Source organism: Zoogloea sp. (genome assembly GCF_028689785.1).
Lineage (GTDB): Bacteria > Pseudomonadota > Gammaproteobacteria > Burkholderiales > Rhodocyclaceae > Zoogloea.
The window spans coordinates 1-56,747 of the sequence record NZ_JAQVCN010000019.1 but is presented as its reverse complement, the minus strand read 5'-3'; the positions used below and the strand labels follow the sequence as shown (position 1 = coordinate 56,747).

53 protein-coding genes, 1 tRNA gene and 1 pseudogene (1 of these 55 running past the window's edge) are annotated in these 56,747 nt (G+C 65.8%); 23 read left to right on the top strand and 32 right to left on the bottom strand.

Annotated elements, in window-relative coordinates:
* On the bottom strand, nt 1-337 hold the 5' portion of the coding sequence (locus tag PHI64_RS10660; RefSeq protein ID WP_299882455.1) for a DUF2889 domain-containing protein. Its footprint begins 215 nt before the window's first position; 337 of the gene's 552 nt are visible here — the first part of the coding sequence; the start codon lies at nt 335-337; its stop codon lies beyond the left edge, outside the window.
* A 197-nt stretch (nt 338-534) separates the two neighbouring features.
* Between PHI64_RS10660 and PHI64_RS10655 the strand changes: the two genes are divergently transcribed.
* A complete protein-coding gene (locus PHI64_RS10655) occupies nt 535-2,379 on the top strand; it encodes a hypothetical protein (RefSeq protein WP_299882425.1) in 1,845 nt (614 codons plus the stop codon).
* Between the two features lie 4 nt (nt 2,380-2,383).
* Here the strand turns inward: PHI64_RS10655 and PHI64_RS10650 are convergent, their stop codons facing one another.
* Nucleotides 2,384-3,130, bottom strand: a complete 747-nt coding sequence (locus PHI64_RS10650; protein ID WP_299882423.1) for a Nif3-like dinuclear metal center hexameric protein — start codon at nt 3,128-3,130, stop codon at nt 2,384-2,386.
* Nucleotides 3,131-3,198: 68 nt separating this feature from the next.
* Between PHI64_RS10650 and PHI64_RS10645 the strand changes: the two genes are divergently transcribed.
* Nucleotides 3,199-4,362 (top strand): Do family serine endopeptidase, encoded by a 1,164-nt coding sequence (locus PHI64_RS10645; RefSeq protein WP_299882421.1) that lies wholly within the window; start codon nt 3,199-3,201, stop codon nt 4,360-4,362.
* Nucleotides 4,363-4,367: 5 nt separating this feature from the next.
* Here PHI64_RS10645 and PHI64_RS10640 read toward each other — a convergent pair whose 3' ends face one another.
* Nucleotides 4,368-5,312, bottom strand: a complete 945-nt coding sequence (locus tag PHI64_RS10640) for a LysR family transcriptional regulator (RefSeq protein WP_299882419.1) — start codon at nt 5,310-5,312, stop codon at nt 4,368-4,370.
* 79 nt (nt 5,313-5,391) lie between these two features.
* On the opposite strand from PHI64_RS10640, the gene PHI64_RS10635 reads away from it, so the two are divergent.
* Entirely contained in the window at nt 5,392-6,876 is a 1,485-nt protein-coding gene (locus PHI64_RS10635; protein ID WP_299882417.1) for an MFS transporter, read from the top strand.
* Between the two features lie 30 nt (nt 6,877-6,906).
* Nucleotides 6,907-7,095: a hypothetical protein gene (locus PHI64_RS10630; RefSeq protein ID WP_299882415.1), complete on the top strand. Its 189-nt coding sequence runs from the start codon at nt 6,907-6,909 to the stop codon at nt 7,093-7,095.
* A 68-nt stretch (nt 7,096-7,163) separates the two neighbouring features.
* Here PHI64_RS10630 and PHI64_RS10625 read toward each other — a convergent pair whose 3' ends face one another.
* Genes PHI64_RS10625 through PHI64_RS10615 form a run of 3 tightly spaced genes read right to left on the bottom strand, consistent with a single transcriptional unit; the run spans nt 7,164 to nt 9,090 of the window.
* Complete coding sequence (locus tag PHI64_RS10625; protein ID WP_299882413.1) at nt 7,164-8,189, bottom strand: glyceraldehyde 3-phosphate dehydrogenase NAD-binding domain-containing protein; 1,026 nt, start codon at nt 8,187-8,189, stop codon at nt 7,164-7,166.
* 47 nt (nt 8,190-8,236) lie between these two features.
* Entirely contained in the window at nt 8,237-8,650 is a 414-nt protein-coding gene (locus PHI64_RS10620) for a DUF6691 family protein (protein ID WP_299882411.1), read from the bottom strand.
* Complete coding sequence (locus tag PHI64_RS10615) at nt 8,647-9,090, bottom strand: YeeE/YedE family protein (protein WP_299882409.1); 444 nt, start codon at nt 9,088-9,090, stop codon at nt 8,647-8,649. The genes PHI64_RS10620 and PHI64_RS10615 overlap by 4 nt, the downstream gene beginning before the upstream one ends.
* 303 nt (nt 9,091-9,393) lie before the next feature.
* Here PHI64_RS10615 and PHI64_RS10610 point away from each other — a divergent pair, with 303 nt between their 5' ends.
* Together PHI64_RS10610 and PHI64_RS10605 are read left to right on the top strand one after the other, a co-directional pair.
* Nucleotides 9,394-10,221 carry an HD domain-containing phosphohydrolase gene (locus tag PHI64_RS10610; RefSeq protein WP_299882407.1) on the top strand — a complete coding sequence of 276 codons (828 nt, stop codon included), beginning with the start codon at nt 9,394-9,396 and terminating at the stop codon, nt 10,219-10,221.
* A gap of 56 nt (nt 10,222-10,277) precedes the next feature.
* Entirely contained in the window at nt 10,278-11,297 is a 1,020-nt protein-coding gene (locus PHI64_RS10605; RefSeq protein WP_299882404.1) for an LLM class flavin-dependent oxidoreductase, read from the top strand.
* Nucleotides 11,298-11,396: 99 nt separating this feature from the next.
* Here PHI64_RS10605 and PHI64_RS10600 read toward each other — a convergent pair.
* Nucleotides 11,397-11,473: transfer RNA gene (locus tag PHI64_RS10600), tRNA-Met, on the bottom strand.
* Between the two features lie 237 nt (nt 11,474-11,710).
* Between PHI64_RS10600 and PHI64_RS10595 the strand changes: the two genes are divergently transcribed.
* From PHI64_RS10595 to PHI64_RS10585, 3 genes are all read left to right on the top strand, one after another.
* Nucleotides 11,711-12,559 (top strand): 3-hydroxybutyryl-CoA dehydrogenase, encoded by an 849-nt coding sequence (locus PHI64_RS10595; protein ID WP_299882402.1) that lies wholly within the window; start codon nt 11,711-11,713, stop codon nt 12,557-12,559.
* Between the two features lie 120 nt (nt 12,560-12,679).
* On the top strand, nt 12,680-13,654 hold the full coding sequence (locus PHI64_RS10590; RefSeq protein WP_299882400.1) for a TRAP transporter substrate-binding protein: 975 nt from the start codon (nt 12,680-12,682) through the stop codon (nt 13,652-13,654).
* Nucleotides 13,651-15,594: an ATP-binding protein gene (locus PHI64_RS10585; protein WP_299882399.1), complete on the top strand. Its 1,944-nt coding sequence runs from the start codon at nt 13,651-13,653 to the stop codon at nt 15,592-15,594. The genes PHI64_RS10590 and PHI64_RS10585 overlap by 4 nt, the downstream gene beginning before the upstream one ends.
* Before the next feature lie 5 nt (nt 15,595-15,599).
* Here the strand turns inward: PHI64_RS10585 and PHI64_RS10580 are convergent, their stop codons facing one another.
* Nucleotides 15,600-16,205, bottom strand: a complete 606-nt coding sequence (locus tag PHI64_RS10580; protein WP_299882397.1) for a TetR family transcriptional regulator — start codon at nt 16,203-16,205, stop codon at nt 15,600-15,602.
* A 110-nt stretch (nt 16,206-16,315) separates the two neighbouring features.
* Between PHI64_RS10580 and PHI64_RS10575 the strand changes: the two genes are divergently transcribed.
* The 3 genes from PHI64_RS10575 to PHI64_RS10565 are packed head-to-tail and all read left to right on the top strand — an operon-like array spanning nt 16,316 to nt 22,085.
* A complete protein-coding gene (locus PHI64_RS10575; RefSeq protein WP_299882395.1) occupies nt 16,316-17,512 on the top strand; it encodes an efflux RND transporter periplasmic adaptor subunit in 1,197 nt (398 codons plus the stop codon).
* A gap of 14 nt (nt 17,513-17,526) precedes the next feature.
* Entirely contained in the window at nt 17,527-20,655 is a 3,129-nt protein-coding gene (locus tag PHI64_RS10570; RefSeq protein WP_299882393.1) for an efflux RND transporter permease subunit, read from the top strand.
* Entirely contained in the window at nt 20,652-22,085 is a 1,434-nt protein-coding gene (locus PHI64_RS10565) for an efflux transporter outer membrane subunit (RefSeq protein WP_299882391.1), read from the top strand. The genes PHI64_RS10570 and PHI64_RS10565 overlap by 4 nt, the downstream gene beginning before the upstream one ends.
* A gap of 175 nt (nt 22,086-22,260) precedes the next feature.
* On the opposite strand, the gene PHI64_RS10560 is transcribed toward PHI64_RS10565, so the two are convergent.
* From PHI64_RS10560 to PHI64_RS10510, 11 genes and pseudogenes are all read right to left on the bottom strand, one after another.
* On the bottom strand, nt 22,261-23,061 hold the full coding sequence (locus PHI64_RS10560) for an HpcH/HpaI aldolase/citrate lyase family protein (protein ID WP_299882389.1): 801 nt from the start codon (nt 23,059-23,061) through the stop codon (nt 22,261-22,263).
* Nucleotides 23,062-23,089: 28 nt separating this feature from the next.
* Nucleotides 23,090-23,800 (bottom strand): NAD(P)H-dependent oxidoreductase, encoded by a 711-nt coding sequence (locus PHI64_RS10555; RefSeq protein ID WP_299882387.1) that lies wholly within the window; start codon nt 23,798-23,800, stop codon nt 23,090-23,092.
* 246 nt (nt 23,801-24,046) lie between these two features.
* Complete coding sequence (locus PHI64_RS10550; RefSeq protein ID WP_299882385.1) at nt 24,047-24,475, bottom strand: tautomerase family protein; 429 nt, start codon at nt 24,473-24,475, stop codon at nt 24,047-24,049.
* Nucleotides 24,476-24,612: 137 nt separating this feature from the next.
* Complete coding sequence (locus PHI64_RS10545; protein ID WP_299882383.1) at nt 24,613-25,377, bottom strand: SDR family oxidoreductase; 765 nt, start codon at nt 25,375-25,377, stop codon at nt 24,613-24,615.
* A gap of 4 nt (nt 25,378-25,381) precedes the next feature.
* Complete coding sequence (locus PHI64_RS10540) at nt 25,382-26,317, bottom strand: catechol 2,3-dioxygenase (RefSeq protein WP_299882381.1); 936 nt, start codon at nt 26,315-26,317, stop codon at nt 25,382-25,384.
* Between the two features lie 67 nt (nt 26,318-26,384).
* Nucleotides 26,385-27,428: a 4-hydroxy-2-oxovalerate aldolase gene (gene dmpG / locus PHI64_RS10535; RefSeq protein ID WP_299882379.1), complete on the bottom strand. Its 1,044-nt coding sequence runs from the start codon at nt 27,426-27,428 to the stop codon at nt 26,385-26,387.
* Between the two features lie 148 nt (nt 27,429-27,576).
* Entirely contained in the window at nt 27,577-28,485 is a 909-nt protein-coding gene (locus tag PHI64_RS10530) for an acetaldehyde dehydrogenase (acetylating) (protein ID WP_299882377.1), read from the bottom strand.
* Entirely contained in the window at nt 28,482-28,697 is a 216-nt protein-coding gene (locus PHI64_RS10525) for a tautomerase family protein (protein ID WP_299882375.1), read from the bottom strand. Before PHI64_RS10525 ends, PHI64_RS10530 begins: the two co-directional genes overlap by 4 nt.
* 57 nt (nt 28,698-28,754) lie before the next feature.
* The gene (gene dmpH, locus PHI64_RS10520) at nt 28,755-29,552 is read right to left on the bottom strand and encodes a 2-oxo-3-hexenedioate decarboxylase (protein WP_299882453.1); all 798 of its coding nucleotides are present in this window, start codon (nt 29,550-29,552) and stop codon (nt 28,755-28,757) included.
* Nucleotides 29,553-29,609: 57 nt separating this feature from the next.
* Nucleotides 29,610-30,401, bottom strand: a pseudogene (gene dmpE, locus PHI64_RS10515) (2-oxopent-4-enoate hydratase); the annotation flags it as partial.
* Nucleotides 30,402-30,484: 83 nt separating this feature from the next.
* On the bottom strand, nt 30,485-31,945 hold the full coding sequence (locus tag PHI64_RS10510; protein ID WP_299882373.1) for a 2-hydroxymuconic semialdehyde dehydrogenase: 1,461 nt from the start codon (nt 31,943-31,945) through the stop codon (nt 30,485-30,487).
* A 535-nt stretch (nt 31,946-32,480) separates the two neighbouring features.
* Here PHI64_RS10510 and PHI64_RS10505 point away from each other — a divergent pair.
* Entirely contained in the window at nt 32,481-33,380 is a 900-nt protein-coding gene (locus PHI64_RS10505; protein ID WP_299882371.1) for a DMT family transporter, read from the top strand.
* Here the strand turns inward: PHI64_RS10505 and PHI64_RS10500 are convergent.
* The 8 genes from PHI64_RS10500 to PHI64_RS10465 all read right to left on the bottom strand — a co-directional run bounded on the left by PHI64_RS10500 (nt 33,377) and on the right by PHI64_RS10465 (nt 39,525).
* A complete protein-coding gene (locus tag PHI64_RS10500) occupies nt 33,377-33,931 on the bottom strand; it encodes a GNAT family N-acetyltransferase (RefSeq protein ID WP_299882369.1) in 555 nt (184 codons plus the stop codon). The genes PHI64_RS10505 and PHI64_RS10500 overlap by 4 nt on opposite strands.
* 28 nt (nt 33,932-33,959) lie before the next feature.
* Nucleotides 33,960-34,937 (bottom strand): TerC family protein, encoded by a 978-nt coding sequence (locus PHI64_RS10495; protein WP_299882367.1) that lies wholly within the window; start codon nt 34,935-34,937, stop codon nt 33,960-33,962.
* Between the two features lie 334 nt (nt 34,938-35,271).
* Nucleotides 35,272-35,793 carry a hypothetical protein gene (locus tag PHI64_RS10490; RefSeq protein WP_299882365.1) on the bottom strand — a complete coding sequence of 174 codons (522 nt, stop codon included), beginning with the start codon at nt 35,791-35,793 and terminating at the stop codon, nt 35,272-35,274.
* 119 nt (nt 35,794-35,912) lie between these two features.
* Nucleotides 35,913-36,290, bottom strand: coding sequence for a hypothetical protein (locus PHI64_RS10485; RefSeq protein WP_299882363.1), 378 nt, complete (start codon nt 36,288-36,290; stop codon nt 35,913-35,915).
* Nucleotides 36,291-37,064, bottom strand: a complete 774-nt coding sequence (locus PHI64_RS10480; RefSeq protein ID WP_299882361.1) for a molybdopterin-binding protein — start codon at nt 37,062-37,064, stop codon at nt 36,291-36,293.
* Nucleotides 37,065-37,808, bottom strand: coding sequence for an EI24 domain-containing protein (locus PHI64_RS10475; protein ID WP_299882359.1), 744 nt, complete (start codon nt 37,806-37,808; stop codon nt 37,065-37,067).
* Nucleotides 37,809-37,872: 64 nt separating this feature from the next.
* Nucleotides 37,873-38,598, bottom strand: a complete 726-nt coding sequence (locus PHI64_RS10470) for an N-acetylmuramoyl-L-alanine amidase (protein ID WP_299882357.1) — start codon at nt 38,596-38,598, stop codon at nt 37,873-37,875.
* A gap of 21 nt (nt 38,599-38,619) precedes the next feature.
* The gene (locus PHI64_RS10465) at nt 38,620-39,525 is read right to left on the bottom strand and encodes a TraB/GumN family protein (protein WP_299882355.1); all 906 of its coding nucleotides are present in this window, start codon (nt 39,523-39,525) and stop codon (nt 38,620-38,622) included.
* A gap of 56 nt (nt 39,526-39,581) precedes the next feature.
* Here PHI64_RS10465 and miaA point away from each other — a divergent pair, with 56 nt between their 5' ends.
* A complete protein-coding gene (gene miaA / locus PHI64_RS10460; RefSeq protein ID WP_299882354.1) occupies nt 39,582-40,541 on the top strand; it encodes a tRNA (adenosine(37)-N6)-dimethylallyltransferase MiaA in 960 nt (319 codons plus the stop codon).
* 276 nt (nt 40,542-40,817) lie between these two features.
* Nucleotides 40,818-42,764 (top strand): S9 family peptidase, encoded by a 1,947-nt coding sequence (locus tag PHI64_RS10455; protein ID WP_299882352.1) that lies wholly within the window; start codon nt 40,818-40,820, stop codon nt 42,762-42,764.
* 98 nt (nt 42,765-42,862) lie between these two features.
* On the opposite strand, the gene PHI64_RS10450 is transcribed toward PHI64_RS10455, so the two are convergent.
* Nucleotides 42,863-43,552 carry an EF-hand domain-containing protein gene (locus tag PHI64_RS10450; protein ID WP_299882350.1) on the bottom strand — a complete coding sequence of 230 codons (690 nt, stop codon included), beginning with the start codon at nt 43,550-43,552 and terminating at the stop codon, nt 42,863-42,865.
* 313 nt (nt 43,553-43,865) lie between these two features.
* Nucleotides 43,866-45,380 (bottom strand): FMN-binding glutamate synthase family protein, encoded by a 1,515-nt coding sequence (locus PHI64_RS10445; RefSeq protein WP_299882348.1) that lies wholly within the window; start codon nt 45,378-45,380, stop codon nt 43,866-43,868.
* A gap of 57 nt (nt 45,381-45,437) precedes the next feature.
* Here PHI64_RS10445 and nadC point away from each other — a divergent pair, with 57 nt between their 5' ends.
* The 3 genes from nadC (at nt 45,438) to PHI64_RS10430 (ending at nt 47,974) form a co-directional block, all read left to right on the top strand.
* On the top strand, nt 45,438-46,286 hold the full coding sequence (gene nadC / locus PHI64_RS10440; protein ID WP_299882346.1) for a carboxylating nicotinate-nucleotide diphosphorylase: 849 nt from the start codon (nt 45,438-45,440) through the stop codon (nt 46,284-46,286).
* Nucleotides 46,287-46,311: 25 nt separating this feature from the next.
* On the top strand, nt 46,312-47,208 hold the full coding sequence (locus PHI64_RS10435) for a hypothetical protein (protein ID WP_299882344.1): 897 nt from the start codon (nt 46,312-46,314) through the stop codon (nt 47,206-47,208).
* Nucleotides 47,209-47,317: 109 nt separating this feature from the next.
* On the top strand, nt 47,318-47,974 hold the full coding sequence (locus tag PHI64_RS10430) for a prepilin-type N-terminal cleavage/methylation domain-containing protein (protein WP_299882342.1): 657 nt from the start codon (nt 47,318-47,320) through the stop codon (nt 47,972-47,974).
* Nucleotides 47,975-48,066: 92 nt separating this feature from the next.
* Here the strand turns inward: PHI64_RS10430 and PHI64_RS10425 are convergent, their stop codons facing one another.
* The gene (locus PHI64_RS10425; RefSeq protein ID WP_299882340.1) at nt 48,067-50,040 is read right to left on the bottom strand and encodes a monovalent cation:proton antiporter family protein; all 1,974 of its coding nucleotides are present in this window, start codon (nt 50,038-50,040) and stop codon (nt 48,067-48,069) included.
* 74 nt (nt 50,041-50,114) lie between these two features.
* Here PHI64_RS10425 and PHI64_RS10420 point away from each other — a divergent pair, with 74 nt between their 5' ends.
* From PHI64_RS10420 to phaP, 4 genes are all read left to right on the top strand, one after another.
* Nucleotides 50,115-51,107, top strand: a complete 993-nt coding sequence (locus PHI64_RS10420) for a KpsF/GutQ family sugar-phosphate isomerase (protein ID WP_299882338.1) — start codon at nt 50,115-50,117, stop codon at nt 51,105-51,107.
* Between the two features lie 9 nt (nt 51,108-51,116).
* Nucleotides 51,117-51,701, top strand: a complete 585-nt coding sequence (gene lptC, locus PHI64_RS10415) for an LPS export ABC transporter periplasmic protein LptC (protein WP_299882336.1) — start codon at nt 51,117-51,119, stop codon at nt 51,699-51,701.
* The gene (gene lptA, locus PHI64_RS10410; RefSeq protein WP_299882334.1) at nt 51,698-52,243 is read left to right on the top strand and encodes a lipopolysaccharide transport periplasmic protein LptA; all 546 of its coding nucleotides are present in this window, start codon (nt 51,698-51,700) and stop codon (nt 52,241-52,243) included. Before lptC ends, lptA begins: the two co-directional genes overlap by 4 nt.
* Before the next feature lie 246 nt (nt 52,244-52,489).
* Entirely contained in the window at nt 52,490-53,053 is a 564-nt protein-coding gene (gene phaP / locus PHI64_RS10405) for a phasin family protein (RefSeq protein ID WP_299882332.1), read from the top strand.
* 232 nt (nt 53,054-53,285) lie between these two features.
* On the opposite strand, the gene PHI64_RS10400 is transcribed toward phaP, so the two are convergent.
* Both PHI64_RS10400 and pgi read right to left on the bottom strand, forming a co-directional pair.
* Nucleotides 53,286-54,695, bottom strand: coding sequence for an MBL fold metallo-hydrolase (locus PHI64_RS10400; protein ID WP_299882330.1), 1,410 nt, complete (start codon nt 54,693-54,695; stop codon nt 53,286-53,288).
* A 63-nt stretch (nt 54,696-54,758) separates the two neighbouring features.
* Nucleotides 54,759-56,408: a glucose-6-phosphate isomerase gene (pgi, locus tag PHI64_RS10395; RefSeq protein WP_299882328.1), complete on the bottom strand. Its 1,650-nt coding sequence runs from the start codon at nt 56,406-56,408 to the stop codon at nt 54,759-54,761.
* Between the two features lie 212 nt (nt 56,409-56,620).
* On the opposite strand from pgi, the gene PHI64_RS10390 reads away from it, so the two are divergent.
* The coding region (locus tag PHI64_RS10390; protein WP_299882451.1) for an NTP transferase domain-containing protein at nt 56,621-56,747 on the top strand (127 nt) is incomplete at its 3' end.

Sequence of the window (56,747 nt, the reverse complement as noted above, 5' to 3'; positions counted from 1 at the left end):
CGCCGACGGTACGCCGGAACCCCCGCACGAGATTCAGGCCGATGAGCTGACGATAGGCCGGACCGATGGTGTCGCAACCACCGGGATAGGGAACCCAGTCAGACACGGCCTCAACATCAACAATGAAGAACCCCGGATCAATGGTCACCCGTACCAGCAGGTCGTGCACAGGGTCACCAACCCGGCGTACGCCGGACGCGATGGGATAGTCCACGTCCTTTAGGTCGGTGATGCGGGCATCCAGATCAAGGAGACCATCATCACGCATGAACCCCTGGATTTCGACCCGGCGGGTATGAGCGCGGGTACGCGGGGAGGCAGGCTCGGAAAGAGGCATGTCAGTAGGGCGAAGAAAATCGATCAGGCAAAATAAGGTAAAAAAAGGCGTGTACGGCACCAACTGCAACACTCCGCGCCTCCAGCAGCCGACAAGTCGGCGCGGCACGCTGCAAACTTCTTTAGAATACTGTAGCTTCGGCTATGGCGCGAAGGTTCCGCCGTAGCCCAACATACCCACAAGGCCACCTTAGCCGGATGTCCAACGTCCCCTTGATGAACCTCGCGCGCAAAACAATCCCCCTCCTGATCGCGACGCTTGCCCCTTTCTGCGGAGCCGCCGCCCACGCTGCCGGCCTGGGTGAGCTCACCACTCACTCATCCCTGGGAGAACCCTTGCGCGCCGAAGTGAGGCTGATGCGGGCACCGGGAGAGGACATCGACGCGAACTGCGTCAAGGCAGTGCCCGGTGGCAGTGACGACATGCCGTGGATTAGCAATGCCCGGATCAGGCTCGTCGGCGACAGGCTGCTGGTCACCACGCGGGAGCCCGTCAATCACCCTGTCGCCATGCTTGGCCTGCGGGTTGCCTGCGGCTTCGAGCTACGCCGGGAATTCACGCTCCTGCTGTCTCCCCCCGCCGTCGGCCGCACGGCCCAGCTGATTGACACTCCTGTTGCGGCCCCGGACAAGGCCCTGGACAACACACCATCCTCAGCGGCAACGAACCGCCGCACCACCCCCAGCCCTGCAGCTGCGCGTCAAACCCCCCGCCCGGCCACCACCGCACAACGCACTGCACCAGCACCTGCCAAGGCCGCTACCCCGGCACGCCAGACCGGGCCCGCTCCGGCGACAGCGACGGCCACAACCCCGCTTCGCACCGCAGCACCCCGCACCTCCGAACCCGCGCACCAAGACCGTCTCGTCATTGGGGCCGGTGACGAGGCCAGCCTGGTACCGTTGCGCATGTCGGCCCAGCTCGCCAACCCGCCAAAGAGTGACGACAGCAGTGCCTCGCCGATCCCACGCAGCCAGGAACAGCGCACTCTGGCAGAGATCGACGACCGCATAGCGGCGCAGCTTGAGCTGGATGAGAAGATAAAGCGCCTGGAGGAATACCAGGCCCTGCTCAAAGAAAGGGTGGCCCAACTCGATCAGAACCGCAAACCCGCCGCCGCACCGGTGCAAGCCACATCGCCAGCAGGCCAGCAGGCCGAGACGGATGGCATGCAGGCACTGCTAGAACAATGGGCGGCCCCGGTCGCCGGCCTTCTCGCCGTTCTGCTGGGGGGTGGCGCGCTGATCTACCTGAGGCGCCGACGCAGCAACACCGATGCTCCGACCCTGAGCGAACCCGAGTTCCACACCACGCTGCAGCACCCGGCCCCCCCGGTCGGTGCCATCAGGCCAGAGCATGTCATTGCCCCCTCCGCCGCCAGCATCGAAGCCGTTTCGTCCCTGCCCGAGATGCGGGCGTCCGCCCCCCGCAGCCAGCCGTCGGCACAGGCCGATAGCAGCGCAGAGTGGTCGGAACCCACCTTTGCCCCGGCACACCCGATCCCCTTCGACGAGAATGTCGACGAGCACGACTCAGCCCTCGAACTGGCCGAGATCATGATGTCCTTCGGGCGCACCCAGGGTGCCGCCGAGACCCTCGCCGACTACATCCGCAATAACCCCCGGCAGGCCGTGAAGCCCTGGCTCAAGCTGCTTGAGGTCTATCATGTGGCCGGCATGCGTGCCGAATTCGAAGCCCTGACCCGCCAGCTCAACAAGACTTTCAACGTCAAGATGATCAGCTGGAGCGACTTCAAGACCATTCACGGCGGTGCCGATACGGTCGAGCAGATGCCCCACGTCATCCAGCGCCTGCAAGACGTGTGGGGCACCCAGGAGGCCCAGGCCTATATCCACCAACTCCTGCGCGACAACCGCAACGGCACCCGCCAGGGCTTCCCGCTGACCGTGGTCGAAGAGTTGCTGCTGCTGCTGGCCGTCCTCGACGACGAGCTGGGCACCTACAAGCCGCCCAACGAACTGAGCCTCGTGGAGATGGAGCCGCCCCGCGGCGCCGAAGACCGGAACAGCGCCGCAGCCTGAACCCTCAGACCGGGTTATCCACCTCCACAAAACTCACTTCGAGCCCGAAGCGCTCGGCCAGGTGTGCCCCCAGCGCCTGCACCCCGTAACGCTCGCTGGCGTGATGGCCAACAGCGAGATAACTCACCCCCGACTCCCGCGCCAGGTGCGTGGTCTGCTCCGACGCCTCTCCGGAAACAAAGCAATCCACACCACAGGCAATCGCCTGCTCGAAGTAGCCCTGGGCTCCGCCCGTGCACCACGCGATCCGCGCTACCGTCTTTGCCGGATCGCCCAGCAGCAAGGGTTCCCGCCCAAGCCGGGCTGCCACCTGCCGGGCCAATAAATCGCCCCTCGTGGCCTGGGGCAACCGACCTGTCCAGCCAATATCCTGCTCGCCGAAGCGCCCCTCCGGCGTCCAGCCCATCAGACGCGCCAACTGGGCGTTGTTGCCCAGATCCGGATGGGCATCCAGGGGCAGGTGATACGCAAACAGGCTGATGTCGTGGTTCAGCAGGCTACCCAGGCGCTTGCGACGCAAACCGGTGATCACGCCGTCCTCGCCGCGCCAGAAATACCCGTGGTGCACCAGCACCGCATCGGCCTCGCGGGTCACCGCCGCATCGAGCAGGGCCTGGCTGGCGGTCACGCCGCACACCACGCGCTGGATCTCAGCGCGTCCTTCCACCTGCAACCCGTTTGGGCAATAATCCCTGAAGCGCCCAACTTCGAGCAGATTGTCGAGATAACGCTGCAATTCGGCTCTTTCCATGGCCGCCACTCCTTAAAACCCAAGCACTCCGGCTGCGCACCCGCGCGCCACCTGCACGCCATTTTACGATGCATCGCCTGTGGATTATCTTTGCGCAAGCCGTCACGGTCTCGGTCGCCGTACTGTTTGTGGTCAGCACGCTCAAACCCGAGTGGACCGGAGAGCGCCCCGCCCTCCCCTCCGTCACCATTCAGGAAAGCAGCCTCCCGGCCAACGTCACAGGAGCGCTTCCAGCAGCATCCTATGCAGACGCAGCCCGTGCTGCCCTGCCGGCTGTGGTGCATATTTTCACCAGCAAGGAGGTCAAGACCCAGCGCAACCCCTTTGCCGACGACCCCCTGTTCCGGCACTTCTTCGGTGATCGCCTCGACAACCGCCCGCAGCAGCGCGCCTCCGGCCTTGGCTCAGGGGTGATCGTATCCCCCGAAGGCTATGTCTTGACCAATAACCACGTCATCGAAGCCGCCGACGAAATAGAGGTGGCGCTCAATGACGGCCGCAAGCTCCCGGCCCGCATCGTTGGCCGCGATCCGGAATCCGACCTGGCCGTGCTGCAGATCAAGTCTGATGGCAAGCTCAAGGCCATCACCTTCGGTCGTACCGAACAGCTCCACGTGGGCGACGTGGTACTCGCCATCGGCAACCCCTTCGGTGTCGGCCAGACCGTCACCATGGGCATAGTCTCCGCCCTCGGCCGCTCCCACCTGGGCATCAACACCTTCGAGGACTTCATCCAGACCGACGCGGCCATCAACCCAGGCAACTCCGGTGGCGCCCTCGTCGACACCGCCGGCACCCTGGTGGGCATCAACGCCGCAATCTACTCCCGCTCGGGCGGCTCCCTGGGCATCGGCTTCGCCATCCCGGTCTCCCTGGCCCGCAGCGTGATGGAGCAAATCATCCAGAACGGCTCGGTGACACGGGGCTGGATCGGTGTCGAGGTTCAGGCCATTACCGCCGAGCTGGCTGACTCTTTCGGCATGGTTTCCAGTGAAGGCACCCTGATTTCCGGTGTCATGCGTGGCAGCCCTGCCGAGCGCGCTGGCGTAAAGCCGGGTGATGTTCTGCTCGCCGTGGAAGGCCGCAAGGTGAACGACCCTCAAGCCATGCTGGAAGCCATCGCCGCCCTGGCCCCGGGGCGCAAGGCGGGCTTCGAACTTCGCCGCGGCAAGGAAAAGCTCGATCTCAAGGTGGAAATCGGCCGTCGCCCGGCTCTCTCCAGGGCGGACTGACCCCCTTAACCGCCTGCCGCCACCCACTCTGCAACACTGTCCGCCAGCAGACCGGCCACGAAGCCGGTCAGCGGATCACTACGCTCCCGGCGGTGGCGCACCAGACTGATCGGCAGGCTCAGGCCATCTACGTCCAGGGGCTCGAAACGCAGGTCCATATGGGCCAGGAACATCCGGGCCAGCATGTCGGGCAGGATCGCCACCAGCGGGCTGCGCTTCAACACAAAGGGAATCGACAGGGGCATGGCACTGCGGGCCACCACCTGGCGGCTCAACCCCTGGGCCTTGAAAATCCGGTCCACCAGGCCCGGCGGCTCCCCCACGTAGTTAGTGTGGATGTGCGGCAACCCCGCCAGATCCGCCAGCCTCGGACCGTGCGGCACCTGGATCAGGGCGGGGTTGAAAACACACGAAAAGCCCGATTCATGCAGAGCCAGCCCCTCATGCACCTCCCGCAGCTGAGGGAAATGCCCCACCACGAGGGTCACCGCCCCCGCGTCCAGCTGCTCCAGCTGACGTGATGCGGGGATGGGCAGCACCGACAGGATGAGGCCCGGCGCCCTCTCCCGCAGGCGTGCCACCAGGCCGGGCAGCAACAAGGCCTCCAGAGGGTCGGTAAGCGCGATGCGCACACGCCCTTCCGCTGCCGCCGGGTCGAAGTCCCGGGCGCCACGGGCCAGTTGCTGAATGTCGTCGAGCACCTGCCTGACTGCCCCCGCCAGCGCCAGGGCCCTGGGCGTCGGTCGCATCACCGCCCCCTCGCGAAACAGGATGTCGTCGCCGAAGGTCTCGCGCAGGCGCGCCAGCGCATGGCTCATGGCCGGCTGGCCCACGTAAAGACGGGCGGCGGCACGGCTGACACTGGCCTCACTGACCAACGCATCGAAGGCCACAAGAAGATTGAGATCCAGGCGACGAAAGGCGGCGTAGTCAATATCGATCATTTTCATATTATGAATCGACAAGATCGATTTGAGACATTCACCATCCCCACCTAGACTCAACTCAACCTTCCCCCGCTCCCTTCCCATGAACGCCGACCCTGCACTCGCCCTGCCCCGCGCCAATCATTCGTCACTCAGCGTCCGGGATCTGCTGTGGGTGGTCGCCGCCGTTACCGGTATCGAGTTCATCGAGACGGGCATGGTCACCTTTGCCGCCGCTCCCATCATGGGCGGGCTGGGCATCGACGCCCGCGGTTTTGCGATGGCCTGGACCGTCTACGGGGTGGGCGCCATCTTCATGCTCTACAAGCACCAGTGGATGGTGGAGCGCATCGGCTACCGAAACTTCATCCTCGCCTCCCTAGGAGTCTTCGCCCTGGGTGCGCTGCTCTGCGCCACGGCCGGCGGGCCGGGTCAGTTCACCGTCGGCCGAGCCCTGCAGGGAGCCGCGGGAGCCACCTTCTTCACCGCCGGCCGCATGCAGATCAACCGTCTGCCCGAGACGGCACGCTTCTCCGGGCTGCTCACCTTCATAGGCACCCTGCTGGGCGGTGCGGCCATCGCGCCGGCGCTGGCCGCAGGGCTGATGGCTGCCGGTGGGTGGCAGGCTGTCTTCTGGGTGATGCTGCCCCTGGCGGCCGGCCTTGCCGCCTTTCTGGCCCCCCGCCTGCCCCGGGACACGGTGGCTCCGGAGGCCCGCAGCCGCGAACACTGGGGCTGGCTGATCGGGCTGGTGGTGGCAGTGTTCGCGCTCCAGTACTCCATCCAGGCCCTGCAGTTCAGTCTGTTCTCGGCCCCGCGGCCGGTACTGGCCACCGCCGCCGTCGCCATCGCCGCCCTAACCCTTTTTGCGGCCCGTCAGTGGCGGCGGGAGCACCCGTTGATCGACTACCGTCGTCTCTTCCAGCAGCGCTATCTGCTGGGCATTCTGTTCTATTTCTGCGGCTATTTTCTGATCGGCCTGGGCGGCTTCCTGATGCCCATCCTGTTTCAGCACGGGCTCGGGCTGGACATGGGCAGCACTGCCTGGCTCCTGACCGGCGCCATGAGCTGCAGCGTGCTCGCAGCCCTGGCCCACGCCAGCCTGGCGCGTCACTGGCCGCGCCTGCGCCCCTTCATGCTCATCGGTCTGGCTCTGATCTGCGTCGGCAACCTGTGGCTGGGTCTGTCGGCGGGCACGGGAGACTGGCGGTCACTGATCCTGCCGGCCCTGCTCACCGGGCTGGCCCTTCCGCTCTACATGGGGCCGGTGGCCTTCGGCACCTTCGTGCGCATCGATCCGGCGGTGTTCTCCCACGCCTACCAAGTAAAGAACATCGTCCGCCAGCTGGGCCTGTCATCGGCCATCACCAGCGGCTCCGTGCTGCTGGAATGGCGCTACGCGGCCCACCGAGCCCCGGGCAGTGCCCCCGGTGAATGGACAACCCTTCTCCACGACAGCCTGGCCACGGCCTCCACCTCGCCCACCGCCGCCGCTCTGGCCCAGGCCTGTGCCGACGCTTTCACGGCCGGGGGTGCGCTGGCCGGCGCCATTTTCCTGGTGGTGGCCTTCCAGCGGGCCTTCCGCTAGGGAAGCAACGCGGGGGATATGCTGGGCGGCGTGGAATATCTGGGCATCGACGATACCCGCCTGCACATCCGGGGAGACGGGCAGAACCGCCTGTCGGAGGTCGATACCGTGGTGCTGTGCGCCAGGCAAGAGCCCCGGCGAGACCTGGCCGAGGGCCTGATCGCCGCAGGAGAACCCCCTGCACCTTGGTGGGTGGCGCCGAGGTGGCCGCCGAACTGAATGCCAAGTGAGCCATCTGGCAGGCCACTGAGCTCGCCAGGCAGTTCAGAGGCCGGTCCCCGGCCATATCACGCCATGCGCTGTCCCCAGAACGCCACCACATCGATCATCCGGTTGGCAAAGCCCCACTCGTTGTCGAACCACACCAGCAGGTTGAGCAGGCGATCGCCGCTCAGGCGGGTCTGGCCGCCATCGATGATGGCCGAGTGGGGGCTGTGGTTGAAATCGATGGAGGCATGGGGTCGGTCGGTATACATCATGCGCCCGGCTCCACCGCCCTCCGCCGCCCCCCGCAGCAGGGCCTTCACCTCCGCTGCGTCCGTGCCGCGACGCAGGGTAGCCACCAGATCGATGGCCGACACATTCACCACCGGCACCCGGATGGCCTTTGACTCGATCCGCCCGGCCAGCCCCGGCAACATGCGCTGCACCCCCCTGGCCAAGCCCGTGGACACCGGGATCATCGATTGCATGGCGGAGCGGGTGCGGTGCAGATCAGTATGGTGATAGCCGTCGATCAAGGGCTGGTCGTTCATCACCGAATGCAGGGTGGTGAGCATGGCGTGCTCCAGCCCGAAGGCCTCATCCAGCATGGATAGCACCGGCACGATCGCGTTGGTGGTACAGGACGCCGCCGACACGATGCGCTCCGTGCCGCGGAGGCGTTCGTGATTCATGCCGAACACGATGGTCTGATCCACGTCCTCCGCCGTCTGCCCCGGGTGCGACAGCAGCAGACGCCGGCAACCGGCCACCAGAAAGCGCTCCAGATCCTGGCGCTGGCTGTAGCGGCCGGAGGCCTCGACCAGCACATCCACGCCCAGCTCACCCCAGGCCACCCCCTCCGGCGTGTCGGCATGAAAGACCGGAATCGTCCACCCATCGATACACAGGCTGCCCGTCCCCACCTCCACTGTGCCCGGAAAGCAGCCATGGGTTGAGTCGAAGCGCGTCAGGTAGGCCATGCTCTCCAGGTCTGCCGGCTCATTGATGGCCACTATCTCGAAATGCTCACGTACCGGAGAGGCAAGCAGGGCCCTCAGGAAACACCGCCCGATCCGTCCGTAACCGTTGATTGCAATCCGCAACGCCATGCCCGTCATCCCGTCCTGTTTTCCGGCCACCACCTGGCCGCCGGCCCTTAAGTCTGCCGCAACTCCCGCGCTCCGAAACGGTTGCCTGCGATCATGCCAAGGCCCATCGCCATCACATAGGCAAGGGCCTCACCGCTGCCACCGCTGGCAGCCACCAGGGCCGGCCCCGGGCAGTAGCCCGACAGCCCCCAGCCAAGCCCGAAAAGCACGCTGCCGATGATCAGGCGCCCATCCACCGGGCCGTGGGGGGCCGACGGATGACGCCGTCTGGCCAACTGGAACACCGGCAGCGCCACGGCAATCGCACCGCCCATCACCAGCGCCAGCGAGGGATCCCAGCGCCCGCCCACGTCCAGGAAGGCCTGCACCTTGCCCGGTTCGACCATACCCGACAGCATCAACCCAATACCGAACAAGAGCCCGGCCACCAGTGGCACCAGCCACACCACCAAGCCACTCATGGCGCCGCTCCGGTCAAGAGTCGCAGCACGGTCACGGTGACCATGCCCGAGGCCATGAAACACAATACCGCCACCAGCGAGCGGGGCGACAGGCGCGACAGACCGCACACCCCGTGACCACTGGTGCAGCCGCGGGCAATGCGCGTGCCGTAGCCGGTGAGCAGGCCCGCGACAAACAACACCGGCAAGGACACCCCGAAACGCGCCGTCCCGGTACCCTCCACCAGCCCCGGCACCACCCAGGGCGCCGCCAGCAACCCGGCCAGAAAGGCCAGCCGCCAGCCCATCCCGTCACGAGCGCCGTTCAGAACCTCGCCAAAAATCCCGCTGATGCCGGCGATCCGGCGACTGCCGATGAACAGGATCGCCGCAGCAAGCCCGATCAGCCCCCCGCCGCCAAGGGACGCCGCTGGCGTGAAATGCGCCCAGTCGATGGTCATCGAGGAAAACCCTCCACAATCTGCAGGCCGGCCTCCTGGCCCGGCACTGCATCCGAAAGGGCGCGAGTGTACCCCGGACTCCCCCCCGAAACCCACCCGCTGGAGCGCGCAAATAGCGCTCCGGGGATTGGTTCAAGCAAACCAGGAGGAGCCGCAAGCCTGCACAATAGTTTGCAAATCACCTCAGCAATCGCAATGATTGTGGCGAATTTAACGTATTTAACGTTTAGACATGAACTACATTGCACGGGAGATCCCAGCCATCCCAGATGCCAAGCCCTAGAAAGGCCTGATCTGACAACCATGACGCCCCAAACCAAGACTCCTCTCGACCTCCCCCCCGTGCCCCCGTTCGAGCGCCTCACCAAACTGCTTGAAGAAGCAGAGCACGAGGCCTCCACAGCCCGCGCCCAACTTGAACAGGCCCATGGCCAGATGGCAGTGATCCAGCGGGAAAGAGACCGGGCCGTCAGCACCATCCGCAAGCTCAACCGAGAAGCCTTCTTCGATCTGGCCCGCCGCGCCGAGCAGCGGGACGGCGAGTCACCACTGCATACCGCCCGGATCGGCGCCTATTCCGGCCTGATCGCCACCGGCCTCGGCTGTACGCCCGCCTGGTGCGAACTGCTCGAAAGCGCGGCCCAGATGCACGACATTGGCAAGATCGGCATCCACGACAGCATCCTCAGCAAGACCGGCCCGCTCACCACCGAAGAGTGGCGACTAATGCGCGAACACCCGCGGATCGGTGCGGCCATCATCGGCCAGTCAGATGAGCCCCTGCTCCAGCTCGCCAGCGAGATCGCCATGACCCACCATGAGCATTACAACGGTGCCGGCTACCCCCTCGGCCTGTGCGGTCGGGACATCCCCCTAGCGGGGCGGATCGTCGCCGTCGCTGACTTCTTCGACGCTCTGACCCACGACCGCAGCTATCGCAAAGCCCTGCCCGTGGATACAGTGTTCTCCATGATCCGCGAACGACGCGGCGAGCAGTTCGACTCCCAGGTCGTCGACGCCTTCTTGAGCATCGCCGAACAGATCAAGCAGACACGCCAGCGCATGGTCGAGCAGGAACGCGTCTACCACGCCACAGAGGGCTGGGACGGCGACTGGTGGATGCTGGCCTGAAAGCCCCCCAGCCGCAACGCTTCCCTGCCGCAGTGTTCTGGCGGACACTGGCGGGCATGAACGCCACCTCCACGCCGCCCGTCCCCCTCTCCTTTCTCGACCTGGTTGCCGTCCGTGAAGGGAGCACCGTGGCCGACGCTCTGGCCATCTCCCTGCACACGGCACGCCATGCCGAAGCACTCGGCTTCACCCGCTACTGGCTGGCCGAACACCACAACATGGCCGGGATCGCCAGTTCGGCCACCGCTGTGCTGGTGGGCCACATCGCTGGCGGCACCCGGACCATCCGGGTCGGCTCGGGCGGCGTCATGCTGCCCAATCACGCCCCACTAGTGGTTGCCGAAGCCTTCGGCACCCTCGCCGAGCTCTACCCCGGGCGGATCGACCTGGGCCTCGGACGCGCCCCCGGCACCGACGGGCTGACCATGCGCGCCCTGCGCCGGGACCGCATCGAACGGGAGGAAGACTTTCCCCGCGACGTAGCCGAACTGCAACACCTGCTGGCCCCGGCCGAACCCGGCCAACAGCTCATCGCCATGCCCGGCGCCGGCACCCAGGTACCCATCTGGCTCCTCGGCTCCAGCCTCTTCTCGGCCCGTCTGGCCGCAGCCCGAGGTTTGCCCTACGCCTTCGCCTCCCACTTTGCGCCGCGACTTCTGTTGCAGGCCATCGAACTCTATCGTCGCGAGTTCCGCCCGTCGGCCCAACTCGCCGCCCCGTACGTGATCATTGGCGTCCCGCTGATCGCCGCACCCAGCGACGAAGAAGCCGAATTTCTCGCCAGCAGTACCTTCCGGCGCGTTCTCGGCATCCTGCGAGGCGACCGGCGACGTCTGCAGCCTCCGGAAGAGAACTTCATGGCCGGGCTGCACCCGGAGGAACGCGCCGCCATTGGCGACTTTCTCGGGGCTGCCGTCATTGGCGGCCCCAACACGATACGCCACGGCCTGGCCCACCTGCTGGCCGCCACCAACGCAGACGAGCTGATGCTCGTCTGCGACATCTTCGATCCAGGCCTGCGCCTGCGCGCCCTGGACCTGGCCGTGGCAGCCCGTGACGCCCTGACAACGAAGTGACGGGCAGCGAAGCTCCATCCCCTGACGGGGGCTGAAACAGTGCGAAAATCCAAAGCAAAAGGCCCGATCACCTGAGTGATCGGGCCTTTTGCATGAATCTGGTTGCGGGGGCAGGATTTGAACCTGCGACCTTCGGGTTATGAGCCCGACGAGCTGCCAGACTGCTCCACCCCGCGTCTGAGAGGAGAGATATTAGACCATCACCTTAACTGCGTCAAATTTATTTTGCGGCGCATCATCCAAGCTTGCGACATTCGCATCAAATCAGGGCGAAAAGGGCCGTGCTTGCGTGTTCTTAAGCCATCGCCCCGGCCACTCGGGTATCCTCGTGCGGCGCGGAATGGCAGTAGAACTTGTACGCACCGCGCAAGAAAACAGCATCTCAAAAAATCAATGCAACAAGGAGCTACAGCATGGCAATTCAGAATATCGGCGTTATCGGTGCGGGCACCATGGGCAATGGCATCGCCCAGGTCTGCGCCCTCTCAGGTGTCAATGTAGTGATGGTGGACATCACCGCCGAGGCGGTCGATCGCGGTATCAAAACCGTTTCCGGCAGCCTTGACCGCATGGTCAAGAAAGAAAAAATCTCAGAGGCCGACAAAGCCGCCGCCCTGGCCCGCATCAAGGGCACCACCGCCTACGCCGACCTGGCCGGCACCGACCTGGTGATCGAGGCGGCAACCGAGAACGAAGGCCTCAAGCTGCGCATCCTCAAGGAAATCGACAGCATCGTTCCGGCCACCACCGTGATCGCCACCAACACCTCGTCAATCTCCATCACCAAGCTCGCGGCAGCAGTATCCACCCCGTCGCGCTTCATCGGCATGCACTTCTTCAACCCGGTGCCGCTGATGGCCCTGGTTGAACTGATCCGCGGCCTGCAGACCTCCGACGAGACCGTAGCCGCTGTCCAGGCCTTCGCCAGCGCCATCGGCAAGACCCCGATCGCCGTAAAGAACAGCCCGGGCTTCGTGGTCAATCGCTTGCTCTGTCCGATGATCAACGAGGCAATCTTCGCCCTGCAGGAAGGCTTGGCCTCCGCGGCAGACATCGATGAGGGCATGAAGCTCGGCTGCAACCACCCCATCGGCCCTCTGGCCCTGGCCGATCTCATCGGTCTGGACACCATGCTGGCTGTGATGGAAGTGTTCTATAACGGCTTCAATGATCCCAAGTACCGTCCGGCTCCCCTGCTGCGGGAGATGGTGGATGCAGGTTACCTGGGCCGCAAGACCGGCCAGGGCTTCTACACCTACTGATCTGCTCGAAACAGCCTGTCCGGCGCCGTTCGGGCGGGCTGCAGGGAGGCGTGGCCGCCCGTGGTGCTTTACACCCATGATTGTGTTCAGGTTTGCCTGCACGAATGACGATAAGCACTCATGAAGGCCATTTTCCTACCTCTCTTTGCGGCGCTCGTCCTTGCCCTTCCGGCTCGGGCCCATGCCGACACGGTACTCACCCTTGGGCACGCGCAAAGCGCTGACCACCCGCGCGCCCGTGCTTCGCGTCACTTTGCCGAAGCGGTCAGGACGCGCAGCGGCGGACATCTCACCGTAGAAGTGCTCGGCGGCGCCAGCTTCGGTGACGACGTGGCCATGCTTACCGCCCTGAAGGATGGCAGCCTCGACATCTCCGCCAACAGCCAGGGGCCTATCTCGGCCTATGTACCCGAGATCAACGCCTTCGGCCTACCCTTCCTCTTCGACCGGCCCGAGCGAGCCCTCCGGCTGCTGGATGGCCCTCTGGGTGATCAGTTAGCCCAACGCATGGCCGACGCCGGCTTCATCCTGCTCGGTTTCTGGGACAACGGCATCCGGCATTTCTCCAATTCAGTACGCCCCTTGCTCAAACCCGCCGACTTCACAGGGCTGAAGATCCGCACCCCGGCCGACCCCGTCACCACTGACATTGTCCGCGCCCTGGGCGCCCGGCCCGTCGAGATCCGCTTCGCCGCGCTCTACCAAACCCTGCAGAGGCGTGCCGCCGACGGCCAGGAGAACCCCCTAACCAACTTCCGCTCCGCAAAGCTGCAGGAGGTTCAACCCTACCTATCCCTGACGGCCCACAAGTACGAGATCACGCCCTTTGTGATGAGTCTCCGCACATGGAACACGCTCTCCGTTGCGGACCGGAACATCATCCGTGCCGCTGCCGACGAGGCCACCGCCCAGCAGCGGGCCATGGCCCGGCGGGGCGAGGAGGAGGCACAGCAGGCGCTCGTGGCCAGCGGCATACAGATCAGTCGAGTCAATCGCACCCCCTTCGTCGAAGCCACCTCTTCCGTGTATAAAAAGTGGTACGCCAGCCCCGTCGGTGCCTATGTCAGGCGGGTGGTGGAGGCCGCGGCAGAATGAGAGTTCGGCACGCACTCATCATCGGTTTCGGCACTACCCTGCTGGCCGTGCTGGGTGTGGTGCTGATGGCATTTTTCGTCCTGTCGCAACTCTCCAGCAGCTGGACGGAGATGTCGACGGTGATCGCTGGCCGGCATCAGGTGATGCTGCGTAGCGCCCTGCGCCTGGGGTTGGCCACCGAGCACTTCAACAATTTCGTGCGCGAAGGGGGTGACGAAGCGGAGCGCTTCCAGGCCGAGATCGAACGCCTGGAGGGCTATCTGACCAGCTACCGCGCTCTGGGGCAGCTCGACGAAAGCGAAAGAGCCGTGCTCGACAGCGTCGACCGCTACATGAAGCTTTACCAGGCAGACATGGCACGAGTCATCGCCCTGCGTGCCGGCAAAGCGGACACAGCCAGCATCGAAGCTGCGCTGCAAGAAGAACACGGCAAACTACTGGCCCTGAGCCTGCGCAAGCTCACCGACATCAACACCCGCCGCACTGACGCCGCCGCCGCAGAGCTGACCCGGCAACTCGACATGAGCCGCATCGGCCTGCTGATTGCCGCTGCTCTAGCCGGCTCAGGCGTGATCATCGCGGGCGTGCTGGCCTCGCGCAGCATCGTTGGTCACAACAGAGCCCGGGATGCGGCATTCACCGCCCTCCAGTTCGAGATCGAAGAGCGCTGCAAAGCGGAAGCCGAGCTGGAGGGCTACCGGGACCACCTCGAACAACTGGTCGAGGCCCGCACAGTGGAATTGCTGGCGGCCAACAAAGCCGCAGCCGCAGCCAGCCGGGCGAAATCCGAGTTTCTCGCCAACATGAGCCATGAGATACGGACCCCACTCAACGCCATCGTCGGCCTCACCCACCTGCTGCGTCGGCGGAGCAACGATCAGGAACTGCTCGACAAGCTCGGCAGGATCGGCGACGCCGCCCGCCATCTGCTGTCGGTGATCAGCAACATCCTCGACTTTTCCAAGATCGAAGCGGACAAGCTGGTCCTGGAAGCCCAGCCGGTAGATCTGCGCGTGCTCGGCGCCAGCATCATCTCCCTGCTCGGCGAGCAGGCCCGGGACAAGGGCATCGACCTACAAATCGACACCCCGCCCTTGCCGCTGCTGTCCGGCGACCGCACCCGCCTCACCCAGGCCTTTCTCAACCTCGCCGGCAATGCCATCAAGTTCACCGAACAGGGCAGCGTCCGCCTGTCGATCACCCAGGAAGACGAGAACGCCAAAGGGCTGCGCTTACGCTTCGAGGTACGCGACACAGGGGCCGGAATCCCGGCGGACACCATGGCCGAGCTGTTCGAGCCTTTTCGGCAGGCAGACAGCTCCACCACCCGGATCCATGGCGGAACCGGCCTGGGTCTCGCCATCACCCGGCGCCTGGCTCGCCTCATGGGCGGCGATGCCGGCGGCGAGAGCACCCCCGGCCAGGGCAGCCGCTTCTGGTTCACCGCCCGCCTGCCACGCCTCGCCGAAACCGACATCAGCCCCGCCGCCACTGCCGCCACCACCGACGACGAGACAGCCGAGGCCACCCTGCGCCAGCACCATGCCCATGCCCGACTGCTGCTGGTGGAGGACGACATGGTCAACCAGGAGGTCGCCCGGGATCTGATTGCGGAAATCGGGCTGGAGCTGGATGTGCTGGACAACGGCCAGCAAGCCGTCGAGCGGCTGCAGGGAGACAATCCGGGCTACGCCCTGGTGTTGATGGACATGCAGATGCCGGTGATGGATGGCCTTGAGGCCACCCGGCGCATCCGCGAGACCCACTCGGCCAATAGCCTGCCCATCATCGCCATGACGGCCAACGCCTTCGGCGAAGACCAGGCTCGCTGCCTCGCAGCGGGCATGAACGACTTCGTCAGCAAGCCGGTGGACCCAGAGCGCCTCTACGCCACCCTGCTCAAGTGGCTGGAGCAGGCCGGAGGCACCGGCCCGGCCTGACCCGCTCAAGCCCGGCGCAAGGCTATGTGGGTGCGAATCAGGGCGACCGCATCGGTACGGAAACGCTCATCCGGCCTACCCGCCAGCCAGTGCTTGATCAGCCCCCCAACAAACAGGAAAGTGTCGTGGGCAAGGTCCTCGGGAGTCGGACCAGGGCGTAGAACGCCCTTCCGAGCCGCCCGCCGGTAGGCATCGGTGAGCTGCGTCAGAAAGGTCAGCTGCCCATCCGTGCAGTACATCATCGGCGTCAGCTCCCGCACGTACTCGCACTTGAAACTGATGATCTCGAAAGTTTCGCGGGTAGCCACCTGGTCTTCCAGGATATGAATGATCTCCTGCAGTGCCGTACCTATCCCCTGCAGCGGATCTTCATCTGCTTCGTCGAAGACCACCCGATCGATGAAGGGCAGGATGGCCTGCTCGCGCATGGCGAAAAACAGCTCGGTCTTGTTGCGGAAGTGCCAATACACCGCCCCCCGAGTCACCCCTGCAGCGGCAGCAACCTTTTCCAGGGTTGTGTGGCTCACACCGCACTCTAGAAACACACGCCGTGCAGCATCGATGATCTGGCGGCGGGTAAGATCGGCTTCCTCCTTGGTTTTACGAACCATTTGACATGCCTGCAATCACATCCAGGTTGTGGCAAAAGCCTTTACATACATTCTTGAATGTATAAACTATGCCCCAATACCAACCAAAAATCCAGCCCCTGGAGGCCTCCGTGACTGTCCGCTCAACGCCCCTTCCCCGCGCCCTGCGTTCCTCACTGCCCGTCATTGCCCTGTCTGCGCTTGTCCTGTCGGCCTGTTCCGGCAAGGATCAGCCACCCGCCGGCCCGCCGGGCGGCGCCATGCCGGCCCTGCCCGTCACCGTCCTCGAGATGAAGCCGACCAAAGTGGAAAGCAATGTCGAGGCCGTTGCCCAGACCGAGGGCGCCCGTGAAGTGGAAGTCCGTGCCCGCGTCGGCGGCATCGTCATGAAGCGCCTGTTCGAGGAAGGCAGCCCGGTCAAGGCCGGCCAGCCCCTGTTCCAGCTCGACAAGGCACCCTTCGAAGTGGCCGTCGCCCAGGCCCGGGCCAACCTGGCCCAGGCCAAGGCCCGCGCCGAACAGGCCGACCGGGAAGCCGCCCGCCTGAAGGGTCTGCTCGCCGAGCAGGCCATCAGCCAGCGCGAGTATGACACGGCCGGTTCCGACAAGGCCGCCGCCCTGGCTGCCGTGCAGTCGGCCGACGCCGCCCTGCGCCAGGCCGAGCTCAACCTGGGCTGGTCCACCGTGACCGCCCCGGTAGCCGGCACCAGCGGCCGCGCCGTCATCTCCGAGGGCAACCTGGTGGCCACCAACAGCCTGGTGACCAGCGTCGTCCAGCTCAACCCCATGTGGGTACGCTTCTCGGTGTCCGAGGCCGAACTCGATGCCGCCACCCCCAGCGGTCGCTTCAAACCCCAGGTGGTGCGTGGCGTCGAACTGATCCTGCCCGACGGCAGCACCTACCCGGTACGCGGCAAGCTGAACTTTGCAGCAAGCCAGGTCAGCCCGACCCTCGGCACCCTGCAACTGCGCGGCGAGTTCCCCAACCCCGACGGCGCCCTGCTCCCCGGCCAGTTCGTGCGGGCACGGCTCCTCACCGGTGACCGTGACGGCGTCTTCCTCGTCCCCCAGAACGCCGTGATACAAAGCGACAAGGGCGCGGTGGTGATGCTCGCCAACGCCGACAACAAGGTCGAACCGCGGCCCGTCAAGACCGGCCAATGGAGCGGCAAGGACTGGGTAATCCTCGGCGGCCTCAAGGCCGGCGACAAGGTCATCATCGACAACCTGATCAAGACCCGTCCGGGTGCGCCGGTGGCGCCCCACGCGCCGGGTGAAGGCCCCGGTGCCAAGCCGGCTGCCGCCCCGGCTGCGCCGGCCAAGGGTTGAGGGGGTCGCCATCCATGTCACGCTTCTTCATCAGCCGGCCGATCTTTGCCTCGGTCATCTCCATCGTCATCGTGATCGCAGGCCTCATGGCCTCCCTCACCCTGCCGGTGGCTCAGTACCCCGAGATCACGCCGCCCACGGTGATCATCTCCGCCACCTTCCCCGGCGCCAACGCCGAGACCCTCTCCAAAACCGTCGCTGCACCCATCGAGGAGCAGCTGTCGGGCGTTGAAGGCCTGCTTTACTACAACTCCCAGAGCACCTCCAACGGTACGGTCAGCATCACCGCCACCTTCGAGGTGGGCACCAACCCCGACACGGCCCTGATCGCCGTGAACAACCGGGTCAAGGTGGCCGAACCGCGCCTGCCCGATGACGTGCGGCGGACCGGCGTGCTGGTCCAGAAGCGCTCCAACAACATCCTGATGTTTGCGGCCCTGCGCTCGCCCGACAACACCTACGACGCCCTCTACCTGTCCAACTACGTCTCCATCAACATCGTCGAGGAAATCCGCCGCATCCCCGGCGTGGGCGATGCCCAGCAGTTTGACCCTGTCTACGCCATGCGCGTGTGGCTGAAACCCGATGTGATGGCCAAGATGGGCATCACCACCTCCGACGTGGCCGCCGCCATCCGGGTTCAGAACACCCAGAATGCCGCCGGCAAGATCGGCGCCGAGCCGGTGATCAATGGCCAGCAGCTCACCTATACCGTCACGGCCAAAGGCCGCCTGCTGACCCCGGACGACTTCGGCAACATCGTGCTGCGCGCCGAGGGCCCCAACGGTGTGGTACGCCTGAAGGACGTGGCACGCCTGGAGCTGGGGGCCGACGGCTACGATCGCAGCGCCCGCGTGAACGGCGCCCCGGTGTCGGGCATGGGCATCTATCTGCAGTCTGGCGCCAATGCTCTGGAAACCGCCAAGAACGTGCGGGCCCGCCTGGATGAGATGTCCAAGCAGTTCCCCAAGGGCATCGAGTACTTCGTCCCCTACGACACCACCCGCTTCATCCAGGAATCGGCCAAGGAGGTAACCCACACCCTGATCGAAGCAGCGATCCTGGTGATCGCCGTGGTCTATCTGTTCCTGCAGAACTGGCGCGCCACCCTGATCCCGGTCGTGGCGGTGCCCGTGTCCCTGATCGGCACCTTCGCCGGCATGTGGCTGTTCGGTTTCTCCATCAACACCCTGACCCTGTTCGCCATGGTGCTGGCCATCGGCATCGTGGTGGATGACGCCATCGTCGTGCTCGAGAACGTCGAGCGTCTGATGAGCGAGCAGAAGATGTCTCCCAAGGACGCCGCCATCGAAGCCATGCGCGAGGTGTCGGGTGCGGTGATCGCCATCGTGCTGGTGCTGTGCGCGGTGTTCGTCCCGGTAGCCTTCCTGGGCGGCATTGCCGGGGTGCTGTACAAGCAGTTCGCGGTAACAGTGGCCGTGGCCGTGGTGATCTCGGGCATCGTTGCCCTGACCCTCACCCCGGCCCTGTGTGCCCTGCTGCTCAAGCCCACCCATGAAGAAAAGCCCCTTTTCCGGCCCTTCAACCGCCTCTTCGAGCGCTTCACCCGCAGCTACACCAACACCGTTGGCCTGACCCTGCGCCATGGCATCATCGGCACCCTGGTGTTCCTGCTCACCATCGCCGCTGCCGTAGGCCTGCTGCGCGTCGTGCCGGGCAGCTTCGTACCGGCCGAGGACCAGGGCTACCTGTTCGGCTTCGTCACCCTGCCGGACGGCGCATCCACCCAGCGCACCGGTGTAGCGGCCGAGCAGATGCGCGAGCGCGTCATGTCCGACGACATCGAGAACATCTTCTTCATCAATGGCGTCGACTTCATCACCGGCAACAACCGCCCCAGCGTCGCCACCACTTTCATCATCTTCAAGCCCTGGGACCAGCGGACGGTAACCACACCCGAAATGGCGGGCAAGTTCATGGGTATCGGCATGAGCCTGCCGGACGGCATGGGGCTGGTCTTCAATCCGCCCCCCATCCAGGGCCTCGGCACCGCCGGCGGCTTCGAGGTATATGTGCAGAACCGTGCCGACGGTGACCCGCGCACCCTGGCCACCGTCAATGCCCAGTTCGTCGAAGCCCTCAAGCAGCGCCCCGAGCTGACAGGCATCAACACCTTCTTCCGGGTCACCGCACCTCAGCTGTACGTGGAAGTGGATGAACCCAAGGCCCTGTCCATGGGCATCCCCCTGGAGAGCATCTACGCCACCCTGCAGGCCAGCACCGGCACCCTTTACGTGAACGACTTCAACCGTAGCGGCAAGACCTACAAGGTCCAGCTGTCGGCTGACTCCGCCTACCGCATGAAGCCGGAAGACCTGCTGAAGCCTTACGTGCGTACTGCCGCCGGCACCATGGTTCCCCTGTCGGCCGTGGCCTCCGTGAAGACCATCACCGGCGCCGAGATGGTGGAGCGTTTCAACGGCTTCGTGGCTGCCAAGGTAATGGGCAACGCAGCTCCGGGCTACAGCTCCGGCGATGCCATCAAGGCCGTCGAGGAAGTCGCCCGCGCCAGCCTGCCCGAGGGCTACCGCACCGAATGGGTCGGCCAAGCCTTCCAGGAAAAGCGCACCGGCAGCGCCTCCATCATCGCCTTCGTGTTCGGCATCATCATGGTTTTCCTGATCCTGGCGGCCCAGTACGAAAAGTGGTCCCTGCCCCTGGCAGTGATCATGGCAGTGCCCTTCGCCATGCTCGGTGCACTGGTGGCCGTGCTGATGCGCAACATGCCCAACGACATCTACTTCCAGATCGGCCTGGTGGTGCTCATCGGCCTGGCGGCAAAAAATGCCATCCTGATCGTCGAGTTCGCGGCCCAAAAGCAGGCTGAGGGCATGAGCGTGGTAGACGCGGCCATCGAGGCAGCCCGCCTGCGCTTCCGGCCCATCGTGATGACCTCCCTGGCCTTCATCCTTGGCGTGCTGCCCCTGGCCATCTCGTCCGGGGCCGGCGCAGCGGCACGACGCTCGATGGGTACCGGCGTGGTGGGGGGCATGATCGCCGCCACCTTCATCGCGACCATCTTCATTCCGCTGTTCTTCAAGTGGCTAAGCCGCGGCAAGGCGCGTCATCCGGCGGGTCACCTGCCCCACAACCACACCAGCACCAAGGAGGTGAAGCCGTGATCCGCCCCCGTCTGACCCTGCTCGCCCTCGCCATTCCACTGGCCCTGGCCGGCTGTGCCATCGGCCCTGACTACCAGCGCCCCGACGCCCGACTGACCCTGCCCGACAGCTACGCCAATGAGGCCGTCGCAAGCACACCAGCCAGCACCCCAGCGCTGGCCGGCCGCTGGTGGGCCCTGTTCGGTGATGCTCAGCTCGACACCCTGGTGGATCAGGCGCTGGCCAGCAGCCCCGATGCCCTGAGTGCCGCCGCCCGCATCGAAGAGGCCGACGCCGTGCTGCGCCAGGTAAATGCCGCCCTGCTGCCCCAGGTCGATGCCAACGCCGGCGTATCTCGCAGCCGGACCATCCTGCCCAACACCAACCCGCCCAGCGGGCTGGTGCGCAACACCAACAAGATCGGCCTGTCCACGTCCTTCGAGCTGGATGTGTGGGGCAAGCTGAGGCGCGCCTCCGAGGGCGCCCGAGCCCAGGCCCTGGGCACTCGCTACGCCAGCGAAACCGTGTCTCTGAGTCTCGCAGCCAGCGTCACCCAGGCCTACCTCAACCTGCGCAGCATCGACGCCCAGCTACTCGCCAACCGCGATTCGGTGAGCAGCCAGGCAAAGAGCACCCAGCTGACCCGCATCCGCTTCGATCGGGGCTACGTCTCGCAACTGGACGTACAGCAGGCCGAAGGCGCCCTGGCCACCTACACCGCAGCCCAGGTTCAACTGGAAAAGAGCCGTGCGCTCGCCGAAAGCCTGCTCGGCCTGCTGGTCGGCCAACCTGGCCTGAAGGTGGCCCCGGGGGATCTGCGCAGCCTGCCAGTGCCGCCGGTGCCGCCCGCCGGCCTGCCCTCAAGCCTGCTCGAAACCCGCCCCGACGTGCGCAAGGCCGAAACCGACCTGATCGCCGCCAATGCCAGGATCGGCGTGGCCAAGGCCGCCCTGTTCCCAAGCATCACCCTGACCGGCACCTTCGGCCGGGAAAGCCGCGACCTGTCCGACCTGTTCAGCCCGGCCTCAGCGGTGTGGTCCATCGGAGCAGGCCTGACCCAGCCGATCTTCGAAGGTGGCCGTCTGCGTGCCCAGGTGGAACAGGTCAGCGCCCAGCAGAAGCAGAGCCTGGAGGCCTACCGCAAGTCGGTGCAAACCGCCTTCCGGGAGGTGAACGATGCCCTGATCACGGTGCGCCAGAACGGCGAAAGCGAAGTAGCCCTAGACCAGGCCATGCAGGCCGCCAAACGCAGCCTGCATCTCGCCCAGACCCGCTACGACAGTGGCTATTCGCCCTACCTGGAAGTGCTGACCGCCCAGCGCACCAGCAACGACGCCACCGTGGCCTGGGTGCAGAACCGCCAAGCCCGGCTGTCCTCGTCGGTGGATCTCTTCAAGGCCCTGGGCGGCGGCTGGAAAGACAGCAACGCCCCTCAGGCCGCAGCCCGCTGAAGGCTACCGAGGTGGACGGGAGGGCCCGTGGGGTCGAGTCTATTGACCTCGGCACGTCAAATCATCGACATGCCGGTGATCACAAGTCCATGGTCGAATGAACCCGACCCCACAGGCCCCGCAGCGCGGGCTGTGGGGCCACGTCAAACAGCAGAAAACGGCTTGTCCCCCATCCTCAGTACGAAGACCCCGGGGCGTCGCAAGACGCCCCGCCTTTGTATGACGCACACAGGCTGGATGTCGCCGCCGCCAGCAACATCGAATCCACCCCCACGGCGATGAAGCGCGCACCGGCCTCCCGGTAGCGCCCCACCAACTCCCGGTCGCCACACAACACCCCGCCAGCCTTGCCGCACGCAGCCACCCGGCTCAGGCCCTGTTCTATCATGGCCACGATCTGCGGGTGATTCGACTCCCCGAGCAGGCCGCAGGAGGCGGCCAGATCGGCTGCGCCAAAGAACACCCCATCCACCCCGTCCACCGCCAGGATCGCGTCCAGCTCGGCCATACCGGCGCGGGTTTCCACCTGCACGAGCAGGCACATGGCGTCATTGGCCCGCTGGGCATAGTCGCCAATGCGGCCCCAGCGGGAGGCCCGGGCAATCGAGCTGCCCACCCCTCGGATACCGGCCGGCGGGTAACGCATGGCCTCCACCAGATGGGCGGCCTGCTCGGCTGACTCCACCATGGGAATCAGCAGGGTCTGCACGCCGGTCTCCAGCAATTGCTTGATGAGCACATGGTCGCCCTGGGGGGGACGCACCACCGGCTGGGACGTGTAGGGCGCGATGGCCTGGAGTTGGGCAAAGATGGTGCGCAGATCGTTGGGGCCATGCTCGGCATCGATCAACAGCCAGTCAAAGCCGGCGCCAGCACAGATCTCGGCACTGAAGATCTCGGACAGGCCCAGCCACAGGCCGTATTGCAGATCCCCCGCCAGCAGGCGCTGCTTGAAGCGGTTCTCGGAAAATTCCATCGTGTGTCCCTCCGTATCGTCTGAAGCCTCAATCTACCGCAGGCCGGGGGCGCAGGTCCTGATCGAAATCGTCAACCGACGGGAAGCGTAGCGGCGCGCGCTCATCCAGGGTCAGCAGGTGCCGGCGGTAGCCCTGGAGAATCTCTGCACGGGCCTCGGGGCTGACGTAGGGTACATGCCAGGCCACATAAGGCGGCAGCACCGTCAGGCCGACGTAGCCGAGCATGCCGCGCAGGATGGGCTGGAGCATCACCTCCAGCTCGCCGTGGATGGCATCCGGCCCGAACATGTGGGCCTGGCCACCCAGGGAGATGGCCAGCATGGCCGACTTGCCCTTCAGCCCGCCCTTGTCGTAAATGCGCCGGCCGCCGTAGCAGAAGCCGGAAACGAAGACCCGGTCCACCCAGCCCTTCATGATTGCCGGCATGCCGTACCAGTAGATCGGGAAGTTGAAGATGATCAGGTCGGCCCACTTGAGCTTGTCGATCTCGGCCGCGATATCCGGCGCCAGGCGGCCCTTGTTGAAGGCGTTGCGCTGCTCCAGTGCATAGACGAGGTAGTCCGGGTTGGCCCGCTCGCCAAAGTCGGCAGCGCTGGCCACCGGGTTGAAGTGCATGGCGTAGAGGTCGGACACCTGCACCGCGTGGCCCTCCCCCTGCAGCAGGCGCACCGCCTCGTCCTTCATGGCGGCGTTGAAGGAGCGGGGTTCGTGGTGGGCAAAGACGATCAATACATTCATGCGTTTTTCCTTCAGCATCCAGCGAAAGCCGTTGGATCGAATTCAGCGCCCATCGCCAAAAAAAGCCCCTTCGCGAGCCGCCCTCACGAAGGGGTAAACACGACCGAATTCCAGAGAGGAGAGGATCGGCTTCGGTCGAGGGAGACATGGGCCCCCACGCTCACCCCACTCCGTGGGGATCGCTGCCCCCCGAGGGGGCGGGCGCCTGCCTTGGGACGGCCCGGCGGCAGGCTTGCCTGGGCCCTTTTACGCGGGTGGGCTGTCCTGGGCGGCACGGGCGGCGACTTCGTCTTTGCGGATGACGCTGGCGGGTTCTCCGGCGATGGCCCAGTCCTGGGGTTCGACGCGGCGACAGCTGCCACGGATCAGGTCGCGGCGTACGTCCAGGGTGTCCACCAGCAGGTCGGTGAAACGGCGCATCAGGCGATGCCGATCTTCCAGGGATCGTCCTTCGAGCACGATGAACTCGAAATACGGTGCGTGCAGCCCGTGGTGGGCGCACAGGCCGCCGGCCACGGCAAACTGCCCGGGGCGATGGGGTGTGATGAAGGCGCGGATGCGTTCCATGGGTGCCTTCAGCACTTCGGCGTAGAGCTGGCAGGCACCTACCAGCAGGCGTTCGTCCTGCTCAGGGGTGCTCATGCCTTCGACCAGATGAAAGTTCACAATGGGCACGGTGTAGCTCCTGGGCGATGTCTATTTGCTTTGTGGGGTCGAGTTCATTCGACCACGGACTTCCGGCCGGCGGCTGACCTGTGGATCAGGGTCGGGAGGTCGATTGAATGCGACCTCGCGGCACATCGCGGCCCCAGTCATGGCAGGCCGCGGCGACGGCCGGAATCCAGCATCAGGCTGGAGCCGGTCATGGCGTCGGCCTCGGGCGCCAGCAGCATGGACACCGCCCAGGCCACCTGCGCCGGGGTGGTGAAGCGGCCGATGGATGATTCAGCCAGCATCTCGGCCAGCACGGCGTCCACCGTGATGCCACGCTGTGCGGCCCGGTCGGCGGCAACCCGGCGCAGGCGCTCGGTATCGGCCGGGCCCGGGGCGATCAGGTGGGCTGTCACGCCGCGCGGGCCGTAGGCCAGGCTGAGCTGGCGCACCACATTCACCAGCGCGGCATTGGCCACCCCGGCCGAAGCGGCGTAGGCAGTGGGCTCAAAGCCGTAGTGGCCGCCTATGGCAACAATCCGTGACCCCGCTGCCAGCCAACCATCCACAGCACGGCTGAGGCGCAGCAGGCCCCCAACCTTGATGTTCACTGCATCCACCATGGTCGCGGTGGGCGCGGTGAGGATGCCCCCGGCCACAGTCACGCCCGGCCCATGCACCACCATGCGCACCGGCCGGTCCACCACGGCGGCAATCGCCGCGATGGCCGAGTCACTGGCGATGTCGGCAGCGCAGGCCACCAGCCCGGGCACCCGGTCTTGCAGGGCCGCCAGGGAATCGGCGCTGCGCGCCACCGCTACGACGCCCAGGCCGGCAGCGGCGAGGCGCTCGACCATGGCGTTGCCGAAGGCGCCGGTGGCGCCCACCACCACGGCCAGCTCGGCGGGAGAGGAGATCGTCGTCATGATGTCAGCCCGTCAGCACGGTCAGGAAGCTCTCGCGCACCACATTGTCCTGGGCGAATGTGGCATGCCCCAGCTCGGTGGTGTCCCAGGTGAGGGTCGGGGTGTCCGGGTAATGCACGTAGCCGCCGGAGAAGACCTCGTTGCGGTTGCCCGACGGATCGAAGAAATAGATGGTCGCGCCGCGGGTGACACCATGGCGGTTGGGGCCCACGTCCACCGGGATGCGGTACTTGCCGATGAGGTCGGCGGCGTGGATCACGTCGTTCACCGACTCCAGCAGGAAGGACACGTGGTGGAAGCGCCCCGGTGTGGGCTGCAGCACGAAAGCGATGTCGTGGGGCTTGGTGGAGCAGCTCAGGAACAGGGCCAGGGACTGGCCACTCTCGGCGTCGATGAGGCGCTCGCTCAGATCAAAACCGAACACCTCGGTGAACAGCCGCGCCGATTCGTCGATGTTCACACCGCCCACCAGGGCGTGATCGAGGCGGTTGATGCGGAAGCCACGGATCACCCCTTCGTCGGGCAACACCCCCGGGTTGAGCAAGGGCAGGCTGTTGCCGGTCTGCTCCTTGTGGGCGTACAGCTGCATCACATGGCCGCTGGGCAGGGTGAATTGCAGGCGCCGCCCACTCTTCGGGTACACCCCGGCCTCGATGTGCTCCACCTGCAGGCCGAAGGCGCGGATCCTGGGCTCCAGTTCAACCAGGGCAGCGTCATCGAAGACCTTGAAGGCAAAGTAGTCCATGCCCGACGACTCGGCCTCGCGCAGCACCAGGCAGTGGTGGTCGTGCTCGTCCCAGGCCTTGAAATACACCTGTCCGGCGGCGTCGGTCATGACCTCGTGCAGGCCCATGCGCTTGCCGTAGTGCTCGCGGGCTTCGCCCATGTCGAGTACGCGTATCGCCACTTCGCCCATGCGAAGCAATCCTCTGAGTGCCATCTTTGTCTCCATTGGTGGATGGGGGGTGCTACTGCGGGGCGCCTGCGTGGGCACCCCGTCCGTGTGTTCAGGCTGCCACGGCCTTGAGCAGGCCACGTTCCCTGGCCATGGTCATGGCGGTGTCCATGATCATGTCTTCCTGACCGCCGATCATCTTCTTGCGTCCCAGCTCTACCAGAATGTCCCGGGCGGGTACGCCGAAGCGGTCGGCGGCACGCTTTGAGTGGAGCAGGAAGGTGGAATACACGCCGGCAAAACCTAGAGTCAGGGATTCCCGATCGACGCGCACCACGTGCTCCATCATCGGCACGATGATTTCTTCCGCCACGTCCATGAGCTTGAAGAGATCCACACCGGTCTCGATGCCCATGCGCTCGCACACGGCGGCAAAGACCTCCAGCGGCGTGTTGCCGGCGCCGGCGCCCAGCCCGGCGGCAGAGCCGTCGATGCGGGTGGCGCCGGCCTCGATAGCGGCGATGGAGTTGGCGATGCCCATGCCCAGGTTGTGGTGACCATGGAAGCCGATCTCGGTTTCCGGCTTGAGCACGGCGCGCAGAGCGCCGATACGGGCCTTCACGTCGTCCGGCAGCATGTAGCCGGCGCTGTCGGTGACATACACCGTATGGGCACCATAGCTCTCCATCAGCTTGCCCTGCCGGGCGATGCCATCGGGGTCGTTGAGGTGGGCCATCATCAGGAAACCAGTGGTGTCCATGCCCAGCTTGCGGGCAAAGGCGATGTGCTGGGGTGCGGTGTCGGCCTCCGTGCAGTGGGTAGCCACGTGCACGCTGCGGGCACCGCAATCGTAGGCAGACTGCAGCTCCTTCATGGTGCCCAGGCCGGGGATCAGCAGCACCGACACCTTGGCCTGGGTCATCTTGCTGGCCACGGCGGAAATGTATTCCTCGTTGCTATGGGGGGCGAAGCCGTGCTGCAGCGAGTTGCCGCCCAGGCCCGCACCGTGGGTTACCTGGATATAGGGCACACCGGCCGCATCCAGGGCGGTGGCGACCTTGACCATCTGATCGACGCTGATCTGCTCGCGCTTGGCGTGCATACCGTCACGCAGGCACATGTCGTGCAGAGTGATTTTCCTGCCTTTGAGATCCATGGGTCTCTCCAATGTAAAGGGTGTGGCGATGCGGCCGTACCCGATAGGGGCGACTTCAGCCGCCCGCGGACTTCGATCGGCGAATGGCGCCGGGTATTCCGTGCGGATGGGCGACTGAAGTCGCCCCTACAAGTTGCCCCTGCGGTCGCTACACGACAGGCTCCAGCCTGATGCTGCCCTTGAGGATCTCCTCGGCGAACATCTCGGCGGTGCAGGTGGCTGCGGCGGTCATGATGTCCAGGTTGCCGGCGTAGCGCGGCAGGTAATCCCCCAGCCCGGCCACCTCCATGAACACCTGCACCTTGTTGCCGTCGTAGATCGGGCCATTCACCAGGCGGTAGCCCGGTACGTACTTCTGCACTTCACCGATCATCTGCAGGATGGATTCGGTGATCCTGCCGTGGTCGGGCTCATCATCGGTGAGGCAGGAGATGGTGTTGCGCATGATCATCGGCGGCTCGGCCGGGTTGATGATGGCCAGGGCCTTGCCCTTGCGCGCCCCGCCCACCTGCTCGATGGCGCTGGAGGTGGTGTAGGTGAACTCGTCCAGGTTGGCCCGGGTGCCGGGGCCCACCGACTTCGACGACAGGCTGGCCACGATCTCGGCATAGCCCACGCCCTGGATGCGCGACACGGCATTGACGATGGGGATCGTCGCCTGGCCGGCACAGGAGATCATGTTGACGTTCATCTCCACTTTCTCGGCGTGCTGGCGCAGATTGACCGGCGGCACGCACAGGGGGCCGATGGCGGCGGGCGTCAGGTCGATCATCATCACCCCCAGGGCGTTGAGCTTGCGGCTGTTCTCCGCATGCACATAGGCGCTGGTGGCGTCGAAGGCGATCTGGATATTGTCCTCCAGCACATGGGGCAGCAGCCCATCCACACCCTCGGCGGTGGTCTTGAGGCCCATCTCGCGGGCGCGGGCCAGCCCTTCGGAGCTGGGGTCAATGCCCACCATCCACACGGGCTCCAGCACCGGGCTGCGCTGGATCTTGTAGATCAGGTCGGTGCCGATGTTGCCCGAGCCGATCAGGGCGCAGCGGATCTTCTTCATGCGCTTTTCTCCTGGGCCCGGGCGGCGGCGCGCTGGGCCATGGTCTGGCCGGCCACGTAGAAACCGTCGCTGGCGTGTTCGGTAATCAGGATGCGCACCGTGTCGGCGCTGCAGTCGAGGCTCTTCGCCACGGCCTCGGTTACCGCAACGGCAACCCTGTTCTTCTGTTCGGTGGTGCGACCCACCATCATGTGCATCTCGATAATTGGCATGGGCTCTCTCTCCACGGGGTGGGTTGGGGCGAATGGGTTTCCTGCGGGGCCGTATCGCTACTCGACGAAGCGCATGGACACGCTGCCCAGCTCCTGGAAGCGGGCAATCACGTTGTCGCCGGGCTTGACCGCGATGGCTTCGGTGATCCCGCCGCTCATCACGAAGCTGCCGGCGGGCAGCCCTTCACCCAGCTCGGCCAGGATGTTCACCAGCATGGCGATAGCGTCGGCCGGGTGGCCGAGCACGGCGGCAGAGGCGGCCATGGCCACCAGCTCGCCGTTCTTCTCCATCACCACGCCCAGGGTTTCCAGGTTGATGTCGGTCACGTAGCGCGCCCGGCCGCCGCCCACAAAGCGGGCCGACGAGCCGTTGTCGGCCACCACGCTGGGCAGGTCGAACTTGAAGCCGGAGAAGCGCGAATCGATGATCTCCACCGCCGGCAGCACGTAGTCGGTGGCATCCAGCACGTCCTGGCGGGTGCAGCCAGGGCCTTGCAGGGCCTTCTTCATCACGAAGGCCACCTCGCACTCGACGCGGGGGTGCACCAGGTCGGCCGTGGAAATGGCCGAGTTCTCCGGGCGGGCCATGCGGTCGGTGAGAAAGCCGATGGAGGGCACGTTGACGCCCATCTGGACCATCTTGGCCTTCGAGGTCAGGCCGGCCTTCCAGCCCACCTGGGTGTGGCCTGCCGCCAGGAAGCGCTGACGCAGGGCCATCTGCACAGCGTAGCCGTCACCGATGGTCATGCCCGGATATTCGTCGGTCAGCTTGGGGATGGCACGTGCGCGGGTCTGAGCACCTTCGATGCGCTCGCACAGGCGCACGATGTCCTCGCGGCCCAGGGTCAGGTTCATGCCGGCGGTGCTGCTGCCGGGGCGGGCCTCGCTGGCAGGAGCGGCCGCGCCAGGGGTGGCGCTCTGCCCCGCAAACCTCACCCGACAACTCCCCAGGCCGCCCACCGTACACACCAGCTCGTCCCCATCCACCACGGGCACCAGGGCCGACTGGGAACCGGACAGGATCACCTCGCCGGCCTTGAAGGGGATGCCCAGCTCGCCCAGGGTGTTGGCCAGCCAGGCCACCGCGTTGGCGGGCGAGCCCTGCACGGCAGCGCCGACGCCGGTGGAGAAGAGCTCACCGTTCTTCTCCAGCACCATGCCGGCCAGGGTGATGTCCAGCTTGCGCGGGTCGCCCTTGGTTTTGCCCAGCACATACACGCCGCACGAGGCATTGTCCGCAACGGTGTCCTGGATCTTGATCTTCCAGTCGGTGATGCGCGAATCGACGATCTCGAAGCAGGGCAGCACGTAGTCGGTGGCGCGGATCACGTCCATGGCGGTGATGCCCGGGCCCTTGAGGTCTTCCTTGAGCACGAAGGCCAACTCGGCCTCGGCCTTGGGCTGGATCAGCTGGCCCAGGTCGATGGTGTCGCCTTCGCTGTACACCATGCCCGACAGCAGGATGCCGAAATCGGGCTGATACACGCCCAGAAAGTCCTGCACCGGCTTGCTGGTGGCGCCGATCTTCTTGCCGATCACTTTCTCGCCAGCCGCCACGCGGCGGGCCACGAAGCGCTCCTGGATGCGATAGGCGTCGGCGATGGTGATCTCCGGCTCACGCTCCAGCAGGGGGCGGATCGGACGGCGGCTGAGGAAAGCCTCGTAGAGCTCGTCGCCGTATTGGTGGATCTTCTCTTCGTTCATATGCATGTCCTTCCGGTACCGATCGGTCCGTCTTTGCTGCAAGTCCGCTGGCGACTGAAGTCGCCCCTACGGATTCCGCGCCGTCACAGCTTCACGCAGATGTTTCGGGTCTCGGTGTAGAACTCCAGGGAATGCACCCCACCCTCGCGGCCGATGCCCGACTGCTTCGACCCGCCAAAGGCCGTGCGCAGGTCGCGCAGGAACCAGCTGTTGATCCAGGTGATGCCCACCTCGATACGTGCTGCCATGCGGTGGGCGCGGGCCAGGTTGGTGGTCCAGATGGTGGTGGAGAGCCCGTAGTCGGTGTCGTTGGCCAGGGCCACCACCTCGTTCTCGCTGTCGAAGGGGCGGATGTGGCAGCACGGGCCGAAGATCTCCTCCTGCACCACGGCGGCGGTTTCGGGCAGGCCGGTCCAGATGGTGGGCTGCACCCAGGCGCCCTCGGCCAGCTCGGCCGGCATGTCGGGCACGCCGCCGCCGGTCACCACCGTGGCGCCCTCCTCCACCGCCTTGCGGTAGTAGGAAAGCACCTTCTGGCGGTGCTCCTGGCTGATCAGGGGGCCGTAGTTGGCGGCGTGGTCCTCGGGCCGGCCAAACTTCACCGCCTCGACCTTCATCTTGAGGGCCTGCACGAAACGTTCGAAGATCGGCCGCTCCACATATACCCGCTCCGTGCCCAGGCACACCTGCCCGGTATTCAGAAATGCAGAGCGGAAGATGCCGTCCACCGCCGCGTCAAAGTCGGCGTCTGCAAACACGATGCCGGCGTTCTTGCCCCCCAGCTCGAAGGACACGTCGCGCATGCCGTCGGAGGCGGCCTTCATGATGGCCGCGCCAGTGCGGGTCTCGCCGGTGAAGGTGATGGCATCCACGCCAGGGTGACGGGTCAGGAACTCGCCGGCCGAGTCCGGCCCGAAGCCCTGCACTACGTTGTAAACACCCTTGGGAACACCCACCGTGTTCATCACCTCGCCGAGCAGCGCGGCGGTGTGGGGCGACTCCTCAGAAGGCTTCACCACCACCGTGTTGCCACAGGCCAGAGCCGGGCCCACCTTCCAGGTCATCAGCAGGAAAGGGGCATTCCACGGGCTGATCACCCCGATCACCCCCTTGGGCACCCGGATGGCGTAGTTGAGGGCACCCCGACCGTCGGGCGTGGACATCTGAAAGGACTCGGCCGGCACGTTCTTGACCACGTCGGCAAAGACCTTGAAATTGGCCGCACCGCGAGGAATGAACACATGGCGCATGACATGGGAGGGCTGGCCGGTATCGGCCATTTCCGCGGCCACGAAGTCCTCGAAGCGGCGGGTGATCTCGTCGGCCACGCCGTAGAGCAGGTCGACCCGCTGCTCCAGAGTCAGGCCACCCCACTCGCCATTGAGGGCCGCTCGGGCGGCACACACCGCTGCGTCCACCTCGCCCCGCCCTGCCTCGGTGATGCGGGCGATGACCCGGTTATCCACCGGAGAACGCTTTTCGAAAGTCCTGCCGCTGTGGCCGGCGGTGTATTCCCCGCCGATGAAATTCTCGATGAGACGCATGCTTAAACCCCGATCAATGGTCTGAAGTGCCCGAACCCGCAGGTCCGGTATGGGAGGCAGTCTATGAACGGGGACACATACCGTCCAATACCTAATAACTTTGTCTCCAATACCTACCAGGTATCAACAGCACGCCCCCTTGGGGTCGAATTCACTCGACCTCCCCGCGCTGCATCACAGGCAGGCCGGTGACCGGAAGTCCGTGGTCGAATGAATGCGCCCCCACACAAGCGCGGCCTCTCAGCCTGCAGCACGCACTGCGGCACCCCGTGGGGTCAAATTCATTCGACCTTCGCGCATTGAGCGATCGGCATGCCGGCCCTTGACGCATTGCGTGTCCGGCCGCGAGAATGAGGCCATGCCTTGCCCTTATATCGCCTGCCCCCTGCTGCCCGCCCGCCGTCGCGCCCTGCGCGCATGGCGCGTGGCCGTCCGTCCGGGGCCGGGATCGGGTTGATTGCTTAGTCGCTTCACCGATTTCACGACAGGCCGCGGATTTCCCTCCGCGGCCTTTTTCATTTTCAGGAGTCACCCCATGTCACTGCCCGCTGCCTACCTCGGCATCATCCTGATCTGGTCCACCACGCCCCTGGCCATCCAGTGGAGCACCGAAGGCATCGGCTTCGCCTTCGCCGTGCTCGCCCGCATGGCCATCGGTGCGCTGGTGGCCGGGCTGCTGGTGCTGGTGTGGCGAATCGGCTTTCCGCTGCATGCCCGGGCGCGACGGGCCTACCTGTCGGGCGGTGTCGGCCTGTTCGGCGCCATGGCGCTGACCTACTGGGGCGCCCGCTATGTGAACTCCGGGCTGGTGGCAGTACTGTTCGGCCTGTCCCCCCTGTTCGCCGCAGTGCTGGCGGCCGTGTTCCTGGGCGAACGGGCCCTCACCCCGGCGCGCCTCGCCGGCACCCTGCTGGGCGCTGCCGGGCTGGGGGTGATCTTCGTGCACGGTGACAGCCTGGGCGGCGAGCATGCACTGGAAGGCCTCGCGGCCCTGCTGGCCGCGGTGCTGGTGTACTCGGGCAGCCTGGTGTCCCTCAAGCACATCGGTGACGACAGCCCGCCCCTGGCCACCACCGTGGGCACGCTGACCGTCGCCCTGCCCTTCTTCACCCTGGTGTGGCTACTCAGCGACGGGCACCTGCCCAGCGCCGTTCCGCCCCGTGCCGGTGCAGCCATCGTCTATCTCGGGGTTTTCGGGTCGGTACTGGGCTTTGCCCTTTACTACTACGTGATCAAGCACCTGGACGCCTCGCGGGTGGCGCTGATCACCCTGATCACGCCCGTGCTCGCCCTGCTGCTGGGAAACCTGCTCAACGGTGAGGTGATCAGCCTGCGCCTGTGGGCCGGCACCGGGTTGATCCTGCTCGGTCTGGCCGTGCACCAGGGCGAGTTGTGGCGGCCGCTGCTGCGCCGCCTGGCAGGAAGCGGCGGCTAGACGGCCGAGAAGGCCGCGTGATACTCGACGCAGCCGGCCAGCCCCTCCAGGTGGCCAGGCTGCAGTTCGAGGATCATGTAGGCCTCGTCGGGCACCTCGCCGGAATCCATGTAGGTGCAGCGGATACCGTGGTGCGACGCCGGCACGAAACCAAAGCGCGGGTAATAGCCGGGGTGGCCGAGCACGACCACTGCACCGGCTCCGGCCTCGCGGGCCCGCTCCAACCCGGCTTCGACCAGGGCCGAGCCCACGCCGCTGCGCTGATAGCCGGGCAGCACGGCCAAGGGTGCCAGGGCCATCAACCGCGCCCGGAGGTGACCCGGCAGATGCACCGGGGTGAAGAGGATATGCCCCGCGATCACCCCCTTGTCGTCAGCCACCAGGGACACGTAGGGAAAGGTGTGGCCGCGCAGGGCATCCACCAGGTCGGCCTCGGCGCTGCCCTCAAAAGCAGCCACATTCAGTTCATGCACGGCGACAGCATCGGCCGGGGTTTCATTGCGGATCAGCACGGCAGCAAACGGTATCGGAACACCAGGGCCCGGCAGCATGCCCCACGCAGCCTGGCCCCGTCCACCCTCAACCCTGCCGGGGCGAGGTCTTCAGGCGGTCCTTGCGCAGGGACAGCACCACCGAGGTAGCAATCAGCAACGCCACCACGCCCAGGGAGATGCCCACCGGAATCTTCACCACATCCAGCAGCAGCATCTTGGTGCCGATGAACATCAGCACCGCCGCCAGGCCGTACTTGAGCAGCGAAAAGCGCCCGGCGAAGTCGGCCAGCAGGAAATACATGGCACGCAGGCCGAGGATGGCGAACACATTGGAGGTGAGCACGATGAAGGGGTCTGTGGTGATGGCGAAGATCGCCGGGATCGAATCCACCGCAAAGATAACGTCGGAGATCTCCACCAGCACCAGGGCCAGGAACAGGGGCGTGGCATAGCGCACCCACCTGCCGCCCTCCTCCTTCATCACGAAGAAGCGCTCATGGTGAAACTCGCTGGTGATCTTCATGTGGCCACGCAGCCAGCGCAGCAAGGGGTTCTTGTCCAGGTTCTGCTCGTGGTCGGCAAACCACATCATCTTCACGCCGGTAAGCAGCAGAAAGCCGCCGAAGAGATACAGCACCCAGTGGAACTGGCTGATCAGCCAGGCCCCCGCGAAGATCATGCCGGTACGCATCACGATGGCACCCAGCACACCGTAGACCAGCACCCGCTTCTGCAACTCGGGCGGCACGGCAAAAAAGGAGAACAGCATCAGCCAGACAAACACGTTGTCTACGGCCAGGGCCTTCTCGATCAGGTAGCCGGTAACGAACTCCAGCGCCCGGGCATTGGCTAGCTCGCGCCCCACCGACCCGTCCAGATACCACCATAGGGCGCCGGCAAACAGCATTGCCACGCTAACCCACACCACGGTCCAGATACCCGCCTCGCGGACCGATACCTTGTGCTCCTTGCCGCCCCCCACCACAAACAGGTCGATGGCCAACATCACCAGCACCACGGCGGCAAAGCCCGCCCACATCCACCACGTACCGATACTTTCCATCACGTCTCTCCCAAATCGGAACCAAACAAAAAGGCCTTTCGTCCGGCAACGGCGAAAGGCCTTTGAGTTGGTCCGGCAGGGGAGCCGGTTTACCTGAAGACACTTCGCCATCACGGCAAAGGTCTTGCTCACAGCTACCCGAAAAACCCGGCAACTGCCTGGCGGCCGGAAGATACCCGCAGACATCACGGCATTCTTCGTACTGACGACCCACCAGTGTGGAGCTACTCCCCCTTGGGACTTCCGAACTATAGAAGGCCCGGGAGGCGGTTTCAAGGGAAATCCACGCTTAACGTGAACGTCGCCGATGAATTCGACCAGCCCGCCCTGCGCGTCAGCCCTCCTCGGGCAGCATATCCATGAAGCGCATCTCGATGGTCGTCACGTGGGCCACGCCCACCTCGGCAGCGATCACGCGGCAGCGGGCGAAGGCCTGCAGCAGCTCGTCCCGGGTAGTGGCCTGGCGCAGCTGCTCGCGGATGGCCACATCCCGGGTGCGCAGGCTCTGCTCCATGGCGTCGAGCAAGTAAAAACGCGCAAGGGCCAGGGAACGCCGCCGGTCGGCGGGGGCCGTGGCGCGGGTCTTCGGGTCAAGCGAGGCCCGACTGGCGGGCTCACCGGCGTGAGATGGATGGGGCGCCGGCACCGGCCGAGGCGTGATCAGCCCCCGCGCCAGCAACTCGGTGAGGCCCTCGCCTACCGCCGGATCGGCCACCAGCTCCCCCAACTGGCGCAGCGTGCGCCGGCCATCCACCAGGATCAGCAGCGTGCGCAGGCGCGGTGGCAGTCGCCCGGCGCGGGTCGCAATCTCTTCCCCACCCGCCGCAGTCTTCCCCGGCATCCAGTTCGAATCCATCACGCCCTCCGGACATCATCCCAATCGGAGGGCGAGGGTAAGGGATGAATGATTCAGGACGGTGACAGCCGGCAAAGCCACCTGCCATCGTGGGGTCGAATTCGGTCGACCGCGGACGCTTACCCGCGCCCCGGCTGGCGGTGGCGGAAGCTGGCGGGGGCGTGGGCAAAGATCACGGAATACACCAGGATTCCCCAGAACAGCAGCGGCCGCGCGGCGTCATCGGCCACAAACCAGCCGAGCAGGGCAAACTTGACCAACAGGGACAGGCCGGCGTATTCCCGCAGCCACACGGGGTTGGACCAGGCATCCAGGGCCGCCATAACCAGCCCCGAGGCCACCATCAGCAGCACGAAACCATCGGCCGGACGCCCTGGCGGGGCCAGCAGCCCAGCCCCCACGCCCACCACGCCGGCGATGTGGGCCGCGCGCAGCCCCACCACCAGCCAGCGCCGGCCAGGAAAATCGCGATAGCTGCCGGCTGCGTCCTTGCTCACTCACAAGCTCCGGGCCGGCTCCCAGGCGTAAGCGCGCTGGCTCATCTCGGCGGTGATCAGCGCCATGGCTTGCTCCACCCGCGCGGCGGGGCCCTTCATGCCCAGCTCGATGTGGCGACGCCCGCCCTCACCACCGACGCTGGGCAGGCTGAACAGGGTGGCATCGGGAAAGTCGGCGGTAATGCGCTCCATGAAATCGATGAGATGCCCTTCCAGAGCGTCCCAGACGATGATGGACGCTTCCACGTAGTCGGCCTTGTGATGCAGGTGGGCGAAGCGTGTGTCGAGCACCCACTCCACCATGGGCCAGGCCATCACCGGAAAGCCCGGCACGAAGAAGTGGTTACGGATGGAGAAGCCCGGAATGCGGTTGTAGGGGTTGGGGATGATCTCGCTGCCTTCCGGATAGACACCCATCTGCAGGCGCTGGGGCGTGGTCTCGTCACCGAAGCGGGCGCGGATCTCGGCCTCGGCCTCGGGGTGCAGGGCCAGGGGCAGGCCCAGAGCCTCGGCAGCGGCCTGACGGGTGTGGTCGTCGGGCGTGGCACCGATACCGCCAAAACTGAACACGATGTCATTGCCGGCAAAACTCTCCTTCAGGGTCTGGACCAGACGCGGGCGCTCGTCGCCCACGTAGCGCACCGAGGCCAGGCGCAGGCCCCGGGCCTTGAGCAGCTCCAGCACCTTGCCCAGGTGCTTGTCTTCGCGGCGACCGGAGAGCAGTTCGTCGCCAATGATGAGTGCGCCAAAGGACGGCGCCGCGTTGTCAGTCATTTACTTTACCTCGATGATGTTCTCGCCCTGCCGGCTCACCCGCAGGGCCGACAGCAGGTAATGGACAAAAGCCAGCCCGGAGAGTGCCGGCGCAAACAGATTGACCAGGGGCACATGGGCCAGCACCGCACCCAGCAGGCCCACGCCAAACAGGCTGCTGGAATGGCGTGCGGGCAGATCCTTCATCTCGAAGCCGTCGGCGTGGGCCATCAGGGCGTCGTAGCGGAAGGCGCGCTGGTTGAGCCAGGCGGTGAGCACCAGGGAAATCACCAGTCCGACCCCTGGAATCAGCCACAGAGGCAGGCTCAGCACCAGCAGCAGCACAAACTGCACGACCGCCACCAGCGCATTCCACACACTGCCCATCTGGCTACCGCCCTTGCGCCGGGCGATGTCGGCGTAATCCTGGGCGGCCACCTTCTCGGCCATCAAGGGCAGGGCCACCGCCGCCACCAGAAAGGCCGCCGTCACGTAGATGATGGGTAGGGCCAGCACCACCAGGCCGATCTTGAACATCACCAGGGCCACCATCAGGGCGCTGTCGGTGCTGGCCAACCAGCCGCCCACCAGAGGCATGGCGGTGATCAGGCCGGTGCCCAGCTCGATCAGCGTGCCCCAGCTGGACACCAGCAGGGTCGTCCAGACGCTCATTGCGAGCAAGGTCGGCCACATGAGATGCCACAGCACGCCCGGCCGGGTCAGACTGCGGGCAGCAGAAAAGTAGGACAGCAGTACGGTCTTCATGATGTCGATGGCGCAGGCCGGTCAATTCGTTCGGGTGGCATTCTGGCCGATCCGGCGGCGCCGGTCACGGGGCAGCGACCACGCCGCAGTGCTGCAGCCCATCCACCACGGCTTCGGCGGTGAGGGCCCGGCGCTCGGGCGTGGCCAGGGCGCGCTCCTCGTCCCGGTTGATGATCACCCCGGCCTCCAGCAACACCGCCGGCACCGTGGCCGTCTTGAGCACCACCAGATTGTCATAGAAATACACCCCGTTGGCCTCATCGGCCCAGGGCCGGGCCACGCCCTCCGACGACACCCCGTGATGGGTGGCCACCGGCAACCCGGCCCGACGCAGGGCCGCCCCGATGGCGCTGGCACAGGCCAGGCTTTCGTCCAGCCGGGGGTTGAGGCGCGACACGAACAACGAGAAGCCGGCAAAGCCCTCGGCATGGCGCAGGGCCCGCCCCTGCCAGACCCAAGGCTGGAGGTACTGCTCTTTCACTGAATCGTGATGCACCGACAGGAAGAAGCCCGCCCCTGCCGCCTCCGCCTCCCGGGGCCGGGCGCGCAGATCGGCCATCTCGCCCCGCTGGCCGATCAGGCGCACGGGCGTACCCGCCGATGCAAGCCGGGCCGCCAGCACCGCGGCCAGGGCGTGGTTGTACTCAAACTCGGTGACGCCATGGGCACTGATGGCCCCGGGCTTGTCCAGGTAATGGCCGACATCGACAGCCACCGGCACGCCGGCCAGTGCCTGCAGAGCCATCAGGCTCAGGGCCAGCCCCGCCGCCTGCGTGAGCATGGGGTTCATGAACATCATCCGGCAGGTGGCTCAATCCGCTGCGGCGGCAGGCGCCTCCACCTGCGTCAAGGTGTAGCCTCGCCGGGTGAGCTCGGCCAGCAGGCCTGCGCTACCGCCAAAGTGCCCGGCCCCCACTGCCACGAAGGGCCGCCCGCCCCCCTCCAGCCGGCGCAGCAGGGTATCGACCATCTCCCGATTGCGCCGGTCCAGCATTTCTTCAAACAGGGGCGCCATGTCTGCACTGGCCATCTCCTCCCGCAACAGCACATCCAGGGCCGCCACGTCGCCGCCGCGCCACGCGTCGAGCATGCGCCGGAAGTAGGCCCGAGCCTCGCCCGACTCGATCAGCTCGATCACCTCGGTCAGGCTGGCCACCTGGGCCGCGTCGCCGCCCCCGGCCATGGCTTGGATCTGCCGCTCCACGGTTTCCAGGGCCCACAGGGGCTTGCCCCGCTCCCGGGCCTGACGCGCCAGCCACAGATCCACCCCCTGCTCGGTGCGGAAGCCCGCCAGCTCCGCCACCCGGATAGTCAGCAGGGTGCTCACCATCCACGGCTGCAGGCGCTGCACCGCCTCGGGGGGCAGGCCCAGGCGGGTGGACGCCAGCACCAGGCGCGGCCGCAGAGCCGGGGGCAGCCGGGTATCGAGCTGCGTCCCGGCCGGCAGCACGGCCGCCTCGCCGAGGCGGCGCATCACCGCCGGGTCTTCCAGATCCAGCTCAAGGGCCAGGCTGTCAGCCTCGGCCAGCGCCCCCTGCACCGGCGCCGGCAAGGGAAAGCAGGCCGCATCACAAACATGGATGGTGCCGTAGAGCCAGGCCCGCAGCCCACCCGCACCATCCCGCAGCTCCCACAGGAACAGCGGCGAAGCAGCGGACGCCAGCCCCGCCCACAGCATCAGCCACACCACCACCAGGGCCCGCCAGGCCCGACTCATCCTCATGCTCATAGGGCAACCCCACCCGCTACAATGCGCGTCCAATTGAAAGGCGCATGATGCCCCAAACCTCCCCGCTTCCGCCCGCCATCCTGCTCATGGGCCCCACCGCCAGCGGCAAGACCGCTTGCGCCCTGGCCCTTGCCCGCAGCCTGCCGGTGGAGATCATCAGCGTGGACTCGGCCCTGGTGTACCGGGACATGGACATCGGTACGGCCAAGCCCAGCCGCGACGAGCAGGCCGCCTGCCCCCATCACCTCATCGACATCCTCAGCCCCGAAGAAGCCTACTCCGCAGCCCGCTTCTGCCACGACGCCCGGCGCCTGATGGGCGAAATCAGCGCCCGCGGGCGCATACCCCTGCTGGTGGGCGGCACCATGCTGTATTACAAGGCCCTGCGCGAAGGCCTCTCCGACCTGCCCGAGGCCGACCCCGCCCTGCGCCGCGAAATCGAAGATACCGCCGCCCGGGACGGCTGGCCGGCACTGCATGCAGAGCTGGCCAGCCTCGACCCCGACGCTGCCGCCCGCCTGGAACCCAAGGACGCCCAGCGCATCCAGCGCGCCCTCGAAATCGTACGCCTCACCGGCCAGCCCCTGGCCGCCAGCTACGCCCGCCGCGAGAGCGCCGCCGACACCCACCGCCTGATTCCCCTGGCCCTCACCCCCGGCGACCGGGCCGTGCTCCACGCCCGTATCGAAAGGCGCTTCGACACCATGCTGCTGGCCGGCTTTGTGGACGAGGTGGAGCGCCTGCGCCGCCACTACCGACTCGACGCCAGCCTGCCCTCCATGCGCTGCGTCGGCTACCGCCAGGCCCTGGAATATCTGGAAGGCCACTGCAGCCTCGCCACATTCCGCGACAAAGGCATCTTTGCCACCCGTCAGCTCGCCAAACGCCAAATCACCTGGCAACGCAACTTCCGCGACAACTGGGGCGACCTGCAGGAACTCGACTGCCTTGCCCCTGACCTGGAAGCCCGGGTAGCCGAAGAGGTGATGACCCGGCTGGGCTGAGCATGCCGGTCGAAGAACGCGGGCGACTGAAGTCGCCCCCACAGTCCCTCCAGCTGCCCTCAGCGCGTCCCATAAACCCCTTCAGCTTCAACCATCGGCTGATCCGGCCAAGGGAGGAAAAACCCGCTTCAGCATTGGGTTTGCGTCTGCCTTAGAGAGGACAACCTAGGAAAATAGGATGAATTCGACCCCACGGGGCGGGCCGCAGCTGTCGTTATGACAGCCGCAAACCATGCTACGATTCGGCGCAATCGATAACAATTCTCACTATCAAACATGCGCCACCTCCCGGCCCTGGCTTTTGTCGCCCTGCTGCCTGCCTTCCCTGCTTTCTCAGCCTCTGGCACACCGCCACTGAGCGCAGAGCAGATCGCCCAGCCTCCATTCATCAGCGGGGTCACCCTCGCCCCCGACGGCAAGCATATCGCCGGGCTCATGAACCTGCCCGACGGCACGGTGCTCGTCACCCAGGCCACCGACGGCGGGGCCATACGCAACGTACTTCTCTCCGACAACACAACCGTGGCACTCGGCTGGGCGCGCTGGGTTTCCAACGACCGCCTCATTGCCAGCGTCCACTACCGCAAGCAAAAGGGGCGCACCCAGACCCGCCTGGTGGCCATCAACCTGGACGGCGGCGAACAACGGGATCTGAGCGAGCTGGACGACACCGGATTGCGGGCCAGCCAGCAGATCCAGGACGAGGTGGTCGACCTCCTGCCCGGCGATGGCCGCCACATCCTGCTCGCGCTGGACGCCCCTACCGCCCGCAGCCCCGCCGTTTACAAGCTGGATATCGAGTCCGGCAGCCGACGCATGCTCGAACCACCCCAGCGCCGGGTCGGCCGCTGGATGACCGACGCCCAGCACCGGGTCCGTCTGGGCATCCGCCAGCAGGGCGAGCAGATCGACATCATCACCCGCGATCCGGACGGCCACGCCTGGCGCACCCTGTGGTCCTACCCCTTGTTCTCCGCCGAGAGCGTCACCCCCCTGGGTTTCGATCAAGACCCCTACACGCTCTTCGTCATGGCTCTCCACGAAGGCCGCGACGCCGTATTCAGCGTCAACCTGCGCGACCCGGCCCTGCCACGGGTGCTGCGGCTCGCCCACCCCAAACAAGATCTGGACGGCCGCCTGATCCGCTCGCCGCTGACCGGCGAAGCCGTCGGACTGATCGGTGATGCAGACGACGACGGCCAGACCAGCCGCTTCTGGGACCCGGAGCTGGCCACCCTCGCCACCGAGATCGACAAGGCCCTGCCCGGGCGCTTCAACCGGCTGCTCGAACTCAGTCGCGACGAGATGCGCTACCTGGTGCACTCCAGCGGCAATGGCCAGCCGGGCCAGTACTACCTCGGTGACCGCCAGACCGGGCGCCTGAGCTTGCTGGCCGAGCAATACCCCCACCTCCCGCGGGCGCAACTGGTCGGCAAGGAGGCCGTAAGCATCACCGCCCGGGACGGCCTGCCACTCCACGCCTGGCTCAGCCGTCCCAAGTCAGCCGGCACCGCCCCCGGGCCTCTGGTGCTCCTCCCCCACGGCGGCCCCCACACCCGCGATGGCAACGACTTCGACCCCATGAGCGAATTCCTCGCCAGCCGGGGCTACACGGTGCTGCAGGTCAACTTCCGGGGCTCGTCGGGCTACGGCCACAGCTTCGAGATGGCCGGCCTGCAGCGCTGGGGCCTGGAGATGCAGGACGACCTCACCGACGCCACACAGTGGGCGATCAAGCAGGGCATCGCAGACCCCGGGCGGATCTGCATCGTCGGCGGCAGCTACGGGGGCTATGCCGCCATGATGGGCACCATCCGCACCCCCGACGCCTACCGCTGCGCAGTCAGCGTAAACGGCGTCACCGACCTGGAAGCGCTCATCCACCACCTACGCAGCCGCGGCGGCCGCAGCCTGGCACGCCTGCAGTTCGGCAGCTTCTGGAGCGACAGTGCCAGGCTGCGCGCCACCTCGCCGGTGTTCCACACCGCCGCCATCAAAACGCCGCTCCTCCTCATCCAGGGCGACGCCGACCAGACCGTGCCGGTGGAGCAAGCCCGCAGCATGGTCGAAGCCCTGACCCGGGCCGGCCGCCCGCCTGAATACCTCGAACTCAAGGGCGCCGGCCACAGCCTCGGCCAGCCCACCCACCGCCTCCAGTACCTGAAGGCCCTCGACGGCTTCCTGGAGAAGCACCTGGGCCGTTCAGAAAAGGCCGCCGAATAAGCGTGAACCTGCTGTCCTCGGCCTGAAATTACCTGCCCCCTTGAGGCCCCGCGGCTTTGCCCGGGCGCTCCCACCACCTTCAGACAGGGCAGCCGGGATCAGGCGGTCACGGCGACGCTGGAATTGCGCCTGGATTCGCCGTCGTCACCGTAGGCGCGCATCAGCTCCATCAGGCGCTGGGCCAGCACGGCCTCGGTGTTGCGGGTGCCGGAGGAGGACGATGTGCTCGCGGTAGCGCTGTCGCTGCTGCCGTCATTGGCGGTCTTCAGCTCATAGGCCATGGCCTCCGAAGCACTCACCTTGCCATCACCGTTGGTATCGGCAGCTTCAAAGTTATCTGCCACCTTGGAGATCAGCTCCGAACGTGCGCTGTCTGTCGAGCCGATTTCCTCCAGCTGACTCTTCAGCTCATCCTGGGTAAAACCCGCGTCGTCCCCCCCTGAAGGCGGCGGGGGTGGCGGGGGCATGGCACCCGCCATTCGGCTGCTGAAGGCCTGGCTATCCAGGGCATCGGCGAGTTTCTGCATGCTGCTGGAAAACTCACTCTCCGTCACCTTGCCGTCACTGTCCCCGTCCAGCGCCTTGAACAGGGCGGCGCTATCGCTCTCGGTGCTGGCAGACGATGTGCTGCTGATCTGGCTCAAGGCCGATTGCAGGTCACTGGCCTCGATATAGCCCTGACCCTTGGTGTCGAGCTTGGAAAAGATATTGCTCGCCATCCGGCTCGGGTCGTGGCGCGACACATTCGCCATGGAAGCCACGCTGTTACTGCCGATACTGCTGACCATGATGCGATCCTTTGCAGAACTGACCGGAAAACCCGCCGGTCCATCCGGGGCGGGAGGCAGGCATACCTCCGAGCCTCTCATGTAGCAATTTAGCGGCCGAAAAGCGGCGATCTTGCCGTTAACAAGCGTTAAGACAGGTAAAGTCCAGTTAAGCAGATTCGCCGAAAAGCCCCCCTCCGACCCGGCGCGCCTGCGCCCGGGGGTGCCCGCTCACCGGATCCGGAAAAATCTGCCGCCGGCAAGCGGGCGCCCCGACCGCGCCGCACAAGGGATGGATCAACGGCCGGGCGTGCAAACGGCAGGAAATGCCGTCTCAGACCAGCCCGCCATGCCGGCCATGGGCGCCATCAAAGGGTTCCGGATAGGGATAGAGCATGTTGAAGGCCTCGCTGCGCCCTTCCGACTGCACCAGACGCACATGCTCCCGCCGGAACTCCCGGGCATGCTGGAGCCCGCAGGCATGGGCGATCATATCGACCTCCTTGTTGAGGTTACGGGCATAGTTGGCCACCCGCAGGTACTTCTCCTCCACCACCAGGCCACGCTGCAGTTTTGGATTGTGGGTGGTGATACCGGTCGGACAGGTGTTCTGATGGCAGCGCATGGCCTGCACGCATCCCAGGGAGAACATGAACCCCCGCGCCGTATTCACAAAATCCGCCCCGCAGGCCAGGGCCCAGGCCACCCGGGCCGAGGTCACCAGCTTGCCGGCAGCAATCACCCGGATGCGCTCCCGCAGACCGAACTCAATCAGCGTGTCCACAACCCGCGGCAGGGCCTCATCAATGGACAGGGCCATGTGATCGGCCAAGGCCTGGGGCGCCGCACCGGAGCCGCCCTCGCCCCCGTCCACGGTGATGAAATCCGGGGCCGAATCGGGCCCCCGGCGCAGGATCGCCTCACACAACTCATGCAGGAAACGCCGCCCGCCGATGGCCGTCTTGATGCCCACCGGCCTGCCCGTCACCCTGCGCACCCGCACGATCATGTCGAGCAACTCATTGACGTTGCCAATGTCCCGGTGGCGGTTCGGGCTGATGGAATCGACCCCCACGGGAATGCCGCGGATCGCCGCGATCTCCGGCGTCACCTTGCTGGCCGGCAACACCCCACCCTTGCCCGGCTTGGCCCCCTGGGACAGCTTGATCTCAAAGGCCTTCACCGCCGCATGGCCCGCCAGCTCCCGCAGGCGCTCGTCCGACAGCTGCCCCTGGGCGTCGCGCACACCGTACTTGGCAGTGCCGATCTGCAGAATGATGTCGGCGCCGCCCTCCAGGTGAGCCGGCGCCAGCCCGCCCTCGCCAGTGCTCATCCAGCAGCCCGCCTCGGCCGCTCCCTTTGACAGCGCCAGCACCGCCGGGCCCGACAGGGCGCCGTAGCTCATGCCACTGATGTTGATGATGGAGCGGGCCACAAAAGGCTGCTCCGCATGACCGTCGCCAATCGCCAGGGGCGGTGTGGGGGCCTGGTCCTCTTCCAGCACCGGAAAGCCGGCATTCACAAAGATCAGCGCCCCCGGGTGATGCAGGTCGTAGGTGGAGCCAAACCCCACCACCCCGCCCTCATTCTTCGCCAGCCGATACACCCAGCCACGGGTGGCCCGGTTGAAGGGCATCTCCTCCCGGTCATTGAGAAAGAAGTACTGCCGGAAGTACTCGCCCATCTGCTCGAAAAAGTAGCGCAGATGGCCAACCAGCGGGTAATTGCGCAGAATGGCGTGCTTCTTCTGGGTGATGTCCTGGACATACCAATAGACCGTGCCGCCCACCAGCAGCACCACGATCAGCACCCCCAGGCTCACCTCCAGCACGCCCATCATCGTGGTCATGACGCTTTCCCCCCCGGTGTTAGAATTCAAGGCCGGTAACATCTTAGGTGACTCCCGATGGAATTTGCAGAACAGCTTCGCGTTGAAGTCCAGCGCTCCGTGGCCGCCTCCCTGGCCGAAGACATCGGCACCGGCGACCTCACCGCCCGCCTCGTGCCCGCCAGCCGCAATGCCCGTGGCCGCGTCATCACCCGCGAAGACGCCGTACTGTGCGGCACCGCTTGGTTCGACGCGGCCTTTGCCGCGCTGGAGCCCGACGCCTCCGTAATCTGGCACGCCCGCGACGGCGAGCGCATCAAGCCCGGCCAGCTGCTCTGTGAGGTTGACGCCTCCGCCCGCGCCCTGCTTACCGCCGAACGCACCGCCCTCAACTTCGTGCAGCTGCTCTCCGGCACCGCCACCCTCACCGCCACCTTCGTGCAAGCCGTGGCCGGCACCAAGGCCAAGATCGTCGACACCCGCAAGACCCTCCCCGGCCTGCGCCTGGCCCAAAAATACGCGGTCAAGGTCGGCGGCGGCACCAACCACCGTATCGGCCTCTACGACGGAATCCTGATCAAGGAAAACCACATCATCGCCGCCGGCAGCATCAAGGCCGTGATCGAGCAGGCCAAATCCTTCGCCCCGTCCAACGTGTTCATCGAAGTCGAGGTCGAGAACCTCGAACAGCTTGAGGAAGCCCTGACCGCTGGCGCCAAGATGATCCTCCTCGACAACATGGATCTCGCCCAGATGCGCGATGCAGTGGCCATCAACAAGGGGCGCGCCGAGCTCGAAGCCTCCGGCGGTGTCAATCTCGAACGGGTGCGCGCCATCGCCGAAACCGGCGTTGATCGCATCTCCATCGGCAGCCTCACCAAGGACGTCCGCGCCATCGACCTGTCCCTGCGCCACGTCGAAGAATAAAGCCTGCTGCACGCCCCTCCCGACCATGCACATCGACTTCGACGGCCCCATCTCCACCGCCAACGCCCACACCCTCCGGCAGGTGCTCGAAGCCCTGCTCGAACGCATCCAGGCCCGCGACGAAGACCTGGACCTCGCCGCCCTGTCGCGCATCCTCGTGGTTGACGACCTGGCCGCCACCGAGCAAAGGTTCGGTGTCACCCCGGCGGGTGCCGATCACCTGTCGCGCATCGTCTCCGACGAGGGCGGGCTGGCCCTGCTCTTCGACGGCAGCAAGTTGTGGCAGATCCTCTCCGGCGACGGCGCCGAAATCGCCCGCCTGATCCACCACCTGCACAAGGAATGCTGGCGTCTGCACGACTCCCGGGCCCCGGTGCCCGAAAGCAACGACGCGCCCCTGGCCCGCGCCCTGGCCCCCATCCTGGCGGCCATGTGGCAGGAATACCACATCAACCGGCGCAGCGCCTGGTCGGTGCCGGCCGATTCCGACCTCCTCCTCAACCACCTGGCGGCCCTCATCCAGGCCCTGCCCGACGGCATGCAGGAAGAAATCACCCTGTATTACGCCGCGCAAGACCTGGACGACCTGTTTGCCAAGAGCCTCGGCCGCATCGCCCACCTGATGCAGGCCGTCGCCCACGTTCAAGGCTACCTGGACGGCCTCGGCCAGCCCCTCAAGGCCGTCAGCGCCGAAATGCACGAACTCGTCGCCGGCTCCTTCCTGTCGCCCATCTGGCTCACCACCGCCCAGCACCTGACCGCCGGCCATGCCATCGGCCCGGGCGAACTGGCCGACATCCCCCTGCGCCGCGACGTGCAGGCGGCCTTTGCCACCTTCGGCCTGCAGATCCGCGAAAGCGAGGACGGCAGCGACGTGTGGCTCGACGTCCAGACTCCCGAGCGCCCCGACACCCTGCACTGAAGCCCCCGCCCCGCCCCCGCTCACCGGGTGGCCAGGCGGGTTTTTTTACGCGCCACGAAATGTCATATGCATTAACATCCACTCCACACATATTCCATTGGGGTCAAAAATGCAGACACGGCAGCGCGGCTTCACCCTGGTCGAAATCGCAGTCGTCCTGGTCATCATAGGGCTGCTCCTCGGCGGCGTACTGAAAGGCCAGGAGCTCATCAACAGCGCCAAGGTAAAGAGCGTGGTCAGCGACTTCCGCGCCACCTCCACCTACGTCTTCAGCTACCAGGACCGCTTCCGCGCCATGCCCGGTGACGACCCGGGCGTCGCCAACCGCCTCACCGGCGCCCTCCGCGCCAGCACGGGGGGCAGCGTGGGCAACGGGCGCATCGAAGGCAACTGGAACTCCACCACACCCACCGACGAATCCGTTCTGTTCTGGCAGCACGTGCGCCTGGCCAATCTCGCCACGGGCGATGGGCGCAGCCCCATCACAGAAGGCGTCACCCTCCAGGACTGGCTTCCCCGCAACGCCGTCGGCGGCCGCATCGGCATCACCGGCACCCCGCCCATCACCGCCTGGGCCGGCACCTTCTTCATCTGTCAGGACAACCTCGCCGGCAACTTCGCCCGCCAGATCGACATCGCCATGGACGACGGTCTCCCCGCCAGCGGCTCCGTCCGCCTGCTCCCCGGCGGTGCCCCCAACGGCACCGCCATCAACCCGGCCGACCTGGTGGATAGCGGCATCTATACCGTGTGCGCAGCGTTCTGACGCAGGTGCGCCAGTAGGGGCGACTGAAGTCGCCCACAAGTCGCCCCTAACTAAAGTAAGTCGCTCCTACACATCGCCCCAACGGATCGCCCTTACAGGCCTTTGAACAAACGGGTTTCGGCGGAGGCGAGCTGGGTGGGGGTGCCGAGGAGAACGAGCACGTCGTCCAGCTCGATGCGGGTTTCCGGGATGGGGTCTACGACGCGGATGCGCTGGCGGCGGACGGCACTGACTTCGACACCGGTCTCGCGCAGGCGCAGTTCTTCAAGGCTATGGCCGATGGCATGGGCGCCGACGGCCATCACCACGGAATGCAGGCGGGCCTGCTGACGCTCTTCAATCACCTCTTCGTGCAGGTGCTCGCCACCCCGGTACAGCCCCCGCAGCAAGTGATAGCGCTCAGCGCGCACTTCTCGGATGCGCTTGAGGATGCGCGGCATGGGCACCCCCAGCAGTGCCAGGGCGTGGGACGCGAGCATCAGCGACGACTCCACCGCCTCGGGCACCACCTCGGCGGCGCCGGCCTGGCGCAGCTTGTCCAGGTCCACCTCATCGGCCGTGCGCACCACCACCGGCACGTCCGGCCGGCAGGCGCGGATCTGACTCATGGCGCGCAGGGCGGCATCGGTGTCGGCATAGGTCACCACCACCACCGACGCCCGGTTGATACCTGCCGCCATCAGGGTTTCACGCTTGGCAGCATCACCAAACACCACCGTCTCGCCAGCCGCCGCAGCCTCACGCACCCGCTCCGGGTCCAGATCGAGGGCGATATAGGTGATGCCCTCCTGCTCCAGCATCCGGCCCAGGTACTGCCCGTTACGGCCGAAGCCGCACAGGATGGCGTGCTTGTCCACGAACATGGACTGGGTGGCGATGTTGGTGAGCTGCAGGGATCGGCTCATCCACTCGGACGGCACCAGGCGCAGCACCAGCTTTTCACTGTACTGCACGACCAGCGGCGCCAGCAGCATGGACAGCACCAGGGCCGCCACCACCACCTGTGACAGAGCCGGCGGCAGCAGACTGGCCGCGTCGATCTGGCTCAGCAACACAAAACCGAACTCCCCCCCCGCGCACAGCCACAGGCCGGTCCGCGCCGCCGTGCCCTGGGGGCTGCCCATCAGGCGCGACGCCGCCCCCACCAGCAGGAACTTGCCTACCAGCAAGGCCCCCAGCATGGCCATCACGGCGGGCAGGCTGACAATGATCTGCCCCACGTCCAGGAACATCCCCACCGTCACGAAAAACAACCCCAGCAGCACATCGCGGAAAGGTTTGATGTCCTCCTCCACGTGATAGCGGTACTCGGTTTCGGAGATCAGCATGCCGGCCAGGAAAGCCCCCAGCGCCATCGACAGGCCGGCAATCTCCGTCAGCCATGCCAGGCCCAGGGTGATGAAGAGCACGTTGAGCATGAAAAACTCGGCCGAGCGCTGGCGCGCCACCTGAAAGAACCAGCGGCGCATGATCTTCTGGCCCAGAAAGAGCACCAGGCCCAGCATCACCACCGCCTTCACGGTGGCCAGGGCCAGGGTGGTGAGCATTTCGTCGGCGGGCTTGGACAGGGCCGGGATGAGGATCAGCAAGGGCACCACCGCCAGATCCTGGAACAACAGCACGCCGATGGTCTCGCGGCCGTGCTTTGAATCCAGCTCCAGGCGGTCGGACAGCAGCTTGGAGAGAATGGCCGTGGACGACATGGCCAGCGTGCCCCCCAGCGCAAAGCTCGGCCCCCAGCCCAGGCCGGCCACACCGCCGACCAGAGTGACGAACAGCACGCAACCCAGCACCTGCATCGCCCCCAGCCCGAAGACGATGCGCTTCATGCTGTAGAGCCGCGGCAGAGAAAACTCCAGCCCGATGGTGAACATCAGGAAGACCACCCCGAACTCCGCCAGGTAACGGGCGCCGCCCGTGTCGGGCATGAGATTCATCGCGTGAGGGCCGACGGCAGCCCCCACCATCAGGTAGCCCAGGACCGGCGGAAGATTGAGAGAGCGGAAGATCCCCACCACCAGCACAGCGCCGGCAAGGAGAACAAGAACGAGCTCGAAGGTATGCATGGGAAGCAGGCCCGCCGGACGGGCCGAATAGTCGTTCTGATATACTCCGGTGCCCGATTATACCCACGTTGCCCATGAGCTCAGCCCCGATTGCCGCTGCCCATGCCCGCGTTATCGCCCTCGCCCGCCGCGTCCTGGCGATCGAAGCCGAAGCCGTGCAGACGCTCGCCAGCCAGCTCGACGAAACCTTCACCCGGGCCGTGGACCTGATCCTTGCCTCACGGGGCCGGGTCATCGTCTCCGGCATCGGCAAGACCGGGCACATCGGGCGCAAGTTTGCCGCCACCCTGGCCAGCACCGGCACCCCGGCCTACTTCGTGCACGCCGCCGAAGCCGCCCACGGTGATCTGGGCATGATCACCGCCAACGACGTGCTGGTGGCCATCTCCTACTCCGGCAGCAGCGAAGAACTCCTCAAGATCGTGCCCCTGGTCAAGCGCCAGGGCGCCCGGCTCATCGCCCTCACCGGCAACCCCGACTCGCCCCTGGCCCGCGAGGCCGACGTACACCTCAACGGCGCCGTGCGCGAAGAGGCCTGCCCCCTCAACCTCGCCCCCACCGCCAGCACCACCGCAGCCCTCGCCCTCACCGACGCCCTCGCCGTGGCCCTGCTCGACGCCCGCGGCTTCGGCCCCGACGACTTCGCCCGCTCCCACCCCGGCGGCGCCCTCGGCCGGCGTCTGCTCACCCATGTGGCCGACGTGATGCGCAGCGGCGCCGCCATCCCCCGGGTCGGCGAGGACGCCCTGCTCGGCGACGCCCTCATGGAGATGACCCGCGCCGGCATGGGCATGACCGCCATCGTCGGCAGCGACGAGCGCATCATCGGCATCTACACCGACGGCGACCTGCGCCGCTCCCTCGCCAGCGGCTGCAACTTCTCCACCGCCCGGGTGGCCGACGTAATGAAGCGCGGCCCGCGCACCATCCAGGCCGGCGCCCTGGCCGTCGAAGCCGCCGAAATGATGGAGCGCCTGCGCATCAGCCAGTTGCTGGTGGCCGACGCCGAGGGCCGCCTGGTCGGCGCCCTCAACCACCACGACCTGATGCTCGCCAAAGTCATCTGACGGAGCCCCATGAACAGTCGCGGCCACAGCCTCTTCCCCATCATCGTGCTGCTCCTGCTGGCCGGGGTCAGCGTATGGCTCGACCGGGTGACCCAGCAGGAAGAAACCATCAAAACGGACAAATCGCAGCACGAGCCCGACTTCACTGCCGACAAGCTCACCCTGCGTCGCTTCGACCTCACAGGCAAGACCCAATACATTCTGGTGGCCGACCGCATGGTGCACTTCGGCGACGACGAAAGCACCGAACTCACCCGCCCGCGCCTCGACTACCTCAACCGGCCCGAGCCCGTGCGCATGGAGTCCGACTTTGCCACCGTGAGCAAGGACGGCGAGACCGTCGTGCTCAACGACAACGTCTACCTGCGCCGCGCCGCCCAACCGGGCAAGCCCGAATCCACCCTCCGCACCGAACGCATGACCGTCTGGCCGGACGACGAAAAAATGCGCAGCGACACCCCCGTCACCCTCACCCAGGGCAAGACGGTGGTCACCGCCGAGCGCATGGAAAGCGACAACATCGTCGGCAACATCCGCCTGCAGGGCCAGGTGCGCGGCACCCTCTACCGAAATACCCCGACGCCGAAACCATGAAAACCGCACTCCGGCAGTTCACCCTCCTCGCCCTCCTGGCCCTGGCCGTCCCCGTCGCCCACGCCGAAAGAGCCGACCGCAGCAAGCCGGTCAACATTGCCGCCGACCGCGTCACCGTAGACGACAAAAACAAGATCCACATCTTCGAAGGCAAGGTCGTCCTCACCCAGGGCACCCTTACCATCCGCAGTGACAAGCTCGTCGTCAGCCAGGACGTGGAAGGCTACCAGCGCGGCGTGGCCACCGGTGGAGAGGGCGGGCTGGCCCACTTCCGCCAGAAGCGAGAAGGCAGGAACGAATGGGTCGAAGGCGAAGGCGAGCGCATCGAGCATGACGCCAAAAGCGAGCTCTCCCAGTTCTTCCAGCGCGCCAAGGTGCGCAGCGGCACCGACGAAGTACGCGGCCAGTACATTCAATTCAACGGCCTGACCGAAACCTACGTGGTCACCAACGGCCCCAACGCCACCACCGTACCCAGCCAGCAAGGCCGCGTCCAGGTCACCATCCAGCCCAAGAAAAAGGACGGCGACGGCGCCAACTGACCCCCTGTCGGCCGGAGAACCGCGCCAGGCCTTGATCTCCGCCAGATGCCCCACTCGCCGCCCAATGCACAAAAAAACCTTTAGTTTTCAACGAGGTTACAAAACGAAAGGTTTTTTGTGCGGCGCAGCAAAAAACTATTGACAGCACTCTTTGTGTGCATATAATGGACTACATGTTGCAGCGCACCAATCAGGGGCATTGCAAAACCCAGACAGTAATTTGTCCATTCACTCAAGGAGATTGTCATGACCACCACCCCCGAGCAAATCGTCGCTGCCAACAAGGCCAACGTTGAAACCCTGCTGACCCTGGCCAACACCGCCTTCGCCAGCGCCGAGCGCATCGCCGCCCTGAACCTGAACACCGCTCGCGCCGTTCTGGAAGACAGCGTTGCCTCCACCAAGGCCCTGCTGGGCGCCAAGGACGTGCAAGAGCTGCTGGCTCTGCAAACCTCCCTGGCTCAGCCCCTGGTCGAGAAGGCTGTTGCCTACTCCCGCAGCATCTACGAAATCGCCTCCCAGACCCAAGAAGAAGTGAGCAAGCTGGTTGAAGCCCAAGTGGCCGAAGCCAACAAGTCCTTCGCCGCCGCTCTGGACAAGGCTGCCAAGTCCGCTCCCGCCGGTTCCGACGTTGCCGTGGCCGCTGTCAAGTCCGCCATCGCCGCCGCCAACTCCGCCTACGACAGCGTGACCAAGGCTGCCAAGCAAGTCGCCGAAATCGCCGAAGCCAACGTTGCCGCTGCCACCAGCGCCACCGTCAAGGCCGTCAGCACCACCGCTCCCGCCAAGTCCTCCAAGAAGGTTGCCTAATCAGGCAAACCCTCACGGAAAGGTGACGCCCCGGCGTCGCCCGACTGGCCGGTAAAAAACCCCGCCTTGCGCAAGCATGGCGGGGTTTTTTGCGTGGGGTGCAAGCTTCGTGGGGTCGAATTTATTCGACCTCGGACTTGTGATCACCGGCATGTCGATGGTTTGGCGTGTCGAGGTCGAATAAATTCGACCCCACGGGGAAGAATTGCATGGGGAGAGGCTGCGCAATGATTCACCCATTCATCACCTTCACCCTGCCCCCTGTCGCATCCTGCAGCCGGCTTGCCAGGGCGTGGCGGGCTTCGGGGTCGCCGTGGATGAGGCGGACTTCGGTGGGGAGATGGCGCATGCGGGTGACGAATCGGACGAGGTCGTTCTGGTCGGCGTGGGCGGAGTAGCCGGGCAGGCTGTGGATGCCGGCGCGGATCTCGATGCGTTCGCCGTCGATATCCACATAGCCGCCCCGCGGGCCGAAGGTCTGGATGGCGCTGCCGGGGGTGCCACGGGCCTGGTAGCCGACGAACAGCACATCGTGGCGCGGATCATGGAGCATGGCCTTGAGATAGTTCATCACCCGGCCACCGGCGCACATGCCGCTGGCGGCGATCACGATGGCCGGCTCGCCATTGCGGGCCAGACGACGCACGTTGGCCTCGTGGTCGGCGTGCTCATCAATGGCCACCAGTTGCTCGAACTCCAGCGGCTTGCGCCCCGCCCTCACCCGGGCCTGGGCCTCGGCGTCCCAGTAGGGCTGCAGCTCCCGGTAGATGCGGGTGAAGCGCCCGGCGAGGGGCGAATCCAGGTAGATCGGCAGCTTGGCCCAGCGTTCGGCAAAACGCCCCGGCTTCTGGCGCTGGCGATACAGGATGTCCTCAAACTCATACAACAGCTCTTGCGTGCGGCCGATGCTGAAGGCCGGGATGATCACCGTGCCGCCGTTGCCCAGGGCCTTCTCGACCACCGCCTGCAGGCGGGCGCGCCGGGCGCTGCGCTTTTCGTGCACCTGATCGCCGTAAGTGCTTTCCAGCACCACCACATCAGCCGTCCAGGGTGGCCTGGGCGCCGCCAGCAAGGGCGCGTAGGGGGCGCCCAGGTCGCCGGAGAACAGCACCCGCAGGCGCTCGCCGCCCGGCCGGGTCAACTCGCACTCCACATAGGCCGAGCCCAGGATGTGCCCCGCACGCTGCAGGCGGATGCGGCAACTCCCCTTGGGCCCCGAGAACACCGGATACCAGGTGCGCCACGGAATCGGCCGGATACGTGCCTCAACCATCTTGAGGTAGCGCTCCAGCAGCCGCGTGTCCCGCGTCACCCCCACCGCAAAGGCATCGGCCAGCACCACCGGCAGCAGCCTGGCGGAGGGTTCGCTGCACAGGATCGGCCCCTTGAAGCCCGCCGCCAGCAACCAGGGGATGCGCCCCACGTGGTCGATGTGCACATGGGTGGCCACCAGCGCCTGCACCCGCTCCACCGGAAACGGAATCTCCAGCCTGTCCGCCCCCGACACCCCGTCCGGCGCCGTCTCGGCCCCCTGAAACAGGCCACAGTCGATCAGCAGGCTATTGAGTTCATCAATGAACAACTGGTGACACGACCCCGTCACCCCCTGAAACGCGCCATGATGGATGATGTTTGCATTCATGGCGGGGGATTGTAGTTGCCAATGGCATTGCTGGTCGAATGAATTCGACCTTGGGGGCGTGCCTCAAAAATCGCCGTGTTCGCGGCACCAGGCGATGAGCTCGCGGGTGGACTGATCGAGGCCAACGGTGTCGCCCACACCCTGCAGGGCCGGCAGAAGGCGCCCGGCGAGTTGCTTGCCCAGCTCCACCCCCCACTGGTCGAACGAGTTGATACCCCACACCACGCCCTGCACAAACACCTTGTGCTCGTACAGCGCCATCAGCATGCCCAGGTGGAAAGGGTCCAGCCGGGGCAGAATGATGGTGGTGGAGGGCTGGTTGCCGGCAAAGACCTTGTGGGGCAGCAGGGATGCCACCTGGTCGGCGGGCACACCCGCGGCTTCGAGTTCGGAGCGGGCTTCGGCTTCGGTCTTGCCAAAGGCCAGGGCCGCGCTCTGCGCCAGAAAGTTGGCCATCAGGGGCGCCTGATGGCCCGGCAGCGGAAAGTCGCTCTGGGCGCTGGCGATGAAGTCGCAGGGCACCAGCCAACCGCCCTGGTGGAGCAGCTGGAAGAAAGCATGCTGGCCATTGGAGCCAATCTCGCCCCACACGATGGGGTTGGCCTGGCAACTCAAGGGCTGGCCGTCGCGCCCCACCGTCTTGCCGTTGGACTCCATCTCCAACTGCTGCAGGAAGGAAGGCAGAAAGCGCAGCGACTCGTTGTAGGGCAGCACAGCGCTGGTGGAGGCCCCCAAAAAATTGGTGTTCCACACCCCCACCAGCGCCATCAGCACCGGCAGGTTGCGCTCAAACGGCGCCTCGCGAAAATGGTTGTCGATGGTCTGGGCGCCCGAGAGCAGGCGCTCGAAGCCGTTCATGCCAATGGCCAGGGCAATCGACAGCCCCACCGCCGACCACAACGAATACCGCCCCCCCACCCAGTCCCACATCCGGAACACATTGGCCTCGGGCAGGCCGAAGGCCGCCGCCTTATCCACCGCCGAGCTCACCGCCACAAAATGCAGGGGCAGCGCCCGGGCCCAGTCTTCGCCCGCCGCTGCGCACAACCACTCCCGCGCCGTGTAGGCGTTGAGCATGGTCTCCTGGGTGGTGAAGGTTTTGCTGGCCACCACAAACAGCGTGCTGCGCGGGTCGAGGGAGTCCAGCAGCTTGGCCAGATGGGCGCTGTCGATGTTGGACACAAAATGCATCCGCAGCCCCGGATGCTGATACGCCGATAGGCTGCGCACCACCGTCTTGGGCCCCAGGTCCGACCCGCCAATGCCGACGTTCACCACATCGCGGATCGCCTCACCCGAAAACCCCCGCCACAACCCGCCGCGCACCTTCTCCGAAAACTGCCGCATCTGCGCGCGCACCGCCCGCACCTCGGGCATCACGTCATTCTCGGCCGACGGAAACGCCCCCAGCTTGAGATGCCGCAGGGCCGGGTGCAGCACCGCCCGCTTCTCGCTGAAATTGATCTTGTCGCCCGAAAACAGCCTGTCCCGCCACTCCGCCAGCCGCGCCGTCTCGGCCAGATCAATAAGCAGGCGCAGCGCCTCCTCATCCAGCCGCTGCTTGGAGAAATCCACCAACAGCCCGTCCAGCTCAACCAAAAAGCGTTTGAAACGATCAGGGTCGGCCGCAAAAAGGTCGCGCAGATGCAGACCGGAGATCTGATCACGATGGGCCAGCAAGGCCTTCCAGGCCGGTGTATTGATATTGGGCATTGAATTCAGGTATCCAGGAACAGCACAGGTGCAGGTCGCGATTCTATCAACAGTCAATAAGCCAAAGGGGCGACCCCGCTCAGCACCGGACCTGGGCGTGACGTACTTCCTTCTAACCACTCTTTTACACAAAGCGCGTGCTGCTTCGCAGCAGAAATTAACATCCGCCTGATAAAATCTGCCGCGCATATAAATCAAGCATAAGGCCTCCCATGGAAGTGATCGTACTGGCCGCCGGCCAAGGTAAGCGCATGCGTTCGGTGTTGCCCAAGGTTTTGCAGCCGCTGGCTGCCAAGCCGATGCTGGCACACGTTCTGGATACCGCCCGCACCCTTGAAG

Coding starts and splice junctions, on each gene's coding strand:
- PHI64_RS10655 (WP_299882425.1), top strand. CDS start 535: ATGTCCAACGTCCCCTTGATGAACCTCGCGCGCAAAACAATCCCCCTC.
- PHI64_RS10650 (WP_299882423.1), bottom strand. CDS start 3,130: ATGGAAAGAGCCGAATTGCAGCGTTATCTCGACAATCTGCTCGAAGTT.
- PHI64_RS10645 (WP_299882421.1), top strand. CDS start 3,199: ATGCATCGCCTGTGGATTATCTTTGCGCAAGCCGTCACGGTCTCGGTC.
- PHI64_RS10640 (WP_299882419.1), bottom strand. CDS start 5,312: ATGAAAATGATCGATATTGACTACGCCGCCTTTCGTCGCCTGGATCTC.
- PHI64_RS10635 (WP_299882417.1), top strand. CDS start 5,392: ATGAACGCCGACCCTGCACTCGCCCTGCCCCGCGCCAATCATTCGTCA.
- PHI64_RS10625 (WP_299882413.1), bottom strand. CDS start 8,189: ATGGCGTTGCGGATTGCAATCAACGGTTACGGACGGATCGGGCGGTGT.
- PHI64_RS10620 (WP_299882411.1), bottom strand. CDS start 8,650: ATGAGTGGCTTGGTGGTGTGGCTGGTGCCACTGGTGGCCGGGCTCTTG.
- PHI64_RS10615 (WP_299882409.1), bottom strand. CDS start 9,090: ATGACCATCGACTGGGCGCATTTCACGCCAGCGGCGTCCCTTGGCGGC.
- PHI64_RS10610 (WP_299882407.1), top strand. CDS start 9,394: ATGACGCCCCAAACCAAGACTCCTCTCGACCTCCCCCCCGTGCCCCCG.
- PHI64_RS10605 (WP_299882404.1), top strand. CDS start 10,278: ATGAACGCCACCTCCACGCCGCCCGTCCCCCTCTCCTTTCTCGACCTG.
- PHI64_RS10595 (WP_299882402.1), top strand. CDS start 11,711: ATGGCAATTCAGAATATCGGCGTTATCGGTGCGGGCACCATGGGCAAT.
- PHI64_RS10590 (WP_299882400.1), top strand. CDS start 12,680: ATGAAGGCCATTTTCCTACCTCTCTTTGCGGCGCTCGTCCTTGCCCTT.
- PHI64_RS10585 (WP_299882399.1), top strand. CDS start 13,651: ATGAGAGTTCGGCACGCACTCATCATCGGTTTCGGCACTACCCTGCTG.
- PHI64_RS10580 (WP_299882397.1), bottom strand. CDS start 16,205: ATGGTTCGTAAAACCAAGGAGGAAGCCGATCTTACCCGCCGCCAGATC.
- PHI64_RS10570 (WP_299882393.1), top strand. CDS start 17,527: ATGTCACGCTTCTTCATCAGCCGGCCGATCTTTGCCTCGGTCATCTCC.
- PHI64_RS10560 (WP_299882389.1), bottom strand. CDS start 23,061: ATGGAATTTTCCGAGAACCGCTTCAAGCAGCGCCTGCTGGCGGGGGAT.
- PHI64_RS10555 (WP_299882387.1), bottom strand. CDS start 23,800: ATGAATGTATTGATCGTCTTTGCCCACCACGAACCCCGCTCCTTCAAC.
- PHI64_RS10545 (WP_299882383.1), bottom strand. CDS start 25,377: ATGACGACGATCTCCTCTCCCGCCGAGCTGGCCGTGGTGGTGGGCGCC.
- PHI64_RS10540 (WP_299882381.1), bottom strand. CDS start 26,317: ATGGCACTCAGAGGATTGCTTCGCATGGGCGAAGTGGCGATACGCGTA.
- dmpG (WP_299882379.1), bottom strand. CDS start 27,428: ATGGATCTCAAAGGCAGGAAAATCACTCTGCACGACATGTGCCTGCGT.
- PHI64_RS10530 (WP_299882377.1), bottom strand. CDS start 28,485: ATGAAGAAGATCCGCTGCGCCCTGATCGGCTCGGGCAACATCGGCACC.
- PHI64_RS10525 (WP_299882375.1), bottom strand. CDS start 28,697: ATGCCAATTATCGAGATGCACATGATGGTGGGTCGCACCACCGAACAG.
- dmpH (WP_299882453.1), bottom strand. CDS start 29,552: ATGAACCTGACCCTGGGCCGCGAGGACATCGTGCGCCTGTGCGAGCGC.
- PHI64_RS10510 (WP_299882373.1), bottom strand. CDS start 31,945: ATGCGTCTCATCGAGAATTTCATCGGCGGGGAATACACCGCCGGCCAC.
- PHI64_RS10505 (WP_299882371.1), top strand. CDS start 32,481: ATGTCACTGCCCGCTGCCTACCTCGGCATCATCCTGATCTGGTCCACC.
- PHI64_RS10500 (WP_299882369.1), bottom strand. CDS start 33,931: ATGCTGCCGGGCCCTGGTGTTCCGATACCGTTTGCTGCCGTGCTGATC.
- PHI64_RS10495 (WP_299882367.1), bottom strand. CDS start 34,937: ATGGAAAGTATCGGTACGTGGTGGATGTGGGCGGGCTTTGCCGCCGTG.
- PHI64_RS10490 (WP_299882365.1), bottom strand. CDS start 35,793: ATGGATTCGAACTGGATGCCGGGGAAGACTGCGGCGGGTGGGGAAGAG.
- PHI64_RS10480 (WP_299882361.1), bottom strand. CDS start 37,064: ATGACTGACAACGCGGCGCCGTCCTTTGGCGCACTCATCATTGGCGAC.
- PHI64_RS10475 (WP_299882359.1), bottom strand. CDS start 37,808: ATGAAGACCGTACTGCTGTCCTACTTTTCTGCTGCCCGCAGTCTGACC.
- PHI64_RS10470 (WP_299882357.1), bottom strand. CDS start 38,598: ATGAACCCCATGCTCACGCAGGCGGCGGGGCTGGCCCTGAGCCTGATG.
- PHI64_RS10465 (WP_299882355.1), bottom strand. CDS start 39,525: ATGAGTCGGGCCTGGCGGGCCCTGGTGGTGGTGTGGCTGATGCTGTGG.
- miaA (WP_299882354.1), top strand. CDS start 39,582: ATGATGCCCCAAACCTCCCCGCTTCCGCCCGCCATCCTGCTCATGGGC.
- PHI64_RS10455 (WP_299882352.1), top strand. CDS start 40,818: ATGCGCCACCTCCCGGCCCTGGCTTTTGTCGCCCTGCTGCCTGCCTTC.
- PHI64_RS10450 (WP_299882350.1), bottom strand. CDS start 43,552: ATGGTCAGCAGTATCGGCAGTAACAGCGTGGCTTCCATGGCGAATGTG.
- PHI64_RS10445 (WP_299882348.1), bottom strand. CDS start 45,380: ATGACCACGATGATGGGCGTGCTGGAGGTGAGCCTGGGGGTGCTGATC.
- nadC (WP_299882346.1), top strand. CDS start 45,438: ATGGAATTTGCAGAACAGCTTCGCGTTGAAGTCCAGCGCTCCGTGGCC.
- PHI64_RS10435 (WP_299882344.1), top strand. CDS start 46,312: ATGCACATCGACTTCGACGGCCCCATCTCCACCGCCAACGCCCACACC.
- PHI64_RS10430 (WP_299882342.1), top strand. CDS start 47,318: ATGCAGACACGGCAGCGCGGCTTCACCCTGGTCGAAATCGCAGTCGTC.
- PHI64_RS10425 (WP_299882340.1), bottom strand. CDS start 50,040: ATGCATACCTTCGAGCTCGTTCTTGTTCTCCTTGCCGGCGCTGTGCTG.
- PHI64_RS10420 (WP_299882338.1), top strand. CDS start 50,115: ATGAGCTCAGCCCCGATTGCCGCTGCCCATGCCCGCGTTATCGCCCTC.
- lptC (WP_299882336.1), top strand. CDS start 51,117: ATGAACAGTCGCGGCCACAGCCTCTTCCCCATCATCGTGCTGCTCCTG.
- lptA (WP_299882334.1), top strand. CDS start 51,698: ATGAAAACCGCACTCCGGCAGTTCACCCTCCTCGCCCTCCTGGCCCTG.
- phaP (WP_299882332.1), top strand. CDS start 52,490: ATGACCACCACCCCCGAGCAAATCGTCGCTGCCAACAAGGCCAACGTT.
- PHI64_RS10400 (WP_299882330.1), bottom strand. CDS start 54,695: ATGAATGCAAACATCATCCATCATGGCGCGTTTCAGGGGGTGACGGGG.
- pgi (WP_299882328.1), bottom strand. CDS start 56,408: ATGCCCAATATCAATACACCGGCCTGGAAGGCCTTGCTGGCCCATCGT.